Genomic DNA, 57,671 nt, shown 5'->3' on the forward strand with positions numbered 1-57,671 from the left:
TAGGCTGGGTGTGTAAGTGCAGCGATGCATTGAGCTAACCAGTACTAATGATCCGTGAGGCTTAACCTTACAACACCAAAGGTGTTTTAGAGTAGACGAAAGATTTTCAGCGAAGTTCCGAGATTGGTTTCAATGGCCTGTGAGGCGGTTGAAATGAAACAGAATTTGCCTGGCGGCCATAGCGCGGTGGTCCCACCTGATCCCATGCCGAACTCAGAAGTGAAACGCCGTAGCGCCGATGGTAGTGTGGGGTCTCCCCATGCGAGAGTAGGACACTGCCAGGCATCAAATTAGTGTGCTGATATGGCTCAGTTGGTAGAGCGCACCCTTGGTAAGGGTGAGGTCCCCAGTTCGACTCTGGGTATCAGCACCACTTTATTTAAAGTGGGTTTAGAAGTTCGGCAAAAAGAATTAAAAGAATTTGCTTGGCGGCAATAGCGCGGTGGTCCCACCTGACCCCATGCCGAACTCAGAAGTGAAACGCCGTAGCGCCGATGGTAGTGTGGGGTCTCCCCATGCGAGAGTAGGACACTGCCAGGCATCAAATTAGTGTGCTGATATGGCTCAGTTGGTAGAGCGCACCCTTGGTAAGGGTGAGGTCCCCAGTTCGACTCTGGGTATCAGCACCACTTTATTTAAAGTGGGTTTAGAAGTTCGGCAAAAAGAATTAAAAGAATTTGCTTGGCGGCAATAGCGCGGTGGTCCCACCTGACCCCATGCCGAACTCAGAAGTGAAACGCCGTAGCGCCGATGGTAGTGTGGGGTCTCCCCATGCGAGAGTAGGACACTGCCAAGCATCAATTAAAGTAAAAAGCCCTGCGTGAAAACGTAGGGCTTTTTGCTTTTTATCTGCCCAAAAGTACGATCTTTCCCCAATCCCGCCGCTATGAAACATTTTCACCTTTCCGTTGAACGCTCGACATTAGGTCAAAAAAACGCTATCTTCGGGCATCTAGAAGTCTAAACGTTTAAATGGATGTGTGGGGATTAAGCAATGCCGATTCGTGTTCCTGATGAGTTACCTGCAGTAAGTTTCTTGCGCAATGAGAATGTCTTTGTGATGACATCCTCGCGGGCAAAAACACAGGAAATCAGGCCACTGAAAGTGCTGATCCTTAACCTGATGCCAAAGAAGATCGAAACGGAAAACCAGTTTTTACGCCTGCTTTCCAACTCTTCGCTGCAAATCGACATCCAGTTGCTGCGCATCGACAGCCGTGAGTCAAAGAACACGCCGGCGGAGCATCTGAACAACTTCTACTGTGATTTTGAAGACATTCAGAATGAGAACTTTGATGGCCTGATTGTGACTGGTGCCCCGCTCGGGTTGGTTGATTTCTGCGACGTAGCCTACTGGCCGCAGATTGAACGGGTGATCGACTGGGCCAAGAACCACGTCACCTCCACGCTGTTTGTCTGTTGGGCGGTACAGGCCGCATTGAACATTTTGTACGGTATCCCGAAGATGACGCGCGAAGTGAAACTCTCCGGCGTTTACCAGCACCAAACGTTGCAACAGCATGCGTTACTGACCCGCGGCTTTGATGAGACTTTCCTGGCGCCCCATTCGCGCTATGCGGATTTCCCCACCGAGATCATCCGCCAGTACACGGATCTGGATATCCTGGCGGAGTCGGAGCAAACCGGGGCTTATTTATTCGCCAGCAAGGATAAACGGCTGGCGTTCGTGACTGGGCACCCAGAGTATGATGCGCTGACGCTCGCCGGTGAGTACTGTCGCGATAACGAAGCAGGTCTCAACCCGGTAGTGCCGCTAAATTACTTCCCCGACGATAACCCCGAACTCACTCCTAAAGCCTCCTGGCGCAGCCATGGTCACCTGTTGTTCGCCAATTGGCTCAACTACTACGTTTACCAGATCACACCGTATGACCTGCGTCATATGAACCCGACCCTGGAATAACGGCTTTTGCTTTGATCGGCGGCTGAATCGAGGCCGCCGACTACACCTTTCCCCAATCTGCTCCCCTTATTTGCCTGTCTGTTTTAATAAAACTCATTGTCTAACAATCACTTAATCTAATTTTTTACAGGTAATGGAACCGGTTTCCTCACCTGTAAATATTGTTATTGTAATTAACTAGTTGATAACAAAAGGTTAATTAAATATTTAACAATAAAATGGAAATCGTTTTTGATTTTTATTTTTAGTTGAGTATTCTTAGATCCAGTGAGATGAGATCTGACCAGTTAAGGATCATTTTATACGCCCTGATCCACACTGATTTCTGATGAAGATGTGCCGGCCTGGCTTGCAACGGCGGTACGCAATGATGGGAAGGAGCAAGACAATGACACAACAGATAGTAGGCACGGAGTTAACGTTTACGCAGGGTTTCACCGCTGCTGAGCGACAAGTGTTGACGGACGACGCGGTCGAATTCCTGGCGGAACTGGTGAGTAAATTTACTCCACAGCGCAATAAGCTTTTGGCTGCGCGCGCCTGCTGGCAGCAGAAGATCGATCAAGGCGATCTCCCGGATTTTATTTCGGAAACTGATTCCATTCGTAATGGCGAGTGGACAATCCGTGGCATACCTGAGGATCTGCGCGACCGTCGAGTCGAGATCACCGGTCCGGTTGAACGCAAGATGGTGATCAATGCCCTGAATGCCAATGTGAAGGTATTTATGGCGGACTTCGAAGACTCGCTGGCGCCGAGCTGGGACAAAGTGATCGATGGCCAAATCAACCTGCATGATGCGGTGAATGGGACCATCTCCTACACCAATGAAGCCGGCAAGATTTATCAACTGAAGCCGAACCCGGCGGTATTGATTGCACGTGTACGCGGCCTGCATTTGCCGGAGAAACACGTGCAGTGGCAGGGGGAAGCCATCCCAGGCGGCCTGTTTGATTTCGTGCTCTATTTCTTCCACAACTACCGCCAGTTGCTGGCCAAAGGCAGCGGCCCTTATTTCTACCTGCCAAAAACCCAGTCCTGGCAGGAAGCGGCCTGGTGGAGTGAGGTCTTCAGTTTTGCCGAGGATCGTTTCTCCCTGCCGCGTGGCACCATCAAAGCCACGGTGTTGATCGAAACGCTGCCGGCGGTGTTCCAGATGGACGAAATCCTCTACCACCTGCGCGATCATATTGTCGGGTTGAATTGCGGCCGTTGGGATTACATCTTCAGCTACATCAAAACGCTGAAAAACCATGCCGATCGGGTGTTGCCGGATCGTCAGTCGGTCACCATGGAGAAGTCATTCCTCAGTGCCTATTCCCGGTTGTTGATCAAGACCTGCCACAAACGCGGTGCTTTCGCCATGGGCGGCATGGCGGCGTTTATCCCGAGCAAAGATGCTGAGAAAAACGCCTGGGTGCTGAACAAGGTGCGGGCGGATAAAGAGCTGGAGGCCAATAACGGCCATGACGGCACCTGGGTAGCGCATCCGGGGCTGGCAGATACCGTCATGGAAGTCTTCAGCAGAGTGCTCGGTGAACGCCGTAATCAGTTGGAAGTCCTGCGTGAAAATGATGCGCCGATCAGCGCCGCGCAGTTGCTGGAACCTTGTGATGGCGAACGGACCGAAGCCGGCATGCGCGCCAATATCCGCGTGGCGGTGCAATACATTGAAGCCTGGATCTCCGGCAATGGCTGCGTGCCCATTTACGGCCTGATGGAAGATGCGGCGACGGCGGAAATCTCCCGTACCTCAATCTGGCAATGGATCCACCACGAGAAGAGCCTGAGCGATGGCCAGTTGGTCACCAAGGCGCTGTTCCGCCAGATGCTGAAAGAAGAGATGTTGGTGGTACGTGAAGAATTGGGTGAGGCGCGTTTTAACGCCGGCCGTTTCGAAGAAGCTGCACGCCTGATGGAGCGCATCACGACACAAGACGAATTAATCGATTTTCTGACTTTACCCGGCTACGAGCTCCTGGCCTGAATCCGTTCCTGACCATTAACCCTACATTATTGAAAAGGATAAAAATTATGTCTACCTCTCGTGCTCAACAGATTCAACAACTGGAACAGGAATGGAAATCGGCTCGCTGGGAAGGCATCACCCGCCCATACAGCGCTGAAGATGTGATTAATCTGCGCGGCTCGGTGAACCCGGCCTGCACGCTGGCGCAGAACGGTGCCGCCAAGCTGTGGGAGTTGCTGCACGGTAAATCACGCAAAGGTTATGTCAACAGCCTGGGGGCGCTGACCGGCGGTCAGGCGTTGCAGCAGGCCAAGGCCGGCATTGAGGCGATTTACCTGTCTGGCTGGCAGGTTGCTGCGGATGCCAACACCGCGTCAGCCATGTACCCGGACCAATCGCTGTACCCGGTGGATTCGGTACCGGCAGTGGTTAAACGTATCAACAATACTTTCCGCCGCGCTGACCAAATCCAATGGGCCAACAAAATTGAACCGGGCAGCAAGGGCTACACCGATTACTTCCTGCCGATCGTGGCCGATGCCGAAGCTGGCTTTGGCGGCGTGCTGAACGCTTTTGAACTGATGAAGGCGATGATTGAAGCCGGTGCTGCCGGGGTGCATTTCGAAGACCAACTGGCGGCGGTGAAAAAGTGCGGTCATATGGGCGGCAAAGTGCTGGTGCCAACCCAGGAAGCGATTCAGAAGCTGGTTGCCGCGCGTCTGGCTGCTGACGTGCTCGGTGTTCCCACCTTGGTCATTGCGCGTACCGATGCCGATGCCGCCGATTTGCTGACTTCAGACTGCGATCCTTACGACAGCGAGTTTGTTTCCGGCGAGCGTACTGCAGAAGGTTTCTTCCGCACCCATGCCGGTATCGAGCAAGCGATCAGTCGTGGCCTGGCGTATTGCCCGTACGCCGACCTGGTGTGGTGCGAAACGTCCACTCCGGATCTGCAGGCTGCCAAGCGTTTCGCCGACGCCATTCATGCCAAATTCCCGGGCAAACTGCTGGCATACAACTGTTCACCGTCGTTCAACTGGAAAAAGAACCTGGACGATCAGACGATTGCCCGCTTCCAGGAAGAACTGTCGGCGATGGGCTACAAATACCAGTTCATCACGCTGGCGGGCATCCACAGCATGTGGTTCAACATGTTCGACCTGGCGCACGCTTATGCGCAGGGCGAAGGTATGAAGCACTACGTCGAGAAAGTGCAGAAACCGGAATTCGACGCGGTTTCGCGCGGTTACACCTTCGCTTCGCACCAACAGGAAGTGGGGACCGGCTATTTCGACAAGGTCACTACCATCATTCAGGGCGGCGCCTCTTCGGTAACGGCGCTGACCGGTTCGACGGAAGAACAGCAGTTCTGAGGCGGCAACGCTGAAAAAGTCTACCCAAGGGCCTGCTAATGCAGGCTCTCAGACTGCTGACAAAGTCGCTTGTTATTAACATCAGGATCTGAGCACTACTAAAAACAAAGGATTAGATCTTCTGCGTTGCCCCAAACATCCGAAAATCCCATTTTTCGAGTGTTTGTCATCAAACTAGGGGCCTGCTAATGCAGGCTCTGTTTTCTGGCGGGAGGTAAGGATGGCGGCGAAACTGGAGTTGTTGATCGCACAGACGATACTGCAGGGCTTTGATGCGCAATACGGCCGCTTCCTGGAAGTGACCGCCGGTGCTCAGCAGCGTTTTGAGCGAGCGGACTGGCCGGCGGTACAACAGGCGATGAAAAAGCGTATTCACCTGTATGACCATCACGTCGGCCTGGTGGTGGAGCAACTGAAGTGCATCACCGGGCAAAAGTACTTTGATGCGGATTTCCCCAGCCGGGTGAAGGCGGTGTATACCGACCTGTTGCCGGAATACCCTCGCTTTGAGATCGCCGAAAGCTTCTTTAATTCGGTTTACTGCCGGTTGTTCAAACACCGCGATCTGACGCCGGAAAAGCTGTTCGTTTTCAGCTCTCAGCCTGAAGGCCGCTTTCGCGATATTCCGCGTCCTCTGTCGCGTAATTTCATCGCTAACGGTGATGTGTCGGCGATGCTGTACAACCTGCTGACGGATTTACCCCTGCGGCTGCCTTGGGAAAACCTGCCGCGCGATATTCATTACATCACTCTGGCGTTGCAACAGAGTTTTAGCGCGCAACAGTTGGCGGGGGCGACGTTCCAGATCGCCAATGAGCTGTTTTACCGCAACAAGGCCGCCTGGCTGGTGGGTAAGCTGCGGGTGGCGGATACGGTCTATCCTTTCCTGCTGCCGATCCATCACAGTGATTCCGGTGCCTTGTTTATCGATACCTGCCTGACCAGCAAGGCCGAGGCCAGTATCGTATTCGGTTTCGCGCGTTCTTACTTTATGGTGTATGCGCCGCTACCGGCAGCGCTGGTCGAGTGGCTGCGCGAGATCCTGCCGGGCAAAACCACCGCCGAGCTGTATATGGCGATTGGTTGCCAGAAGCATGGAAAAACGGAATGTTACCGTGAATACCTGACGTTTATGGCCGGTTCGCAGGAGCAATTTATCATCGCGCCGGGGGTTAAAGGCATGGTGATGCTGGTGTTTACTCTGCCGTCGTTCGATCGGGTGTTCAAGGTAATCAAGGATGAGTTCGCACCGCAAAAAGAGGTGACGCAGGCACAGGTGATGGCCTGCTACCAACTGGTGAAAGAGCACGACCGCGTGGGGCGCATGGCGGATACCCAGGAGTACGAAAATTTTGTCGTCGACAAGGCGCGCCTGAGTCCGGAGCTTCTGGCCGAATTGCAGCGCGAAGTGCCGGACAAGTTGGAAGATCTGGGCGATCGCATCGTGATCAAACATCTGTATATGGAACGGCGCATGACGCCGCTGAATCTGTATCTGGAACAGGCCAATGAGCAGCAGATGCGCGACGCGATAGAAGAGTACGGCAATGCGATCAAACAGCTGGCCGCCGCCAATATCTTCCCCGGCGATATGCTGTTCAAGAACTTCGGCGTGACCCGACACGGGCGGGTGGTGTTTTACGATTACGACGAAATTTGCTACATGACCGAGGTGAATTTCCGCGACATTCCGCCGCCGCGCTATCCGGAAGATGAATTGGCCAGCGAGCCGTGGTACAGCGTGTCGGCAAATGACGTATTTCCGGAGGAGTTCAGGCATTTCCTGTGTGGCGATCGTCGCATCCGACAGGTGTTTGAAGAGCTGCACAGCGACTTGTTCGAGGCCGATTACTGGCGCGGGCTGCAGCGGCGCATCCGCGATGGGCATGTGGAAGATGTCTTCGCTTACCGCAAAAAACGGCGTTTCAGCCAGCGCAGTGGGCTGGAGCTGCCAGCGACTTCGGCGGCAACCTAAGGGCGCGGCTGTTCATCGGCCGCGCCCAATCGTATTAGGCTTTTGCACCCGCAACGGCAGTGCGCGCCAGTTCTGTGATACGCGCGTAGTCGCCGCTTTCCAGCGCATCCGCCGGCACCAGCCAGGAGCCGCCGATGCACAGCACGCTTTTCAGCGCCAGATAGTCACGATAGTTGTTCGGTGAAATACCGCCGGTTGGACAGAAACGTACCTGTGGGAACGGGCCGCCGATCGCCTGCAGAGCCTTCACGCCACCGTTGGCTTCCGCCGGGAAGAATTTAAACTCACGCAACCCATGGTCCATGCCCAACATCAGTTCAGACACGGTGCTGATACCCGGAATTAATGGGATCGAACCGGCAGTGGCCGCTTTCAGCAGATCGGCGGTCAGGCCCGGGCTGATGGCGAATTGAGCGCCGGCATCGGTCACTTCCTGCAGTTGCTGCGGATTGATAACGGTACCGGCACCGATGATGGCATCCGGAACTTCTTTGGCAATGGCGCGGATCGCATCCATCGCGCAGGCGGTACGCAGCGTCACTTCCAATACCCGGACGCCGCCGGCCACCAGGGCTTTCGCCAGGGGGACTGCGTGTTCCAACTTGTTGATGACGATCACCGGGACTACCGGGCCGGCCATCAGGATCTGCTCTGCGCTTGTCTTCCAATTGTTCATTAACGGTTCTCTCCAGTTATGGCCGCCGCCGCCAGGCTGCACGGCCATGCTATCGGTTAAAATTTAATGCAGCAGGCGCCCTGTTCGGCACCGGAAAGTTGGCTGCGCAACGCGCCGAACAGTTCACGGCCGCAGCCGATATGTTCTGCACTCAGATCTGGCTGATAAGGCGCTCGTTGGGCCAGAATGTCGGCATCGACCAACAAGGCCAATTCGCCGGTGCGGCCGTTCACACGGATCACATCACCGTCTTGTACCTTGGCCAGCATACCGCCGGTATAAGCTTCCGGGGTCACGTGGATGGCGGACGGTACCTTGCCGGAAGCGCCTGACAAACGGCCATCGGTGACCAACGCGACTTTAAATCCGCGGTCCATCAAAACACCCAACGGCGGCATCAGTTTGTGCAGCTCGGGCATGCCGTTGGCCTGCGGCCCCTGGAAACGCACCACCACTACGCAGTCGCGATCCAGCTTACCGGCTTCAAACGCCGGCACGATGTCATGCTGGCTTTCAAATATCACCGCCGGTGCTTCGATAATCTGATTATCTGCCGGTACCGCCGAGGTTTTCATTACCGCCCGGCCAAGGTTGCCCGCCAATACCTTGGTGCCGCCGTGATGTTCGAAAGGCTCGGCGATGCTGGCGATCACTTTGGGATCCAGCGAGCTTTCCGTTCCCTCGCGCCAGGCCAGTTGGCCGTTATCCAGCCATGGCTCCTGGGTGTAGCGCGTCAGGCCAAAACCGGCCACGGTGTGCACGTCTTCGTGCAGCAGGCCGTGTTTTAGCAGCTCACGTACCACCAGAGCGACGCCGCCCGATGCCTGGAACTGATTGATGTCTGCCGGGCCGTTCGGATAGATGCGGCACAGTAGCGGCACGGCGTCCGACAACTCGGAGAAGTCATCCCAGTTGATGATAATGCCGGCGGCGCGTGCCATCGCGACCATATGCATGGTCAGATTAGTGGAGCCGCCGGTGGCCAGCAGCGCAACAATGCCGTTCACCACCACTTTTTCATCCACCAGTTTGCCTATCGGCAGATAGTTGCCGGCGGTTTCGGTCAGGCGAGTGACCTGGCGCGCGGCAGCGTCGGTCAACGCATCGCGCAGCGGAGTGTCCGGGTGGACGAAGGAGGCGCCCGGCAGGTGCAGGCCCATCACTTCCATCACCATCTGGTTAGTGTTGGCGGTGCCGTAAAAAGTGCAGGTACCGATGCCGTGATACGAGGCGGCTTCGGCTTCCAGCAGCGCCAGGCGGTCGGCCTTGCCTTCGGCGTACAGTTGGCGTACGCGCACTTTCTCTTTGTTCGGCAAGCCGCTGCTCATTGGGCCGGCAGGCACAAACAACGATGGCAAATGGCCAAAGGACAGGGCGGACATCACCAGGCCCGGCACGATTTTGTCGCAGATGCCGAGAAACAGCGCACCGTCGAACATATTGTGTGACAGGCCAATGGCTGAGGACATGGCAATCACGTCGCGGCTCATCAACGACAGCTCCATGCCATCCTGCCCTTGGGTCACGCCGTCGCACATCGCCGGTACCCCCCCTGCCACCTGACCGACAGCGCCCACCGCGTGCAGCGCCTGTTTCAGCCGTTGCGGGTAGTTTTCGTAGGGCTGGTGGGCGGACAGCATGTCGTTATAGGCGGTAATGATGGCGATATCGCTGCGCACCATGTTTTTCAATGCGGCTTTGTCATCCGGCTGGCAGGCGGCAAAGCCGTGCGCCAGGTTGCCGCAGGCCAATTGTGCGCGGTGTACGGTTTGTGAACGAGCCGTTTCAATACGTGCCAGATAGGCCGCGCGGCTCTGTTTGGAACGGTCGATAATGCGTTGCGTGACACGGGATAGGGTGGGATTAATCATACCTTCCTCACATGGCTATTGTTATAGACGCCGCCTGTGGCGGTGCCCCCGGAGGTAGATTGCAGCCCTGATGTGCAAAGGCCGGGGGCGGAGTTATGTCGTTATTGTTTTTAGAACAGGGTGAAAGCGATCATGCCGATGATGCCGCCCACGCAGCCAAGGAGGGTTTCCATCACCGTCCAGGTTTTTAGCGTTTGCAGTTCATTGGCACCGGTAAATTTGCCGAACAGCCAGAAACCGGCGTCGTTGACGTGGCTGAGTACGATCGAACCGCCGGCAATGCAGATAGCCAGCGCGGCCAGTTGTCCGCCGCCGAGACCCAGTTGGCTGGTTACCGGCAGCACCAGGCCGACGGTGGTCAGACAGGCAACGGTGGCGGATCCCTGGATCACACGCACCATGGCCGACAGCGCAAAGGCGGCTACGGCGATCGGCAGGCCGGTGCCAATCATGGCGTCCCCCAGTGCCGGGCCTACGCCGGAATCCACCAGGATCTGTTTGAATACGCCACCGGCGCCGGTCATCAGCAGGATGATCCCGGCAGGCTGCACCGCTGCCGAGCAGATGGCCAGCGTTTGCTCGTTGGTCATGCCGCGTGGTTTCGCCAGGCCGTAAATCACGATCAGGCAGGCGATCAAAATGGCGGTGAACGGGTGGCCGATAAACTCCAGCCACTGCTGCAGCTGCGAACCCGGGGTGACCAGGCGTGCACCAATGGTTTTCATGCCAACCAGCACCAGCGGGCAGAGTACCAGTGCCAGGCTAAAGCCAAATGACGGCAGGTTGCCCTTGTTGAGCGTCGGTTCGCTTTCATCCGCCGGCATGGGCCAGTTAACGAAGCGGCTGATAAAGCTGCCGTACAATGGGCCGGCAATCAGCATGCCGAGAATGGCGGCGACCAGGCCGATGGCGATCATCCAGCCGAAGTCGGCCTTCATTTGCGCGGCCAGCAGCATCGGCACCGGTCCCGGCAACAGGAACGACGCGGCGGCGGCGACCCCGGCGAACAGTGGGATGGCCAGCTTGACGATATTGCCGTCAGTGCGGCGTGCTACGGCGAACACGATGCCTATCAGCAGGACTACCGCCACGTCAAAGAACAGCGGCAGGGCGCAGATCAACCCGGCGATGCCGAGAGCATAATGGGCCTTGCTTTGGCCGAAACGTTTCAGCAAATGTGCCGCAATTTGATCGAGTGCACCGACCTCATGCAGTATCTTGCCGAACATGGCGCCCAGCGCCACTACGATAGCCAAAAAGCCCAGCGTATCGCCCATGCCTTTCTGCATGGTATCGGCGATGCGGTCCAGCGGCATGCCGGAGAAAATCCCGGCAGCGATAGACACCAGCATTAACGCGACGAAGGCGTGCATGCGCGCCTTCATCACCAAAAACAGCAATAATAGAACCGAACCGACTGCGGTACCGACCAGCGTTACAGTATTCACGCGCACACGTCCTGTGGCAGGAAACTCTGAATGTGTCGTACGGTATCGGCGATCACATTTTCCAGTGGCTGATTGATGTCGACGGACATGACGTCGCTTTCATCCGCCCCCGGCTGCTCCAGCGCCGCGAACTGCGTCACCAACATTTGCGGTTTGAAGAAGTGGCCGTTACGCGCGGCCAGGCGGGCTTCAATGACCGGGAAGTCGCCGTGCAGATAGATGAACGACAGGTTGCCGTTACCGGCGCGCAGACGATCGCGGTAGTGCTTTTTCAGCGCCGAACAGACGATGACCGAGACATTATTGGTGCGCTGCATGGCAAAAGCGGCGTCGTTGAGTGCGGCCAGCCACGGGGCGCGATCGTCATCATTCAGCGGTTCGCCGGCGGCCATTTTCAGGATATTGCTGCGAGGATGCAGAAAATCACCGTCGAGGAATCCGGCAGACAGTTGGCGGGCCGCTGCGGCGGCCACGGCGGACTTGCCGCTGCCGGAAACGCCCATAATGACGTAAATACGGTTTTGATTATTGGTCATGGCATAGCTCCAAAACGACGAGTGGCGTTACCCTGCACAGGTTGTTACCGGTAACATGTTATCGGTAACATTGTCGAAGGAAGTTTCGCCGGTTGCAATCGGCTTCCCTTAGCAAAGTTATTATTTGTGATCGACTTCAACTATTTCAGGCTGAACCCGGGCACCAACCTTGTGGGGGTTGGACAGGGGGCATGCGCCACGGTGGGGCCATCGGCATAGAGAAAGGCTTGCGCAACTCATGTTTGCGCAAGCCTGGGGGATTTTTATGATGCTGGCTTTGGTCTTGTGAGACGCTTGGTCAGTATCGGCGTTTATTTGCTGCCTTGCTTTTCTGCTAATAAACGGTCGATTTCCAACTTGGCTTCATGGAATTGCTTTTGATATTCCGGGCTGGCCTGCAAGCGGGCGAAGGCTCCGGCGGCCAGGAAGCGACCGGCGTTAACATCGCTTTCCCAATGTACGCCGCAAATGAGACGGCTGCGGCCAAACTCATAGCCTTTTTTCATTAGTGGGGTCGCCAGTTGCGGCTCCATTGCGGTTAACGTCATTGCCCACATCATCCCGGTGACCGCGTGGCCGGAGGGATAAGAACCACCATCGTTACTCAACGCATTATGCTCTTTGGGCGTGCAGCTATCGATACGCAATGCCGAATAAGGGCGAATGCGGCTAAAGGCTTTCTTGGTATCGTTGGAGGCATAACCCGCATCGGTAAAGACACGGCTGAGTAGCAGGTGCAAATGAGGCGTATTTTTGCGTGAAACGGTGATGCCCAGCGCCGGTGAGAATGCGCTACCAATATGGTTGAAGGAGAGTTTGGCATCTTCGATCGCCAACTTGCCACGCGGTGTATCACGCAGTTTTCGCAATTCATGGAACGTCTCGATATCGCTTTGTGCGGCAGCGGAATGCTCTTTTGGCGGCGGCGGCAGGATTTTTGCGCCATCAGGGTAATCTGCCGGCGTCAGATAACCATTGATCCAACCTTTGATATAAGGGGAAAAACCCACATTCGGGTAACCGATATCGCTATAATCGGTGCGCCAGGTTTCTGCAGGATCGTTATTGGGTGCAGTATCATCGTTGGCCTGGGCGGTGGATAAAAATGCCGTAGATCCCAAGAGTAATATCAGCGCGGCAAGGTGCTTTGAGCTGAGTGTATTTTTATTTTTCCCTATTTTCATTATGTTTCCCTCGTGGTTATATTATTTTTTTACAAGCCATTCAATCTAAATCAGTACGGTTAATTAACGACGAACAACCCTAAGAAATACAGAATATTCAATATAATTCCGCATATTATGGTGGCAACTACCGGTGCGGCAATTTTCAATATAGGGCGACCCAGCGCTTCGTTAAGGAAGTAAAGTGCGGCGGTGATGCTGAATCCGGTATAACCCGCCATCTTGATGGAGGCAAAAATAGCGCCGATCAACAAGGCGAATTCCATCAACATGTTCATGGCATTGCGGATGCTGTCGGAGGCATTACGGACCGAGGGATAATGGCTTAGCCAGCGGCCGATAGTCCGCAACAGCAGCACTTCCAGGGTGATGGTCAATGCGCCGAAAATGGCGGCTAACCAAGGCGAGGGTGCCAGATAGCCCACGGTAAAGACGAAGGTAAAGCCGGCGACGGCGTACACGCCAGTGGCCAGTGCGGTGGTGGCGATGAGCGGAATAAAGCCTAACCCGCGCATAAATTCAGCCAGCGCGGCCTGATTCACCAATGCGGCAGACTCCTCCGGTGATACGCCGGGTGCCCAGGCTTTCGCCAAGGTGTAGATCGAAACTTCAGACCCCCCAAACAATTTTAGACTGGCAACGGTCGAGATCAGCGCGCCGGTAATGGCGAGCAGCGGCAGGTTCTTGATAATACGTGAGGTTCTTTCCTCGAAAACAGAGGTGCCATGGTTTTCTTCATGATGCTTGCGCTGTGAGATATCACGAAATATCGCAATCCCCAGCAACATCACCATCCCGACGAAAATCTCAATGGATTCCGGGAAAAGCGAAGGATAAAAACGCACGACAATCACGCGAGACATCAATACGACGACTGCGGCCAACAGGCTATGGCGCCAACCGAACTGATAGAAAATGGCCACCAGCGGGAACAGGGCAAAAGCCGAAATGACCGGGCTGGAAAGCTCGCCCAACGAACCGAGAATATCGACCGGAAGAGCGGTCAACAGGGTGTTGATCGGCACCAGACTGGTTAAGACCAACACGCCCCAGGCCATTCCCAAAGCGAAAGCCAGATAACTGTTAAAGGCCAGGACGCCGATGATATCGGTGGGTAAAAACAGCAGCCAACTGTTCAACAGACCGGTGGATAGGGTAAAGGAGATCCCGACGGAGGCCACGAAGCCGATGCTCAGGCCAAATGCAATGCTCCCGGCTTCGCGGCGATTCATATTCCCTTCCACCAATTGCGGCAGAATCGGACGAATACCGTCGTGGAATACGGCCACGGAGCGATGAGAAAGCAGTGAGGTCATGCCCGTAAGCAAGGCGACGATAATAATATGAAAATATTGCTCCATGGAGGCCCCCTTTAATTCAAATGACCAATGAGGATCGGGATGGCATGTTCAACATGTTCCACCGAAAGGCCAAAGGCCACTTTCCCTTCATTAATCCAATTGACGATTTGTTGTTCTTTCGCTTGTATTCCCGGCTTGGCAATGGTGCAGCAGCGGTTGTAGCCGATAATCGCGATGGCAATGGATAACGCGGCGCCGGCACCGGTATTACAGGCTCCGATAAAATAATCCAGCTCGCCATTTTTGACTTTACTTGCCGCCTCCATATCATTTTGGATAAAACATTCGAATTTACCGGGTGCGGCAGATTCAATAGCCTGTTTGATTTGCTCGCGTTGTAAACCTGCAATACCGATCTTTTTCATTATTAAAATCCCCCGAAAAAAGTGTTTGGATTGTCGCGCAGCATATGGTCAACCTCATGCTGAGGTATCCCTGCCTGCAATAACATAGGAACGAAAATATCAATGAGATAACTAAATCCTAACCCGCCATTCGCCGCCAGGTGGGAGCGTCGGGTGATATCCATGGAAAGCATGACCTGGCCCAATAACCCCCGTTGCGAAAGTGCCAGTAAGGTCGCGACACGTTTTTCATCCGGGTAGTAATCATTTTTTCCGATAGTATCGAATTGAATAAAAGCCCCGCTATCCGTAATACGCAGCAAGGTGTCCCACTGATCGCGCAAATCACAATGGCCAATAACGATGCGTTCCGCGGCGACACCGTGGCGCATTAATAGCTGCAGTTGTTCCAGGCCCATGGTGCTGAAACTGGTATGGGTGGAAATAGGTTTGCCGGTCGCCAGATGCGCCAATGCAGCGGCGTGGAATACCTTTTCTTCCGTAGGCGTAATAGTGCCTTCGCTGCTGCCAATCTCGGCAATAACGCTTGCGCGAAGCGCAGTGCCGTCAATGCCTTGCTCTATTTCGTCGATCATTTCTTGTGCCAGTTGCTGCACGCTGCGCTGCGCGACATGTGGCGGATAAAAATCCTGCTGGTAATAGCCCGTCGACGCCAGGATGTTAATGCCGGTTTCTTGCATCAAATCCAGCATAAATTGCGGATTGCGCCCCATATAGCGGTTTGTGACCTCAACCAGGTTCAATACGCCTTTATTGACCAACGCTTTCATTTCATCGACCAGCAGCGCGTAACAATCCAGTCGGCAATCCATGTTGTGTTTGAATGGCGACAGATCGATATGCAGATGTTCGTGCGCGTAGGTATAACCACGACGGTTAAATTGCGACGCAGGATTCATGGTTGCCCCTTATTGAGTTGTGAAAGGAAGGAATGGCCACTTTGCGGTGCCGGGGCACCGAAGGCGTCACAGACGGTGGCCCCGACGTCGGCCAGCGTTGAACGTTCGCCCAGGTACACCCCCTGAACGCCTGAGCGCCAGAACAGCAACGGCACTTTTTCTCGCGTATGACGCGCGTGGCCAATAGTCGGGTCATTGCCGTGGTCGGCCATGACCAGCAGGGCGTCATCGTGGCCGAGTAACGTCAGTAATTGGGCAAGATAGGTATCGATGAGCTGTAATCGTTCGGCATAGCGATCGCTGTCTTCGGCGTGGCCGGCGAGATCGGTTTCCTGAATATTGGTACAGATAAATGCCGGTCCTGGCCGTTGGGCCTCACGCAGCGTCAATTGCAGGATTTCTGTCGAATCGGCAATGCCCTGATAATTGATGCCATCAGGATTAATGACGATATCTGCGACTTTGCCAATCAATACCGTGGGCACGCCCACCTGATGCAAGCTGGCAGCGACTTGCTGGCTTTGATCAACGCCGTAACCGAGATGTACAACGGTAAAACCATGCTGATAAACCCCTGACTTGGGTGCATTTATCCCAACATACGTCTTTGCACTGGTCTGGGCTGCGTTGTGCAAGGCGTCATTACTGCCAATGTTGCCGCCAAAGACAATAACGCGGCCAACTTGCACCTGACTGCGCACGATGTCGCCGATGGCGCGAACGGTGGCGAAATCAATGGCATCCAAATTGGCGGTCACGTTGTAAACCTGGCCGGGATCGGTTTCGAGATTATCGCCGATGGCCACCGAGTCATTCACCCGCAGATAGCACAATCCCTCCTGCACCTCGACAGGTTCAACCCGGAATCCTGCATTATCGAGCGCCTGGGCGACCTGATCCCTGACCTGGGAAAAGGGCATCAGCAAGGGGGCGTTGGGCCGGGTGCCCATGATTTCCTGATGCCCCATAAAGGAGTCGGCACCCTGATGCTGCAAATTTGCACTGCCGTAGTTTGCTGCCGGATTAGGGTGCATGACATTGTCCGGCTGAAATCCCAATGCATTGATCAGCCCCAATTTCTCTAACGTTGGCAGCCGCAACAGGCGGTATTTTTTTAAGATGTGGCCACAGGTATTAGCCCCTGCATCGAGCGGCCGTTGGTGAACGACATCGTCCATGGCGCCAATGCCAAAACCATCTAAAACAATCACTACAAACTTATTCACCGGGCACCTCCAGAGTGGCTAAGCTTATTGCCTTGGCTGTCGAATACCCCGGCAAGCTGCGGGGTGCCCTGCGAAATACCGCACACCATGGCGACATCGCTGCGGGTAACAAAGATTTGTGTGCGAAAACACATGACGACTGCACTGCCAATAGGGAATTCGCCGCGCAACCCCAGGTAATAATCGATGCTGTGGTCCTCTGGCGGTATCACCTCGGTTTGGTGCACCTGGCCGTTTGGCGTGAATACCAGCGCGTACTGCACGTGGCTGCGGCGATAGTGTCCACCGCCGTAACAAAAACTGAGTTGCTGATAATGATGGGAAATTTCAGTGATATAGAGCATCGCCAGGCGTTCCGGCTCCGTGCCAAAGACGTTAGCCGGGAAGGTCCCGGTAAACGCGTGTCCCGGTTCGATGTGGGTAACGCCAAGCTGCGCGAGCATCGCCAGTGAAGAGCAACTGTTGGCGGAGGGCGCATTGATCTGCTGTATTTGGAAACCGGCCTGACGCAGGCGGGTCACCGCTTCAATCAGGGTGGCAAAATTGGCGGTCGTCTGGGGGATATCGCCGGCTTTATGACTGAGCAAACAGGGGAAGTGGGTAACGCCGGCCACCTGCACATGTTCCAGTTGCGCTATCTGCCTGGCTGCGGCCACTACCTCATCAAGGGGGAAACCGCCTTCTTGCCCTGGGTAGAGGAGATCCCCCTGATGATAGACTTTAAGCAGCAAAGGTTGCGTAATACCCAGTTTTTTCGCCTGCTCAGCGATGGAGCGCGCTTTTTCCACAGAAAATACGGTAAGCACTTCTGGCTGTTGAGCCAGAATGGCAGCGATTTCCCCCTCGGGGATCTGAACCAGGTGCCCGGCGTGGCAGAGGGGAACTCCGTGTTGAATTAACTGCTGCGCCTCTTTGAAGTCGACGGCGGCGGCTCCCGGAAAACCCTGATCGATAATGCGCTGACATAGCCACGGGTTACGCCCGAATTGTTTACTCATGACGTAAGGCGTCAGGTGATTTTGCTGTGCGGCTTGCAGTATGCACCGGGCATTTTCCTCAACGGTATCGACATCGATCACATAACTGTCCGGACGAAGGATACGTTGTTGCCAAAGTGAGACGGCCGCGCTGATCAACGCAGGATTTTGCCGTTGTAACGCAGTAATAAACATTGTTTCCTTTACTCCTGGTTTGTCTTCCTTGCGGCAAATATTCATTTAATTGAATATTTAAGATAAATTATTCGTGGCAGTTATGCTTTGCTCAGACTGTACCAATTGGCCAACAGATAGCCTTCTTCATCAGGGTGAAGTTTGACGGTAAAATTCTTCATCAGGGCATTATTAAGCTCACGCACTTCTTCCAATTTCCCGGCTTCCGCGATTTCCGCCAATATCTCGTCATCTAACGGTGAAACAGGCTGTTGCTGGCGGCAACGCATCAGTGCGTTAGCCATGTGCGCTATGGCCAACCAGCCTTGTTCCGCGGGTAAAGGGCGTTGGCAATGCTGTTGCAGTTGTTCGGTCACCGCCAGCATTCCCTGATAAATATCTTCATCAATCACTTTGGCTTGCCGCAGTGTGTCCAGACCCTGGTTTATCATGTTATATCCTCATTTTTTTGAATATATGAGCGAGAGGGTATGTGAGCCTATGACGGACGACAACGGAGAAGTGATTATTACTTGAACAAGATCACAAATATAGCGAGGCGCCGCTTGCGACGCCAGGGGGATCCACGCTCGTTTACTTATCATAAGGCGTGTCGTATCCGCCAAAATCATAAACATATTGCAGGATAGCCGTTTTGTTTTCATCGGCGTGATTTTCATGATTGACCAACAGGGCGACGACGCCTTCCGCTCCGCGTAAATGCGCGCCTGCCAGCAAACCCGATAGGCTAATGGCGACCTCATCGGGGCGGTCACCCGGAGGCGCTAATCGTGGCTGGCATTTGCTCCAGCGCAGAGTCTTTCCCAGATAATCACTGAGGGTTTTTCCGTGGCCAGACAACTGTAAAACAATATTTTGGTATTTATTGTCGAAATGGTCACGGGCAATAAACTCCTGTTTGTCTGGGTTGATGACATCGTCAAAAGAGTTAATGTCATGCTTGCCGGTAAATGTTCCTCGCCAAGTATTGACGTCGGTGATGTGGATTTTGCCTTCAGGGAGTACCATGATTTTATCGCGTACGCCATTGGACCAATTACTGACATCTACGTCTGAATAATACATGGGCAAGTTTTCTTTATCATAATGATGATAATAACCGAGATCCCAAAGATCATGTTCACTGAATTGATAACCGACAAAACCCAAGTAATTCATCACGGCGTATTGCATTTTGCGGAACATTTCGGGGTCGCTAGATCCGCGGGTATAGTATTTATCAATTCCCAGCTTGATGAAATAGCCCTTTATTGATGTGGTACTGAGCAAGGGAACCCCATCTTTGTCGCGAATGACGCGCCCAGGATATTCAACCTGTTGATAACTTACCGCTTTATCATCCTCATAATGTGCATCGTAATAGTTGGCTTCCAGCGGATCGATAGAGCATTCAAAAGTTCTTATTGCGGTAAGGAAATCCGTGTAGTCACCGTGATTATATTTATTCTCGCGTTTCATTTTATTCATTCCTTCTCTATATGCCTAAAATCGTGGATATAATGTCTGGAACTAAAAATACGCCGTTATTTTATACCTATTGATGGGCATTAATATGGACGAGAGGGTTTTATTGGCAGGAGGCTGTAAATGAATATTGGCATTAATTATATACAAATATAAATTAATAAAACGGTTCCTCCTTGCCTGATACGACATTTTGCTGATGCTGCAGCAGGTGTTTTTTGTCAACCTGACGTGCCACAAGGCTTTGAATCAGGGTATCGTCGCTGCGGACCAGCAACACGGCTTCGGAAGCCTGAATATAGTAGGGGTGGCCTTGCAAGGGGATAGCAACCAGGGTATTGCTGGTAAAGTTTTGCACCACATTCCAGATGGCTGCATCGATATTGCCTTTTTCTATTTGATTTAAGCAGTCGTGATAAGGCGTATCGACATATTGCATCTCTTGCCCACCAAAGTAGAGCTCGGACAATTGGCGCTGATCGGGCGATCGCGAGTCCAGGCCCACGCGGCGGATGCTATTTTCTTCGCCCCGGCGGTAAACCATCTGATGGCCGGAAACATAAGATCCCGCGCCTAACTCCAGAGCAATACGGGCTTTCCCGGCCTGCAAGACTTGCCTGGCGGCCAAATGGGAGACTACGGCCATATCGTATATGCCATCCAGAAGACATTCGATACGTACGCTGGCTCCGCGCATATGCGCGTAGTAAAGCGGGATTTGCCCAAACTGTATTTTCAGGCCACTGGCCAAACCTTCATAAAGTTTGGTGTAGGGGAGTGGCATGGCGCAGACCATATTGCCAATATCGGCTTGCGCCAACAGCGCCTGATAATTTAACTGGTTTAACTGCGTCCCGTTGCGGCCACGCCGTTCCAACTGGATACAACCGCTGTTTTCCAATGATTTGAGGGCGTTTTGGACAATGCCGACCGAGAGACCAAAACTTTCAGAGAGTTCGTCGATAGTGCGTAACCGGTTCATCGGCTTCTCATCCAGCAAATATCTGGCAAGCTGGATAATCGCAATACCTTCTTTCTTAATGAATTTGTCTCTCATTGGCGGCTCATTGGGGCGATGGAACCTATAATATTCGATTATTTGAAGGTTTAATGCAACGGCGTTGCTCAGTTTTAACGTACGCCGCCGTATTCCAGGCTGATCTCTTTCGCCGCGTGGATCACCAAGGCGCCCAGCTCAATCACGCGGTTGTCGGTAATGCGTGACACCGGCCCGGAAATCGAGATAGCGGCGAAGGCTTCGCGGTGCTCGTCGAAAATGCAGGCCGCCACGCAGCGCAGGCCGAGTGCATGCTCTTCATCGTCAAAGGAAAAGCCCTGCTTGCGGATCTGCGCCAGCCCTTCCTTCAGGTTGTGCGGCGTCAGCGTATGTGGCGTATAGGTTTGCATGCCCTTTTTATGCAGCAATTTGGTTACCTGATCGTCCGGCAAGGTGGAAAGAAAGGCTTTCCCGGCACCGGAGGCGTGCATCGGCAGTTTGCCGCCAATGGGCGCCGACATGCGCATCAGCGCAGTGCATTGCACCTGATCGATAATAATCGCCTGGTACTCGCTGGTATCCAGCACTGCCAGGTTAACCGTTTCGCCGGATTCTTCCATCAAACGACGCAGCGTGGGGTGCACCATCGCCAGCAGGTTACGGCTTTGCAGGAAGCTGCTGCCCACCACAAAGGCGTGTGAGCCGATGGTCCACAGGCCCAGATCGCCGACCTGACGCACGAACCCTTGCTGTTGCATGGTCGAAAGCAGACGGTGAGTGGTGGAGTTCGGTAGCCCGGCCTGTTGGGCCAGGTCGGTCAGCGCCACATTGCCCTGAGCTTCGGCAATATATTCCAATAATTTCAGGCCACGGGTCAGCGACTGCACCTGGCCGGTCGCCGCACTGGCGCTCGGGGAGGCAGCGCGGGGCTTCTTGCCGCGTTTGGCGGGAACGGGGGTGACCATGATTCACATTCCTTTTTCCGTATGATGGAATTCATTTTCGTTTTTTACGCATGAATTGCAAGCCGTCAATCAGCTCATCGGATGTGTTGCCGGGTAACCTGAAAAACTCTCAATTACCGCTCGCCCCTTTGGCGGCACAACCTGTGCTAGGATGACTCGTTGGTTTTTGCAGCAATTGAGCGATGGGCTGGATCGGTAATTGAAGGGGCTACAGTGACAAATCGAGTAGAACAACTGCGCCGGCAGTTAGCGCAGCGAATTTTAGTGTTGGACGGCGGCATGGGCACCATGATCCAGAGCTACCGTCTGGAAGAGAGCGACTTTCGTGGTGAGCGTTTTGCCGACTGGCAAAGCGATCTGAAAGGCAATAACGACCTGCTGGTGCTGACCAAGCCCGAGGTCATTACCGCCATTCACTACGGCTATCTGGAAGCGGGAGCCGACATTCTCGAAACCAATACCTTCAACTCCACCTCCATCGCTATGGCCGACTACCATATGGAGTCGCTGTCCGCCGAGATTAACTATCAGGCCGCCTGTCTGGCACGTGCCTGCGCCGACGAATGGACCGCGCGCACCCCAGATCAGCCGCGTTACGTGGCCGGGGTACTGGGGCCGACCAACCGCACCGCTTCTATCTCGCCGAACGTCAACGATCCGGCGTTCCGCAACGTTTCTTTCGACGAGTTGGTGGAAGCCTACCGCGAATCGACGCGTGCGCTGGTGGAAGGCGGTGTCGATCTGATCATGATCGAAACCATCTTCGATACCCTGAATGCCAAGGCCGCCGCCTTTGCGGTGGAAACCGAATTCGAAGCCTTGGGCGTTGCGCTGCCGATCATGATTTCCGGCACCATCACCGATGCCTCGGGCCGTACCCTGTCCGGCCAGACCACGGAAGCCTTCTATAACTCGATGCGCCATGTCCAGCCGCTGAGTTTTGGCCTGAACTGCGCATTGGGGCCGGACGAACTGCGCCAATACGTTGCCGAACTGTCGCGCATATCGGAAAGCTACGTCACTGCGCACCCCAACGCCGGTTTGCCCAATGCGTTTGGTGAATATGACCTGGACGCGCAAGAGATGGCGAAACAGGTCGGCGAGTGGGCGCATGCCGGCTTCCTGAATATTATCGGCGGCTGCTGCGGCACCACGCCGGAGCACATCGCCGCCATGGTCAAGGCCGTGGCGGGTGTCCCGCCGCGCCAACTGCCGGAGATCCCGGTCGCTTGCCGTCTGGCGGGTCTTGAGCCGCTGAACATCGATGCCAAAACCTTGTTCGTCAACGTGGGTGAGCGTACCAACGTCACCGGCTCTGCTCGCTTTAAACGGCTGATCAAAGAAGAGAAATACAGCGAAGCGCTGGCCGTGGCTCGTCAACAGGTGGAAAGCGGCGCACAGATTATCGACATCAACATGGATGAAGGGATGCTCGACGCCGAAGCGGCGATGGTGCGTTTCCTCAACCTGATTGCCGGTGAGCCGGATATCGCCCGCGTGCCGATCATGATCGACTCCTCCAAATGGTCGGTGATCGAAAAAGGCCTGAAGTGCATACAGGGCAAAGGCATCGTTAACTCCATCTCGATGAAAGAGGGCGAAGAGGCCTTTATTCATCACGCCAAACTGGTGCGTCGTTATGGCGCCGCGGTGGTGGTGATGGCGTTCGACGAAGTGGGCCAGGCCGATACGCGCGAGCGCAAATTCGAGATTTGCCGCCGCGCCTATAAAATTCTGACCGAGCGCGTCGGCTTCCCACCAGAAGACATCATTTTCGACCCGAACATTTTTGCCGTCGCTACCGGTATCGAAGAGCATAACAACTATGCTGTCGACTTTATCGAAGCCTGCGCCGACATCAAAACCCACCTGCCGCACGCGATGATTTCCGGCGGCGTGTCCAACGTGTCGTTTTCATTCCGTGGCAACGATCCGGTGCGTGAGGCGATCCACGCGGTGTTCCTGTATCACGCGATCCGCAACGGCATGGACATGGGGATCGTCAACGCCGGGCAACTGGCGATCTACGATGATCTGACGGCCGAACTGCGCGACGCGGTGGAAGACGTGATCCTCAACCGCCGCGACGACGGTACCGAGCGGTTACTGGAACTGGCGGAAAAATACCGTGGCAGCAAAGACAACGAAGTGGCGGTGCAGCAGGCGGAGTGGCGCGGCTGGCCGGTCGAAAAGCGGTTGGAATACTCGTTGGTAAAAGGCATTACCGAGTTTATCGAGCTGGATACCGAAGAGGCCCGGCAAAGGGCGGATCGTCCGATCGAAGTGATCGAAGGGCCATTGATGGCGGGCATGAACGTGGTCGGCGATTTGTTCGGCGAAGGCAAAATGTTCCTGCCGCAGGTGGTGAAATCCGCCCGCGTGATGAAACAGGCGGTGGCCTATCTGGAGCCGTACATTGAGGCCAGCAAGCAAAAAGGCTCTACGGCGGGCAAAATCCTGCTGGCGACGGTGAAGGGCGACGTGCACGACATCGGCAAGAATATCGTCGGCGTGGTGCTGCAGTGCAACAACTACGAAATTGTCGATTTGGGCGTGATGGTGCCGACGGAGAAAATCCTGAAAACCGCACGCGAGCAGAACGTGGATATTATCGGTTTGTCCGGGCTGATCACTCCGTCGCTGGACGAGATGGTCAACGTGGCGAAAGAGATGGAGCGTCAGGGCTTTACCCTGCCGTTGCTGATCGGCGGCGCTACCACCTCCAAAGCCCATACCGCGGTGAAGATTGAGCAGAATTACAGTGGCTCAACCACTTACGTACAAAATGCCTCGCGCACCGTGGGCGTGGTATCGGCCTTGCTTTCCGACACCCAACGCGACGACTTTGTGGCGCGTACCCGCAAAGAATATGAAACCGTGCGTATCCAGCACGCGCGTAAAAAACCGCGTACCCCGCCGGTTGATCTGCAAAAGGCGCGTGCGAACGCCATGACGCTGGACTGGGAAAATTACCAGCCGCCGGTGCCGAAGCAGCTGGGCGTTTACCCGGTTGAAGCCGGCATAGAGACGCTGCGCCATTATATTGACTGGACGCCGTTCTTCATGACCTGGTCGCTGGCAGGCAAATACCCGCGCATTCTGGAAGATGAAGTGGTGGGTGAAGAGGCCAAGCGGCTGTTCGCCGACGCCAACCAGATGCTGGATATGCTGGCCGCCAACGGCAGTCTCAACCCGCGCGGCGTTTACGGCCTGTTCCCGGCCAACCGCGTCGGTGACGACGTTGAAGTGTATCGCGACGAAAACCGCGATGAGGTGCTGGTGGTCAGCCGCCACCTGCGCCAGCAGACCGAAAAAACCGATTTCCCGAACTACTGTCTGGCCGACTTTGTTGCGCCGAAAAGCAGCGGCAAGGCCGACTATTTCGGCGCCTTCGCGGTGACCGGCGGGCTGGAAGAGGATGAACTGGCGGCGGCCTATGACGCGCAGCACGATGATTACAATAAAATCATGGTGAAAGCGTTGTCCGACCGTTTGGCGGAGGCTTTCGCCGAGTATCTGCATGAGCAGGTGCGCAAGTTGCACTGGGGCTTTGCCACTGACGAGAACCTGAGCAACGAAGAGCTGATCCGCGAAAATTACCAGGGCATTCGTCCGGCACCGGGTTATCCGGCCTGTCCGGAACACACCGAGAAAGCGGAGATCTGGCGATTGCTGGACGTTAACCGCCATACCGGCATGGTGTTGACCGAGTCCTTCGCCATGTGGCCTGGGGCGGCGGTGTCCGGCTGGTACTTCAGCCATCCGCAGAGCAAATACTTCGCGGTGGCGCAGATCCAGCGCGATCAGGTGGAAGACTATGCGGCGCGCAAAGGCATGAGCGTCAGCGAGGTTGAACGCTGGTTAGCACCTAACCTCGGTTACGACGCCGACTGATCCTCTCCTTGATGGGCGCAGCAATGCGCCCATGTCATTACAGCGCTTCGACGTCAATGTGCAACGCATCATAACGCCAATATTCCAGGTCACAATCAATCACCCGATCGTGCTGATCGCGGTTAACCCGGGTAATAAACAGCGCCGGGCTGCCGTAGGTCACCTTCAGCATGGCGGCCGCTTCTTGCGACAGCAGGGTTGGCAGCATCTCGAAACGTACCCGCCCGTAGCGAATGCCGTAGCGTTCGGCGTACAACCCGGTCAGCGACTGGGTTAAATCCTCCTCCAGAATGCCGGCAAAGTAGGCCGGGTTGAGGTAGTGCTCGCAATACAGCACCGCGCGGCCATCGATGTAGCGCAACCGACGAATGCGATAGACCTCGGTACCGGGCGCCAAGGCCAGCTTTTGGCTCAGGTCGTCGCGCAGCGGCACGGTAGCGCTGTCGATCACCTCGGTATGGGCATCACGCCCTTGCTGTTGCGCCATGGCGTGGAAGTGGCTGCGTTGCAGCGGGTTGTAGATCAGCCGGGGCGGCGAGATAAACCAACCGCGCCTGACCTGACGATAAATCACGCCCTGGGTCTCCAACTGGCCGAGCGCTTCCTGCAGCGTAATGCGGGTCGTGGAAAACTGTTCGCTCAGAGCGCGTTCGGAAGGCAGCTTGCCGCCGAGGTTGAATTCGCCGCTGGCTATCCGGGCGTTCAACGTCTGGCAGATAATCGCCACGGTTGTCGGTACTTCACTCATGCTACAAATGCCCCATTTCAGTGCGCTTTACCCGTCGTCTTTCAAGCTACAGCGTTGTTACCTGCACTCGCTCACCCCAGTTACTTAACTTTAGTAAGCGCCTGGGGATGAGCGAGCTGGGCGCCTAGCTGCAACTTGAAATTCATAGGGTATGGCCCCGCTAAAGGTAGATCAACGGAGGACTGACGGACACGCCAAATGCGATAAAACCGCTGCTTTTTTAGACTGACATATAATTATCACATTCGTCCGTTAGATTGGCTTGGTTCTTGCTGGACTAGTCCAGTCACTTCCACACTACCACCCGGAGCATCAGTTATGAAACCTTTGTGCGCCTCTGTGTTAACCAGCGTCATGGTCCTGACCAGTCAAATGAGCTGGGCTGCCGATTCCGATCTGGCGGCGCTGGAACAGGCTGCCAGGAAAGAAGGGGAAGTTAACAGCGTCGGCATGCCGGACAGCTGGGCCAACTGGAAAGATACCTGGCAGGATCTGCTGAGCAAGTATGGGCTCAAGCATGCCGATACCGACATGAGTTCGGCACAGGAAATCGCCAAGTTCGATGCGGAAAAGAGCAATGCCACGGCGGATATTGGTGATGTGGGAGCGGCATTCGGCCCGATTGCGGTACAAAAAGGAGTGACCCAGCCGTATAAGCCTTCCACCTGGGAGCAGGTGCCTGACTGGGCTAAAGACAAGGACGGCCACTGGGCGCTGGCCTATACCGGCACCATTGCCTTCATTATCAATAAAAAACAGGTGAAAGAGATCCCGCACAGCTGGGCGGATCTGTTGAAGGGCACTTACCAGGTGACCATTGGTGACGTTGGCACCGCTTCGCAGGCGGCCAGCGGCGTGCTGGCGGCAACCTATGCGATGGGCGGCAATGAAAAGAACCTGAAACCGGGTCTGGAGTTCTTCGGCAAGCTGGCCAAGGCCGGGCGTTTGAGCCTGAGCAACCCGGTGATCGCTTCGCTGGAGAAAGGCGAAGTGCAGGTTGGCGTAGTGTGGGACTTTAACGGGCTTAACTACCGTGACCAGATCGACAAAACCCGTTTTGAAGTGCTGATCCCGTCCGACGGCTCCATCACCTCCGGCTACACCACCATTATCAACAAATACGCCAAACACCCGAACGCTGCCAAGCTGGCACGCGAATACATCTTCTCCGATGCCGGTCAGATCAATCTGGCACGGGGCTATGCCCGTCCTATCCGTGCGGAGCATCTGACGCTGCCGGACGACGTCAAAGCCAAACTGCTGCCGACGGAACAGTATAAAAATGCCCACCCAATCGCCGATCCGGCGGCCTGGGAGCAGAGTGCCAAAACGCTGCCGCGTCAGTGGCAGGAGAACGTCATTATGTTTATGCAGCAGTGAGTTAAGCCATTATGAAAACCATCCTCGTGCTGCTGGACGGGCTGAACTATCAGGTGGCGCATGACGCCATGGGCTATCTGCAGGCCGAATGTGCGGCAGGACGCGGACGGTTGTATCTGTTGGAGAGCGAGTTACCCTCGCTCTCCCGGCCGCTGTACGAATGCATCCTTACCGGTGTGCCGCCGGTGGAGAGCGGCGTGGTGCATAACCAGGTGTCACGCCTTTCGCATCAGCAAAGCGTGTTTCACTATGCGCGCGCCGCGGGCCTGACTACCGCTGCGGCGGCCTATCATTGGTTCAGTGAGCTGTACAACCGTACCCCGTTCGACGCCGCGCGCGATCGTCATACCGACGATGCCGAGCTGCCGATCCAGCACGGCCATTTTTATTACGACGATCGCTACCCGGATTCCCACCTGTTTGACGATGCGGAAAGTTTGCGCCGCCGTCATCAACCCGATTTCTTGCTGATCCATCCGATGAACATTGACGACGCCGGGCACCGTTTTGGGTTGTCCTCACCGCAGTACCGCAATGCAGCGCGCCATGTCGACGGCGTGTTGTCGCGCTATTTGGCCGACTGGTTGAACGCCGGTTATCAGGTGATGGTCACCGCCGATCACGGCATGAATGACGATCGCAGCCACGGCGGCGTGTTGCCGGAAGAGCGGCAGGTGCCGCTGTTTGTCTTCGGCGACGCATTCAGCCAGAACGACGCCAACCCGCAGCAAACCGACCTGTGCGGTACTCTGTGCGAAGTGTTGCAGGTACCGCACGACAAGCCGCGCTGCCGTGCGTTGTTGGCATAAGGGTGAGTATGAAAGCCAAGTGGATTGCCGCGCTGTGCCTGCTGCCGTTCATCCTGCTGTTCGGTGCGTTTCAAATTGCGCCGCTGGTGTGGATTGCCGTCAGCAGTTTTTTCAGCCAGACCGGCGGCTGGGGGCTGGGCAACTATGTTGATGTGCTGACCTCGCCGTTCTATTTGCAGGCGTTTCAGTTCTCGCTGGAGATCTCTCTCTGGTCGAGCGTTTACGGGCTGTTGATTGCATTAGTTGGCAGTTACTCACTGCGCCAACTGGGCCAGACGCGGTTCCATGATTTTGTGATGTCGTTTACCAACATGACCAGTAACTTCGCCGGGGTGCCGTTGGCATTTGCCTTCGTCATCCTGCTGGGGCTGAACGGTTGCCTGACGTTGCTGCTGCGCAAATATGGCCTGATGGAGAGTTTTAATCTTTACTCCAAAACCGGGCTGATCGTGCTTTACACCTACTTCCAGATCCCGCTGGGCGTATTGTTGCTTTACCCGGCGTTTGACGCATTGCGCGAAGACTGGCGCGAATCGGCATCGCTGCTCGGCGCCAGTCCTTGGCGCTATTGGCGGCATATCGGCTTGCCGGTATTGGCACCGGCGCTGATGGGGACCTTTGTCATCCTGCTGGCCAATGCATTGGGGGCTTATGCCACGGTGTATGCGTTGACCACCGGCAATTTCAACGTGATCCCGATCCGTATATCGGCATTGGTGGCGGGGGATATTTCTCTCGATCCTAACCTGGCCAGCGCGCTGGCGATGCTGCTGGTGGCGATGATGGCGTTTATTACCCTGATCCATCAATGGCTGTTGCGCAGGAGCTACCTCAATGCGCGCTCATAATTTAGCGGAGGGCGGTCATGTCGCGTTTTGAAACCGGCTATCACCGTGTGGTGAGCGGCCTGTTGTTGCTGATCCTGCTGTTGCCGCTGGCGGCGACGCTGATTTATGCGCTGGCCACCCAATGGGGGGCGACTATCCTGCCGGACGGTTTTACCCTGAAATGGTTGGTGGCGTTATGGTGCGATCCCCGTTTCCTGCTGGCGCTGTGGCATTCGTTGTTGATCTGCTTTGGCACCCTGGTGCTGGCGGTGGTGGTGATTTTGCCGATGATGTTTGTGATTGCTTACTATTTCCCCAAGCTGGACGCGGTGATGAACGTGCTGATCCTGTTGCCGTTTGCCGTGCCGCCGGTGGTGTCGGCGGTCGGACTGATGCAACTGTTCGCCGCCGATCCGCTGCCGCTGTTGGGGACGCCGTGGATCCTGATCGGCTGTTATTTTTCCATTGCGCTGCCGTTTATTTACCGTGCCATCAGCAACAACATGCAGGCGATCAATCTGCGCGACCTGATGGATGCCGCGCATCTGTTGGGCGCCAGCACCTGGCAGGCGGCGCTGTTGGTGGTGCTGCCGAATTTGCGCAAGGGCGGGATGATTGCGGTGCTGCTTTCGTTCTCTTTCCTGATTGGCGAATTCGTCTTCGCCAACCTGCTGGTGGGCAGCCAGTATGAAACGCTGCAGGTTTACCTCTATAACATGCGCAACGGCAGCGGCCATTTCACCAGCGCGCTGGTCATTTCTTATTTCGCCGTGGTGCTGATTGTCACCTGGTTGGCGAATTTGCTGAATAAAAATAAGGGCTAACCGCATGGCTTATCTCAATGTCACCCGCCTCAATAAACATTATGGCCAGACCCAGGTGTTTCAGGATATCGACTTCACCGCCGAGGAAGGCGAGTTTGTTACGCTGCTCGGGCCAAGCGGCTGCGGTAAATCCACGCTGCTGCGCTGTCTGGCGGGGCTGACCCCGGTCGACAGCGGGCAGATCCTGCTGCAGGGGCAGGATCTGGTGCCGGTCTCCCCGCAAAAACGCGGTATCGGCATGGTGTTCCAGAGCTATGCGTTATTCCCGAACATGACCGTCGAAGGCAACGTCGCGTTCGGTCTGAAAATGCAAAAGTTGGCCGCCGGCCAGATCCAGCAGCGAGTACAAGAGGTGCTGGCGTTGGTGGAACTGACCGAACTGGCGAAGCGTTATCCGCATCAACTGTCCGGCGGCCAGTGTCAACGGGTCGCGCTGGCGCGGTCGTTGGTGACCCGACCGCGCCTGCTGTTGCTTGATGAACCCCTCTCGGCACTGGACGCGCGTATCCGCAAGCATCTGCGTGAACAGATCCGCCGGATCCAGCGCGAGCTGAACCTGACGGCCATCTTCGTCACCCATGATCAGGAAGAGGCGCTGACGCTGTCGGATCGCATCGTGTTGATGAATAAAGGGCAAATTGTGCAAAGCGGCGATGCGGAAACTCTCTACACCCAGCCGGCCGACGTCTTCGCCGCCGGATTTATCGGTAACTACAACCTGCTGAGCGCGGAACAGGCGACGGCTTTGACCGGCAGCCCTTACCACGGTAAGGTAGCTGTTCGGCCGGAGTCCATCACTCTGGTGCCTGCCGGGCAGGGGATCGCCGCGGTGATCCTCAACCACAGCCTGTTGGGCAACGTGGTGCGCTATCGGGTGAAGACCCGCGGCGTGGAGCTGCTGGTCGACGTGCTCAACCGTTCGGTCGACGATTTGCGGCCCGACGGCAGTGAAATTGGACTACACTTAGAAATTGTTACATTACGGGAAGTTGCATGACATCGCTGCGGCATTCAATGATAACTCCAGGGTAATTCCTGCCGTTGCGTTAACCCTCCAATAAGCGGTCTGCAGCCTGTTGCCGCTGTCCTGCCTTTATGCACGCCTGGCAGGCAGGATAGCCTGCTATACCCGTCGCCTTTCAAGCTGCAGGTGTGTTGGCAGCGCGGTCTCACCTCAGTCACTTACTTGAGTAAGCTCCTGGGGATCCACCCGCTTGCCGCCGTCCTGCAACTCGAAATTCATAGGGTATGGATTTGATTTTTCCTGCTGGCGTGAATGGAGCGTATTTTCCGTGTTGACCCTTCTTCACCTGCTTTCAGCCGTCGCGCTGTTGGTGTGGGGCACCCACATCGTGCGCACCGGAATTATGCGGGTCTACGGCGCTAATTTGCGCCGGGTATTGAGCGACAGCGTGGAGAAAAAACCGCTGGCGTTCGTCTCCGGTATCGGCGTAACCGCGCTGGTGCAAAGCAGCAATGCCACGGCACTGCTGGTCACTTCTTTCGTCGCGCAAGGGCTGGTGGGGCTGACGCCCGCACTGGTGATCATGCTCGGCGCCGATGTGGGTACCGCGCTGATGGCGCGGATACTGACCTTTGATCTCTCCTGGCTGTCACCGCTGCTGATCCTGGTCGGCGTGTTCTTGTTTCTCAGCCGCAAGCAAACCCGCGTGGGGCAAATGGGGCGGGTGTGCATCGGCCTTGGGCTGATCGTGCTGGCGCTGGAACTGATCGTGGCTGCCGCTACGCCAATCACCCAGGCGGCGGGCGTCAAGGTGCTGTTCTCGTCACTGACCGGCGATGTGATGCTCGATGCCCTGACCGGCGCGCTGTTCGCCATTGTCAGTTATTCCAGCCTGGCGGCGGTGTTGCTGACCGCCACCCTGACCGCCTCCGGGGTGATCTCGTTGAAGGTGGCGCTGTGCCTGGTGATTGGTGCCAATCTCGGCAGCGGCTTGCTGGCGGTAATCAACACCAGCGGCCAGAATGCCGCCGGCCGTCGGGTGGCGCTCGGCAGCCTGTTGTTCAAGCTGATCGGTTGTGTGCTGGTGCTGCCGTTTGTCTCTTACCTGGCCGACGTGATGGCCCGATTGCCCGGTGAAAACGAAGAGCTGGTGATTTACTTCCACGTATTTTACAACCTGATCCGTTGCCTGGTGTTGATCCCGTTGGCCGGGCCGATGGCGCGCCTGTGCGAAACGCTGATTGCCGACGTGGCGGCCGACGATCCCCGATTGCGGCCGCGACACCTTGATGCCAGTGCGCTGGATACCCCGACGCTGGCGTTGGCCAATGCGGCCCGTGAAACCCTGCGCATGGGCGACGTGGTGGAACACATGATGGTTCTGCAACGCGAAGTGCTGCACGGCAAACAAGGGCAGGATAAAGAGGTACGTCGGCTGGATGATGACGTCGACGTGCTGTATACCGCCATCAAGCTGTATCTGGCGCAGATCCAGAAAGAAGATCTGGGCGAGGAAGATTCTCGCCGCTGGGCGGAAATCATCGAGATGGCGCTGAACCTGGAACAGGCGGGAGACATTATCGAGCGGATGGCCGGCGACGTGGGATCGAAATCGCACGCCGCGCGACGGGCATTCTCAACCGAGGGGCTGGCAGAGCTGGATGCGCTGCATGAGCGGCTGATCGGCAATCTGCGTTTGGGGCTGTCGGTGTTCCTGTCCGGCGACCTTACCAGTGCCAAGCGACTGCGGCGCTCCAAGCATCGGTTCCGCATTCTTGACCGCCGTTACGCCCATGCGCACGTTGATCGCTTGCATCAGCAGAACGTGCAAAGCATTGAAACCAGTTCGCTGCATCTGGGGCTGTTGGGGGATATGAAACGCCTGAACTCACTGTTCTGTGCGGTGGCGTACAACGTGCTGGATCAGGATGAAAAGGATGATGAGCGTGAGTGGGAGGATACGCCCAGCACGCTGTAAAAAAATGTCCCGACTGCCAACAGCATTGCCTAGGCAAGAGTCTCCCTCTCCTGGGGGAGAGGGCCGGGGTGAGGGGCTTTCGTTTCGGTATGCTTCCTCTCACCCTAACCCTCTCCCAAGGGAGAGGGGACCATTTACTGCTAATTATTTACCCGAGAAAACACCTGCCTTGGCATCGGCGGCCTGGTTATTGATATAACCGCCGACCGGTGTCTCCAGGTTTACCACGCTTTTGCCGGCAATCCCCAGCAGTGCGCCGACCGAGGCCGCCGCGTCGAGGTGACCGCCGCCCTGATAGCGATTGCCCGCCACGTCCTGCTGTTCCAGTTTACCGTTACCCAGCGTCACTTCGCCTTGCTGGCTGCGGATCTCGCCACCGGTCAGACGGGTGGTGCCCTGTACGTTGAGCGCCACGTCGTTTTTCCCGTTAATGGCGGACTGCACGCCAACCGCATCGTTATTGACCACGTCGGCGTTGACCTTGAACTGGCCTTGCAACCCGGCGGGACCGGTCAGGCTCTCTTTGGATTTATTGCCAAGGAAGCGAGCGCCGCGATCCCATAACGGGGCCTTCTCTTTTTCGCCGACCTGCGTTTCCGGCAGGGTAACCTTGCCGTCGGCCTTGCTGAAGCTGACCGCACCGGTGGTGTCCTGCTGCGGATCGAGGCGACGAGCTACGCTGTTGTACTTGTCGGTGGTGGCGTCAGCGACCTTGTTGATACCGCCCTCCAGTTTCTCCTTCACCTTACCGGCGTAGTGTGGCGTACCCACTTTCGACAGCTTGGACGTGATGCTGCTGGCCGGATCGTTGGTGTGGCTCAGACCGACATCCACATTGACCTTCACGCTGCTTTCGCTGTCCTTGCGGCTCTCGACGCGCAGATCGCCGCCGATGTTGCCTTGCACGCTGTCGGCATCGATCCGGGCACCGGCCAGTTGGGTGTCTTTACCACTGTTGAGCGTGACTTCCCCGGCGCTAATCAGGCTGTTGCCCTGGGTGGTTTTTTGCAGGTTATCGACGCCGACTTTCACCCCGGCACCCAGGGTATGGGTATCACTGCCGCTGGTGGTATCCACCTTGCCGTTGGCGTCCTTATTGAAGGATTGGCCGCCTTTGGCGTTAGCCTTCAGCCCCAGGTTCCAGTTGTTTTTCTGCTCCCGGTTTTGCACCGACTCCAGCACCACGCCGCCGTGCTCGGCGTTCAGACCAACGCTGCTGCCTTTGACCTCGGTGCCCTGCAGATGCACGGCCCGATCGTCGTGACCTTTGGCGGTAATGGTCACTGCGCCGCCGCTGGTGATTTTGCCACCTTGCTGGGTCGTCGAGGACTCATCTACCTTGGCAAGGTCAAACGTGCCGCCGAGGGAAAGGCCGCCCGCGCTCTTTTTGTCGCTATCGGTGCTGTTGCCACCGATATCGATATTGCCGGAAAGCGTATCGTCCTTACGGGTCTGCTGCGATTGAGCTGCCTGGAGCGCGACCTTGTCTCCCGCTTTCAGCGAAACGTCGCCTTGGCTGGTAACATTGCTGCCCTGCAGCGTCAGCCCACGACCGGCATCCAGTTCTACGCCCTGTTTGCCGCCGATGTGGCTGACTTGCGCGCTGCTGCCGTCACTCTTCCCATTGCTGTAACCGCCGCCCAGCCCAAGGCCGACGCTTTTGGTCTCCGGAGTGGTACCGCCTTTGGCTGAGACTTTGACGTTGAAACCATTATGGCTTTCATGGCTGGTATCGGTGGCCTGTTCGAAACGGATGTTGCCGTCTTCCGCCTTTACCTTAGCCTTGCCGTCGCCGGCATCCAACGAGGTGCCCTGATACACGGCGTCTTGCTTGACCTTGATGTCGATGCCGTTGGCAGCGGTGATGCTACCGGTAACCGCCTGGCTACCGGAGCTTTCACTGTGTTTATTGCCGCCTTCACCTTTGGCATCGACGGTCAGATCGCTGCCGGTGGTGGTATAAACGCGCACGCTGGCGCCGCCGCGAGTTTCGCTGCTGCTTTCCTGCCGGCTGTTTTTCGCCGCTTCACTGTGATGGCTATCGGCTGTCAGCGCTACGCTGCCTTGAGTCGCCTGATACTGTGTTCCGGTATCCTGCAATTTTCCGCTGGCTTTTACGTCGATGGATCCGGCGGTAATCTTGCTGACCACGGCTTGCGAGCTGCTGCTGTTCTTTTCGCTGCTGCCGCCATTGGCGCCAATATCCAGCCCGATATTCGGTGCGCCGATAGCGCCGATCTCGTTAATCACGCCGTTGGCGTCGAGCTTGGCGACTTTGCCTACCGCACGTTCTACCGGGCGGGTGACAGCGCTGTAATCGACGTTGGCACCGATGTTTACGCCGACGTCGGTTTTAGTGGTGTGGCTGCTTTCGCTGTCGACGGCGGCCAGATGATTAACACTGTTGGCATTCTCCTGATATTTGCCGCCGACCTGGTGTTGTGCACCTTGCTGGGTCAGTTTGTTTTTGGCGTTAATCGTCAGATTGCCCGCGATATCACTGCCCGACGTCACCGCCTGGCTGCTTTCCGCGTGCGTTTTGCCGTGCTCGTAACCCCCTTCGATGCCGGAACCGGCTTTATCGATGCCGCCGGTGTAGTAGAACCCGCCGCCGACTTTGGTTTGTTCGGTATCGCGGGTGGTTTTGTTGTCGGCGGCCAGGAAGGAGACGTTATCGCCGCTGACGCTGGCGTCCCCCTGAGTGGTTATCAGTTTAGAACCGGTGAAGGTTACGTCTTTGTCCGCTTTCAACGCTACGCTGCCGCCACTTAACGTTGACGACTGCTGTTCGCTGCGGGTGGTTTTCTCGCTGTCGCTAGTGTGCTCGATGCGTACACCGGCGCGGTATTGCTTATCACCTTTCTCGTTGGCATAGCCGTTGATGGCGAGTGCGGTTTTCTGTTCATCAATGCGTTGCTGCTGCTCCCCGGCGCTGACATTGATATTGCCACCGGCATTGACCTCCAGTTTACCGGTGCTGGTCACCAGGCTGCCCACCACGTCGGTATCCTGTTTGCTGACCAACTGCAGGTTGGTATCGGAAACCAGTTCGCTGGCGGTGGATTGTTGATGGCTGTTATTGGATTTTTGCGAACTGCTGGTGATGTTGAAGGCCGTGCCGGTACGGGCATCAATCTTGTCAACCGTGGTGCTGAGGGCATTATCGATGCGCAGGCCGCCGGCGGTGGCCTCGACAAAACCGCCTTGCTTGCCCCTTGCCTTACTGCCGGTAATGGTGACGCCCTGCTGACCGTTAAGTCGCAGAGTGCTGTCGGCCGTCAGTTCGGAGGCGTTACTGACTTCACGGAGGTTGCTGTTGTCCTGGTTATTGCCGCCGCCGATGCCGCCCCAGGAGGTTTTATTGTCGCGAACGGTTTTCGCATTGGCGGTCTTTTGCACATCGATGTTGATGCTATCGTTGGCGTTGACCGTCAGGTTGTTACCCGCATGGGCTTTGGCCCCTTGAGTCAGCAATTTGTTGCCGGCTGTCAGGGTCAGATCGCCACCGGCGCGCAAGTCGCTGGCCTTCAGGGTCTCAGTTTCGTTGCTGTTGCTCCAACGGCCGGTACGCAGGCTGGAAGTATGGTTACGCTGATACCCGCGCTCGCTGGTTTTATCCCGTTCGACCAGCCCGCTGAGCTGCACATCGCGTTTGGCCTCGATGTTTAGCGCATCGCCCGCCGTCACACTGGCGCCCAGCAACCTCACATCCTGCCCGGTGGCGGTCAAGGTGGCATTTTTGCTGGCGTGGACACTGCTGCCGACCTGCTGATGTTGTTCATTCTCACGGGTCACATCATACTGCCAGGATAACCGCCACTGTTCGTTGGTGTGGCCCTGAGTCTGCTTCAGTTGCTGGCCGTCGAGCGTCAGACTGGCACCTTGCAGTGTGATTTCGTCGCCGCGAACGTCGGTGGCGGTCAGGTGGTTACTGTTATCGGCCACCAGGCTGATATTTTTGCCCTTGAGTTCGGTGCGCGCCAGCTTCTGGCCGGTGCTGCGGTCATTGATGTAGGTACCTCCGAACCAATTCCGGTAATTTTCACCGCTGTTGCGGTTGCTGCTGTTTTCATTGACCCGGCTTTCGGCGCGAATGTCGTAAGCTTTCACCCGGATCTGATCGTCGCCCTGCAGTTTGCCCGCCAACTTCACGCCGCTGCCTGCCGCAGTATTGATGATATTGATACGTCCCGCCTGCATGCTGCCGAGATAGTAGCTGTCCAGTGCGCCCAACGGTTGCTCGCTGCTGAGCACCTGCGCATCGCGTGAGACGCGGTTATTACCGCTGATGGCATTGATATCCGAGCGCATTTTGCCGCTTTTTTTGTCGTAGGCCGGCGTGACGATCACCTCGCCGCGGCTGTCGATTCGCGGTGCGATCAAATCCAGCACACCGCCGACATTCAGCTTGCCATCAAGGCTCAGGGCGTTGCGATTGCCCAGCGTGCTGTAGCCCTGCAGCATGCCGTTTTCCACCAGGGGGTTACCCACCACCAGCGACGAGCGGCTGGTATTGATAAAACCGCAGCCACTGCAACTGATGCCGTTCGGGTTAGCCAGCACGTAGTCGGCCGCCATGCCGAAGATTTCTTGCTGTCCGTGCAACAGCGACGGGTTACGGCTGATCACTTCATTGAGGATCACGCTGGCCGCCTGACTGTTCAGGTTCGGGTTGGCGCCCAGTTGGCCGGCCAACTGAGACAGTCCTGCATCGAGCGAGTTATTCAGTACCGCGCCGGGTTGGTTGACGTTGAAATCCTGATACTGGTTATGTGACAGCCCGTGATCATTAGGCGTCACGATATTCACCACCTGTGCGCCGTTACCGGCGGTTGAAACGCCAGGTCCGTTAGCGCCGTTGGCCGCGACGATCTCACCGGCGTAAGCGCTGCCGAGCGAGGCGAGAATGATCGCCAGTGAAGCGGCCAGCTTCCCCGCGCCTGAAAGCCTGAAGTTATTATTTTTCATCCATGTATCTCCATATATCGCTGTGGTAGTGCAAAAAAACGCTAGCTAAAAGGTGTACGAAAAGCGCGCCAGTACCTGGATCGGATCGTCGGGCATCGAGTGACTGGACAGTAGCCAACCGCGACTGGCTTCGACGTCGAGCGTGGCCCGCTGATAGCGCAGGGTGGCACCGGCGCTTAACCCCGCGCTGCTTTGCCAGCCGGAAGGTCGGTTGTCGCGTGGCAGCACCCGGCCGACATCGCCGCCAATGCGCGGGGTGAGGATGCTTTGACCCAGGGAGAAACTGCGGGACAGGGTATTTTGCAGATACCAGCCGTTATCACCCGACAGCGTGCTGCGGCTGAAACCACGGATCGCGCTGCGGTCGGTCAAGCTGAGCCATTCCACGCCAGGCAAGCGATCGCGGCTGTATTGCCCATACAGCAGGTTGCTCAATTGGTAACTGGAACCGGCAAGTCGGAAGCGTTGGTTGAGGTTGGCGAACACTTTCCCCTTGGTGAATTGGGCATCGGGGAGACCGGCGCCAGCGTGACGGTCGGCGCCAAACCACGGCAGTCCCTGTTCCACGCTGAGGTTGGCGCTGATCAGGCCGGTAGGCAGGATCTGCAGGTGGTTCACGCCCAATTCGAACAGGCTGAGCGTTGGGCTGCCAAGGCCAATACGTATCGTATCGAAATAGTTGGTGATGCGTTTATGGGTCAGCTGGCCACTCAGGGCGTTGATCTGGTCGCGATCGCGATAAAATACATAGTCGCCGCGCAGACCGTACTGTTGGGTCTGACCGTGCAGTTTATAGCGGTTGAACACCAACTGCTGGTGGTTCAGGTATTGCGAGTAGCTGGCAAAGCCGCTGAAGGTCAAAGCGCCGTAGGGCAGGGAATAGAGCAGGGTATAGGCGCGATTATAGCGCTGCGCCGGGTTGTCCAGCGAGCCGGCAACGTTGAGGCTGGCGAAGTCTGACAGGCCGAAAGGGCTGTCCAGCGTTGCCGTGCTGCGCGCCAGCCATTGACCGGTATTTTTCTGACCGTAATTATCCAAAGTGGCGGACAGCAACCAGGGTTTAGTATGTTGATTATGCAGCCGAATAATGGAACCGCCAGTTTGGCTGCCTGGCAATATATCCAATCGGGTTTTATTCGATTGCAAACGATTGGCCTGATCTAACCCCTGATCGAGTTGGGTTAATTTCAACGGCTGACCTTCCAAGCCGGGGAATAATAATTGGCGATTAACCCAGCGATCGCCCCCCTCTATTTTTTCGATAAACCCTTCGGTGACCCGCAGACCTAATTCCCCTTTGGCATTGGGGCGAATAAATTGCACGCGGGCGGTGATATAACCTTTATCCAGGTATAGCCGGGTCAATTCACGCGTCAGGCGGTTGATGTCATTGCTGCTGATACAGCGTTCCGGCAGGGCACTCAGCGTCGCCAACTCTTTCGCTGATAACAGAGTGATGCCTTGCAGGTACACGCCGTCGATCGGCAGGCATTGGGCAGAACGTGGCAGCGCCGGCGCAGCGGGTTCCGGCTCAGCAAGCAGTTGCTGTTGCTTAAGCTGTTGGTAGCGGCGTTGTTCTATTTGTTGATTCACTTCACGCGTGCCGTCTTGCAGGGCACGACGCGATTCGCTCATCGGCGAGAAATGGCCCATTTCCGGCAGGGTGGCGGCAGGGAGCGCGGTGCTGAACAGCAGCGCCAGGGCGGCGGTTTTTCTAATCATCGTAATCCATTATGAGAAGCCGCTGGAGCGGCCTGCTCAATCCATGAGGTCAATAAACGGACGGCCAATGGCCGGCCCGAAAGCGCGAGCGACAATCACATTGCGGGGTTCTTATTCGCCTGTGACAAATAAGACGGTGGGTTTTTATTTTTATAAAAAATAATTAGGCTGCTTGTTTATATTTTTAATTATTACCCATCAATTACTCATAATGAGGTAATTAAAAAAGTAAATTAATTGTCTTTTCCCGTTTGTATCATTACAGACGGTTATCGGCAGCGTTAAGAAGAATCTGAATTTTTATTTTGTTCGGGGATAATAGAGGATGGGGGTAATTGTGACAATCCGACCAGTGGGAAATACGAAATTTCGCAGAAGGGGTGGGGGGCGCAAATGGCTGCGCCCCGACGTGAGATTATTTTTTATTGATCGGCCGACCGGACCAGTAGCCTGCCAGCAGGGAACCGGACAGGTTATGCCACACCGAGAACAGGGCGCCCGGCAACGCGGCCAGCGGTGAGAAGTAGATTTTCCCCAGCGTCGCCGCCAACCCCGAGTTCTGCATGCCGACTTCAATCGCCAGCGTGCGACAGGTAGATTCGTCGAAGCCGAACAGCTTGCCACCCCAGTAACCGCTCAACAATCCGATGCCGTTATGCAGGATCACCGCAATGATCACCACCAGCCCGACCGAGGCGATGTGGCTCTGGCTGCCTGCGACCACCGCACTGATGATCGCCAGAATACAGATCATCGACAATGCCGGCAGGATCGGTTCAATACGTTTGACGGTTTTGGTCAAGGTGTGGTGGACGATCAAACCCAGTCCAATCGGGATCACCACGATCTGCAGAATGCTCAGCAACATCCCCATGACATCGACGCTGATCTCGGTATCGACATACAAGCGGGTCAGTAGCGGCGTAGCGAATACGCCCACCAGCGTGGACACCGCCGAGATGGTCACCGACAGAGCCACATCCCCTTTGGCAAGATAAATCATGACGTTGGAGGCGGTGCCGCTGGCGACGCTGCCGACCAGTACCATGCCGGCGGAAAGATCCGGCGGCATATGGAACAGCATGGCCAGGAGCCAGGCCGCCAGCGGCATGATCAGGTAATGCAAAAAGATCCCCGCCGCGACCGGGCCGGGACGGGAAAGTACGCGTTTGAAGTCATCAAGCCGCAGCGTGACGCCCATGGCGAACATGATCAACATCAGCAGCGGGCTGACGTAGGGGCCGATACCGCTAAACGTGGTGGGAGTGCTGTAGGCGGCGACGGCGAGCAGCACCGCCCACAGGGGGAATAATCGGGTAAATTTCGCGAGCATGAGTGAGGTTTTCCTTAGCCAAATAAGAACGATGGGGTGGCGTTGTGTTTTTTGCGGGCTCAGCGGACTGAACCCCTACGGTTATGGACTGCTTTTTTAGAGGTAGAGGCGCAGCATGCTGCGCCTGCAAAGGATGATAGTAGCTTATTCGAACAGGTTGTGGTGCAGGGTGCGAACCACTTGCTCGGCGTCGTCGCCCGGTACCAGGAAGCACAGGTTGTAGCTGCTGGCGCCGTAACAGATCATGCGGATATTGAACGGGTCGAGCACGCCGAATACCTCTTTACCCACGCCGCAGGCCTGAGAAAGCTTGTTGCCGATCAACGCCACCAGCGCCAGATTTTCTTCCACTTCGACCCGGCACAGTGACGACAGTTCGGTCAGCAACGAGGTGGTCAGCAGACTGCCGCCGGTAGAGGTTGAGCCCGTGGTGTCCATGGTCAGCGCGACGCTCACCTCAGAAGTGGTGATCAGGTCCACCGAGATATTGTGGCGTGCCAAAATACTGAACACTTCGGCCAGGAAACCGCGTGCGTGCAGCATATTGAGGCTGTGCAGCGTCAGCAGGGTTTGCTTGCGGCGCAGCGCCAGCGCACGGAATAGCGGTGGATTCTCGGTGGTGTTGCACACCAGGGTTCCGCCGGCCGAGGGGTCTTTGCTTGAGCCGACAAACACCGGAATATCGCTGCGAACGGCCGGCAAAAGGGTGGCCGGGTGCAGCACTTTCGCGCCGAAGGTGGCCATTTCCGCCGCTTCTTCAAAGGCGATTTTATCGATGCGTTTTGCCGCCGGAACCACGCGTGGGTCGGTGGTGTAGATGCCCGGCACGTCGGTCCAGATATCGACCCGGCTGACGCTCAACGCTTCGCCCAACAGTGCGGCGGTGTAATCGCTGCCGCCGCGGCCCAGCGTGGTGGTACGGCCTTTCGGCTCGCTGCCGATAAAGCCCTGAGTGACCACCAGGGCTTCCTGCAGGCGTGGTTTGAGCAGTGACTGGGCCAGTTGGTTCAGCGCTGCGCTGTCTGGCGTTGCGCGACCAAAATGATCGTCGGTGTGCATGACTTTGCGTACGTCAAACCATTCCGCCTGCACTTGACGACCGCGCAGGATCTCAACGAACAGCAGGGTAGACATCAGTTCGCCGTGGCTGACCAGTTCGTCGGTCAGCGCCGTCGAGGTGGCCAACGCCGCCGCTTCGGACAACATGGCGATGTTTTCCAGCATGCGGTCGATTTCGTCGCGAACCACTGCCGGATTATCGAGGCGATCGAGAATGGCATATTGGATACGACGGATTTCATCGAGCTGATAGTGACGCTTGTCGGCATCGCTGCCTTCGGCCAGAGCCACCAGCAGGTTGGTGACGCCCGCAGAAGCGGACAATACCACCAGACGTACGTTCGGATTGGAGAGAACGACGTCGGCGCTGCGGTTCATTGCTTCATAGTCGGCAACGCTGGTGCCGCCGAATTTGGCGACAACGGTGGCATTCTGGGGTGCTGCTTGGTTCATGTAAAAACCTCGTGTCAGGGTGGCTCTATTCATAGAGCGCTTTTTTTCATAGCCTTGGCACAAGGGAGGAGCGATAAACGGGGGCAGGCGTAGAGATAAAGCTACGATACACCCAGAAGCGCCCCACCTTGCTGATTGCCCTGCGGACAATCTCTGGTGACAACCCAGGGGATTCAGCCCCTGTAGTCGATACGATGAATGCCGCGCATCACCTTACCTCGGCGTCGCTCCCCCTCAAGCGTCGTCATTGGAAAACGGCTCCTCTGACACTCTACCTGGGCGACGCGCCTCTTCTGGCTTGCACACCGGGTGCGCAAGTAGGTTGTTAGGAATAGCCGGTTATCGCGCTGCTGTCAACGTCCGGAAGTTGAGGGATTTTCATCTTGTACCAGCGCAATCAGCGTACAGGGCATGGTAGGGACGAAACCGGTGCCGATCGGCTGCAGTTTGCCGTCTTCGCGCTGGCTGAAAAGCGGAATAATCCCCTGATTCTTCTCAATATATTCCAACCAGCCAAAGTTCTCGTTCAGCTTGGTGGCCTTGATGGTGGCGCCATGGGCGATCAGGCTGCTCAATCGACCATAGGTGGCCTCCTGATTGAACAGGATCTCATGCCGGCGAAAACGTGAACTTTCCGCACTGTTGCCACGGCCTTTCAGCGGCGCGCCGGAACGGATAGCGAACACCTGTCCTTCGCCAAAAATATGGCCGAAGTGATAAACCGCCAACGCATTCTGATGGCGGTTGGGGGAGAGCGCCAGCACCTGTGCGGTGTCGCTGAGATCGAGATAGTTTTCGGCATGTTCAGAGTAAGCATGGCCATAATAGGCGGGAATGCCGTCCATACGTGCCTGGCGGTAATATTCCCAACTGCTGTCGGTGACGAGCACCGGGATATTCAATTTCATCAACGCCTGCGCCAACATGCGCGCTACGCTGTTGGCACCGACAATCAGCACCCCCCGCGGTTTTTGCTGCTGTACTCGCAGCCAACGCGCCATCATGCCGCTGGTCAGGCTTTGCAGCACCACGGTGCCGATGATCACGGCGAACACCACGGTCACCAGCCGATCGGCACCCGGGTAGCCGCTGCGTTGCAACGTCAGGGCAAACAGCGAACTGACCGCCGCGGCGACGATGCCGCGCGGGGCGATCCAGCATAACAGCAGGCGATCGCGCCAGTGCAGGGTGGAGCGCCAGGTTGATACCGCAATGCACAACGGGCGGGCGATAAATTGCACCACCAGCAACAGGCCCAATAGCGGCCAACCCATGTTCCACAGGGCCTGAACATCAAGCCGCGCCGCCAAAATGATAAACAGCGCAGAAATCAGGATCGCCGACAGCTCTTCTTTAAATGCCAGAATGTCGCTGGTATCCACATCGCGCATATTGGCCAACCAGATCCCCATCACGGTCACGGTTAGCAGGCCGGACTCGTCGGCAATAGCGTTGGACACGCCAAAGGCAGTGAGCATAATCGCCAGCACCGCCAGGTTTTGCAGGTAGCGCGGCAGCCAGACGCGGCGCAGCGCCAGACCCAGCAAATAGCCGAACAGCGCGCCGGTCACCAGACCGACGACGGCGGTAATGCCCAGCGTCCAGAACAGGTGGGTGTAAGACTCCGAATGCTGTTTCAGAACGATAAATTCGAACACCAGCAGGGTGAAAATGGCACCGACCGGATCGATGACGATGCCTTCCCAGCGCAACACCTGGTTGATGTTGGCGTTGGGCCGCACCACGCGCATCAGCGGGGCGATCACCGTCGGGCCGGTGACCACCGTGACCGCGCCGATCAGCGCCGCCAGCTCAGGGGGAAAGTCCAGCAGCCACCAGCAGGCCACGCCGATCACCAGGAAGGTTATCAGCATGCCAATGGTCACCAGGTTGCGCACCACGCCGCCGAGGCCACGTATTTCCTCAACCCGCAGCGTCAGTGCACCTTCAAACAGAATAATGGCGACCGACAGCGACACCAGCGGGAATAGCAGATCGCCAAACAGCGCATCCGGCTGAACCCAATGCACCACCGGCCCCAGCACGATGCCAAACACCAGCAACGGCAGAATGGCCGGCAGGCGCAACACCCAGGCGAGCCACTGCGCCAGCAGTGAACTCAATCCAATAACCACCAACATCAATGGGGCAGATAATTCCATAGTCATGTCCTTCGTCGTTCACACCGCAACCCTGTGGGTCGCGCATCCTTAGCCTAATTACGTCATTGACGTGGTGATAACCTGACACAGTTTAGTGACAGTTAAGTAACCCTGATAACAGGCTGTTATCCAAAAGTATAGGGGAAGCGCTGAAACGATGCGGCGGTGTTTGACAGTTAACGCCTATCGCAAGAAAAGAGATCATAATCACAGTCGAACAGGCTACAATCGGACAACCACGTCACATTTATTCTCAAGCCTAAGAGTGTTGCTATGAAAAATATCAATCCTAGTCAAACCGCTGCTTGGCAAGCCCTGCAGCAACATTTTGAACAGATGAAAGACGTACAGATCAGCGATCTGTTTGCTCAGGACAAAGAGCGTTTCTCCAGGTTTTCCGCTACCTTCAACGACCAGATGCTGGTGGACTACTCTAAAAACCGCATTACTGCGGAAACCCTGGAGAAGTTGCAGGCCCTGGCCAAAGAGACCGATCTGCAAAGCGCGATCAAATCCATGTTTGCCGGCGAGAAAATTAACCGTACCGAAGACCGTGCGGTGCTGCACGTTGCCCTGCGTAACCGCAGCAACAGCCCAATCATCGTGGATGGCAAAGATGTGATGCCGGAAGTGAATGCGGTGCTGGCCAAAATGAAGCAGTTCTGCGATCGCGTGATTGGCGGCGACTGGAAAGGTTACACCGGCAAAGCGATTACTGACGTGGTGAACATCGGTATCGGCGGTTCGGATCTCGGCCCTTATATGGCCACCGAGGCGCTGCGCCCGTACAAAAATCACCTGAATATGCACTTCGTCTCCAACGTCGACGGCACCCATATCGCCGAAACGCTCAAACCGCTGAACCCGGAAACCACCCTGTTCCTGGTGGCCTCCAAAACCTTCACCACCCAGGAAACCATGACCAACGCCCATAGCGCGCGCGACTGGTTCCTGAGCACCGCCGGTGACCAAAAACACGTGGCGAAACACTTCGCGGCGCTGTCCACCAACGGCAAGGCGGTAGGCGAGTTCGGTATCGACACGGACAACATGTTCGAGTTCTGGGACTGGGTTGGCGGTCGTTATTCCCTGTGGTCGGCGATTGGCCTGTCGATCGCTCTGTCGCTGGGTTACGAGCACTTCGAACAACTGCTCAGCGGTGCGCATGCGATGGATAAACACTTCGCACAAACGCCGGCGGACAAAAACCTGCCGGTGCTGCTGGCGCTGATCGGTATCTGGTACAACAACTTCTTCGGCGCAGAAACCGAAGCTATCCTGCCGTACGACCAGTACATGCACCGCTTTGCCGCCTATTTCCAGCAGGGCAACATGGAGTCCAACGGTAAATATGTCGATCGCAACGGCAATCCGGTGGATTACCAGACCGGCCCAATCATCTGGGGCGAGCCGGGCACCAACGGGCAGCACGCGTTTTACCAACTGATCCACCAGGGGACCAAACTGGTGCCTTGCGATTTTATCGCGCCGGCCATCAGCCATAATCCCCTGAGCGACCACCATGCCAAGCTGCTGTCGAACTTCTTCGCGCAGACCGAGGCATTGGCGTTTGGTAAATCTCTGGAGGTGGTAGAACAAGAGTTCGCCGCCCAGGGTAAAACGCCGGAAGAGGTCAAGCACGTGGCACCGTTCAAGGTGTTTGAAGGCAACCGCCCAACCAACTCTATCTTGCTGCGTGAGATTACGCCGTTCAGCCTGGGCAGCCTGATCGCCCTGTATGAACACAAAATCTTCACCCAGGGCGCAATCCTTAATATCTTCACCTTCGACCAGTGGGGCGTGGAGCTGGGCAAACAACTTGCTAACCGCATCCTGCCGGAACTGGCGGGTGACGAAGCGGTCAGCAGCCATGACAGCTCAACCAATGCGTTGATCAACCGCTTCAAAGAATGGCGTTAATGGCAGCCTGAATGGAGGCCAATAAAAAACCCGCCGCGGCGGGTTTTTTTACGTCTGAAAGATTACAGATTGATAGGCACTTCGAAACTGATGCCTGCGCCCACGTCATCGGCAGTGCTGGCGTTGTTATCGGTGTACCAGAGGCTGGTATCAAACTTGACCTGAGAGTCGAAGCTGTAACCCCAACCCAACTGAATGCCTTTCAGCGTGTCGGATTTCGGGAACGCCTGGTTGATCGACTGGCTGTTCGGGTTCACTTTGGCGTACACCAGACGGGTGCTCCAGCGTTGGCCATCGTCCAGCACCATTTCTACACGGCCGGACAGCATTTGGCCGTCGCCGCCCATGGCGTGGCCCAGAGGGTAGCCTTGCTGATAGTAGCCGCCCTTGTAGGTGTAGTGGGTGTAAACATAGCCTTTGCGGTTCATATCGGCGCGGGTATCAGCCCCTTCGATAGACCAGTTGATGGTGGTCGGGCCCCATTCAGGGTGGCCTTCCAGACCCAACAGGTAGGTGTTTTGCGATGGCAGGAAACCGGCCTCATCTTCACCGACCAACTGGCCGTACAGGCTGACAGGCAGGCCAATCAATGGCTGCATTTTCAGCTTGAAGTCGAAACCGGCGAGCTGGTTGCCCGGATCGTTGCCCTGTCCAGAGTCATCGTTGTCCTTGCCGGTAAAAGCGTCCCAGAAGGAGCTAAAGGATTGAGGTCGACCGCTGCCGCCCCACTCCATGATGCGCGAGGCACCCAGTTCAAGGAAGTTGGTCGGCATCATGGTCAGACGGCCACCAATCAACTTGGTATCAGGTACAGAAGAATATTGCGACAGCTGACCCGCTGTCAGCTGGTACTGCCAGCGGCCAATCCACGACAGCCAAGGGGTTTCGAACGGCGATTGGTCGGCGCGCTGCAACATAAAACCGGCGACCGGGCGTGCGGCGTCGGAACGAATCAGGCTGCCGTCGTAGCCAGGACCCCACCACTGGGAAACTTCACCAAAGGACAACCATTGGTTCCAGATTTTTACTGCACCATAGGAGCCGTTCAGGTTGAATTTGGAACCGTCGCTGACGCGTTGATCACCTTCGACAGAGCCCTGAACGCGGACGTCCCAGAATTCGCCGTTGGCACCGGCGCCGATGGTCAGGCTTTGGTCAGCATATTGGTTCTGGCCGAAGCCCTGTGGCGTGCCGGGTTTATCGGTGGCGGCGTAGCCGCTGACGCGGATATTGGCTTTCAACTCACCGACGCGGCGTTGTACGCGGTCGATGACGTTTTTTTCGGTATTGGTTACCGGCTTGGCCTGTGAGATAACTGAACTGATTTCTTCCTGACTCAGTGGCCAGGTGGACAGGCTAACGTTGATTACACCGCGATCGGACAGCCAGGCGAGATCATTACGCAGGTCATTATCAGGGGTTACCAATCCGCTGGCATGGCCGCTTAATGCACAGGTAAACAGGCCTGCGGCGACCAATCCGTTAAGTTTAGCGCGCATAAATATTCCCTTGTTAATTCGAGTTGTTTGTTTTATGTAAAGATCTATGACCCATCATAGTTGACATTTCAATTTGCTACAAATATATAAATGAGAAACATCCTAGTGTAACTTATTGAATTAAAGTGGCTTTACTGTGTCGCTTCGCAAGGGAACATTTTTAAGATAATGCCTATGCCAGGATGCGCGGATAATTTCAGTGGTTTTTTATGGGGAATAATTATGGCAAAAACCTCCCGCTCCGTGATGGTGGCCAAAGGGCTGCAACGTGTGCTGAACGTGGGTTTGTTACTGTTGGCGGCGATCCTGATCGTCTTTTTAGTGAAAGAAACTATTCATTTGGCGAAAGTGCTGTTTGTAAACAACGAGGAGTCGACGTCCTATCTGCTGATTGAGGGGATTGTGATTTACTTCCTCTACTTTGAGTTTATTGCCTTGATTGTGAAGTACTTTGAGTCGGGTTATCACTTCCCGCTGCGTTACTTTATTTATATCGGCATCACCGCAATTATCCGTTTGATCATTGTGGATCATGAAAACCCCATTGATACGCTAATTTATTCCGCCGCGATATTGTTACTGGTGGTGACGCTCTACCTGGCCAATACCGACCGCTTAAAACGCGAATAGATATCCTTCATGCTAGAAAAATGGCGGCCCGATAGGGCCGCCGAAGACACAGGTATTGATCGGAAATAACTGAAGTACATCAAGCGCAGTAGGGCCCCACCCTTGAGTGAAGCCGGAGAAAATCTAACCTTTCACCCCACCGGCCGTCAGGCCTCCCACCAGCCAGCGCTGCGCCAGCAGGAAAACGGCGGTAATCGGGATTGCCGACAGCACTGCCGCCGCGGCAAAATCGCCCCACAAATAGTTTTGCGGATTCAGATATTGCTGCATGCCTACCGCCAGCGTGTAGCTGTTGACGTCACGCAGCAGCAGTGAGGCCACCGGCACCTCGGTAATCGCAGCGATAAACGACAGAATAAACACCACCGCCAGAATCGGTACTGACAGCGGTAACAGCACCAGACGGAAGGCCTGCCAAGGGCTGGCGCCATCCAGGGCCGCGGCTTCCTCCAGCGAGTTATCGATGGTTTCGAAATAGCCTTTGATGGTCCAGACGTGCAGCGCGATCCCGCCCATGTAAGCGAAGATCACCCCGCCGTGGGTGTTCAGGCCGATAAACGGAATGTATTGGCCCAGACGATCGAACAGGGCATACAACGCCACCAGCGACAGCACCGCCGGGAACATCTGGAAAATCAGCATGCTTTTCAGCAACGTGCTCTTGCCGCGAAAACGCATGCGGGCAAAGGCGTAAGCGCAGGTGGTGGACAGCGTGACGATGCCGATGGCGGTGATCACCGCGATCTTGATCGAGTTCCACAACCACAGCAGCACCGGGAACGGCGGCGGGGTGACGCTGCCATCGGCGTGGGTCACGCTCATGCCTAGCGCCAACCGCCAGTGATCCCATGAAATCTGTTCCGGTATCAGGCTGCCGGTGGCGAAGTTGCCGGAGCGCAGCGAGATGGTCACCACCATCAGCAGCGGGAACATGATCAGGGCGATAAAGCACAGCATCAGAGTATGGGTCATCCACAGGCGCAGGCGCTGGGATTTAGGTTGGACCATGGCCATTATTTTTCTCCCTAGTCGAAGTTCATCTTGCTGGCTTTCAGATTCAGGATCGCCAGGGCGCCCACCAGCAGGAAGATCAGCGTGGCAATGGCGGCCGCCAGCCCGAAGTCCTGTCCGCCGCCGCCTTCGAAAGCGATGCGGTAGGTGTAGCTGACCAGCAGGTCGGTATAACCGGCCGGCGTGGTGGTGCCAATCATGTCCGGCCCGCCGTTGGTCAACAGTTGAATCAAGACAAAGTTGTTAAAGTTGAAGGCGAAGCTGGCGATCATCAGCGGCGTCAGCGGCTTGATCAGCAGCGGCAAAGTGATGCGGAAAAAGTTCTGCATCGGGGTGGCGCCGTCCATCGCCGAAGCCTCGTACAAATCGTCGGGTATCGCCTTCAACAGCCCCATGCACAGGATCATCATGTAGGGATAACCCAGCCAGGTGTTGACGATCAAAATCATGCTTTTGGCGGTGATAGGGTCGCTGAACCAGGCCGGTTTAATGCCGAACAGATGGCTGAGCATCATGTTGATTTCACCGAAGCTTTGGTTGAACAACCCTTTGAAAATCAGTATCGAAATAAACGACGGCACCGCGTAGGGCAGGATCAGCATCACGCGATAGACCGCTTTGCCTTTCAGCGCTTCCCACTGCACCACGCAGGCCAGCACCATGCCGACGGCCACGGTGAGGATCACGGTCATGACCGAGAACACGATGGTCCAGATAAAGATCGACACGAACGGTTTCTTGATGCCTTCGTCCTGCAGAACGCGCAGGAAGTTTTTCCAGCCGATGGTGACGGTATAGCCCGGGCTGAGGGTCTCTTTGGCCCAGTTGCCCTCGGCATTTACCGCCTGATAGAAACCAATCTCCGGGTTCGGCCGGTATTGAATATGCGTTTGTTGGTCGGTCAGCGTATTGCTGTCTTTATCCAGCGCGTAAAGCGGGGTGGTGCCGGAGAACTGGCGCAGGGAACTCATGCGCAACTCGCCGCCATCCGGCAATTGTGCCACCAATTGGCTCAGTGCCTGGCGGTTTTGCGTGATCACGCGCAACGTGGCGCGTTCGCCTGCCGGTGCTGCGCTTTCCTCCGTCAGTTTCAGCGTTTGCGGCGCACTGGCGTCAAAACTGAACGGCTCTGAAATCAGCTGTTGGCCACTGTCGGGGTGGGTTAGCTGCAGACGCCAGCGTTGATTTTCCGCCGGATAGAGCCCGAAGGTGAAGGTTTTTCCTGTCTGGAACTGGCGCTGCATCAACACCGACTGGGCGCGCTCAAAGGTGAGCTGGTTGGTGCTGCTGTAGTTGGTAAAGGCGATGGCGATAGTGCAAATCAGCGGAAACAGGACAAACAGCCCCATGCCGGCGATGCCCGGGTAGACGTAGCGCCAGGCGTAAGCACGGCGGTTGGCGAAGACGTACAGCCCGGCGCTGACCAATATTAGCGTCAGAATGGCGAACAGGTATTCACCCTGTGCATACATCAACACAATCAGATAGCAGGTAACCAGGCTGAACAGGCCGATGACCAGCCATTTCAGTGTGTCACTCTGCCACCACTTCGACTTTTTGCGCGCAGGGGACCCGGCGTGAGCTAATTGCATAGGGCGTTCCTTTCTGTGAAGCCACAGCGGGGGGCTGATCCGCACCCCGCACAACATTGTGTGTTACTTGGTGATTCGGGTCTGAACATCGTCCAGCGCGGCTTTCACCGTCTGGCGACCGCTGACGGCATTGATTACCGCACTGCGTTCGGCGTACCAGAAGGCGCTCATCTGCGGGATGTTAGGCATGATTTCGCCGTTCTGTGAGTTTTCCATGGTGGCGGCGATTTTCGGATCCTTCGCCAGTTGCTCCTGGTAGGACTTCAGGGCTACCGCGCCCAGCGGTTTGTCCTTGTTGACGTCCGCCAGACCTTCGTTGGTCAGCAGGTAGTTTTCCAGGAATTCGGTCGCCAACTCTTTGTTCGGGCTGGCGGCGTTGATCCCGGCGGTCAGTACGCCAACGAAAGGTTTGGACGGCTTGCCTTTAAAGGTGGGCAGCAGGGTCACGCCGTAGTTGATTTTGCTTTGCTCGATGTTCGACCAGGCCCACGGACCATTGATGGTCATGGCGGTTTGGCCCTTATTGAAGGCGGCTTCGGCAATGGAATAATCGGTATCGGCGTTGATGTGCTTGTTTTTCACCAGATCGACGATGAACTGCAGACCGGCCTGCGAACCGGTATTGGCGACGCCAACATCTTTGATATTGTATTTGCCGTTCTCATACTTGAAGGCATAACCGCCGTCGGCGGCGATAATCGGCCAGGTGAAGTAGGGTTCTTGCAGGTTCCACATGATGGCGCTTTTGCCTTTGGCGCGCAGCTCTTTGTCCAGCGCCGGGATCTCTTCCCAGGTTTTTGGCGCCTGCTTGATCAGGTCTTTGTTGTAAATCAGCGACAGCGCTTCCACCGCGATCGGGTAGCCGATCAGCTTGCCGTCGTAGCGCACCGCATCCCAGGTGAACGGGAACAGTTTGTCCTGGAAGGCTTTGGAAGGATGGATCTCGGCCAGCAGGCCGGACTGCGCGTAGCCGCCAAAGCGGTCATGGGCCCAGAAGATGATGTCCGGGCCGTCGCCGGTGGCGGCAACCTGCGGGTATTTCTCTTCCAGCTTGTCCGGATGCTCGATGGTGACTTTGATGCCGGTGTCTTTCTCAAACTTTTTGCCGACTTCGGCCAGGCCGTTATAGCCTTTATCGCCGTTGATCCAGATAACCAGTTTCCCTTCCTCGATCTTGGCGAAGGCGGAAGAGGAAAGCACCAAAGTGGTCAGAGCCGAAAGCACCAGTGTGCGGGCGGTGGTAAAGCTGCGAGTCATAATCCAATCCTTCTTTTTTATGGGCACGTAAATCAAGGAGAGAGGTTTCGCGGTAATAGTGGGTCACAAAGCGACACATTCTCATCCTCCCCCCCTCTACGCCCCACGCCTGCGTAGTGTGATCCAGTTAACATTGCTCCCTATTCTGTGGTGTCAGACACAAAATAGGGGGACGATTTTTGCCAGGCAGATCACAGATTTGTCTTAAGCGTGGAACTTCTCGTCGTAGCGGTCGTTCTCTCATCCTCCCATCTCCTCCCCCATGAAAAATCCTGTTACGGATGATTACCCTTTGTGGGGTTTACCGCACTATCGGCCACATTGATTTTATCGCCACGTGCAGCAGGGAACCGGATTTATGTCGCCAATGCCTACCGTCACTCAGCCAACCCTGTACCGGATCCATCCGGTCAGTTTCCGAGATGGAAACGGGGACGGCGTGGGCGATGCTCACGGCATGATTGCGGCGTTGCCCTATCTGAACCAACTGTCGATCGACGGTCTGGTCCTGCCGCAGGCCTTGACGGCGCAAGAGGGGGCGGCGGTCGCCGCTCAGGGTCTGGCGCTGTGGTATTGCGATGGGCTCCACCACATTCGTCGCGCCGCTGCGTCGCGACAGTATCTTCGTAGCCCCCTGGCGCTGGAAGTGGTGCCCTTCAGCGTAGAGAAACTGGTTGAGGTGTTGCATGCCCGCCGCGCCACGCTGGCGGACAGCCTGTGGAGCACCGGTGATGCCGACCAGCCGCGGGTTGTTAGCCACTGGGGGCAGGGCAATTTGCGTTCGGCGGATGCTTTTTTGACGCTGCTGGCGATGCTGCCCGCGCCTATCTGCCTGTATCAGGGCGAAGAACTGGGTTTGCCGCACGCCGCCGGTCTGCAGGATCCGCTGGGTGCGCAAACGCCGATGCCCTGGCATGAAGCGCCGGAGCAGGTGACCGCCGGTGAGATCCACTGGTATCAGCAGGTAGCCATCGAACATCGCGCGCTGGCCATCAGCCGCCAACAGCATGACAACCAATCCACTTTGCGTTACTGCCAGTCTCTGCTGGCGCTGCGTCGGTTGCCGGTCATCCAACTCGGCGAACTGAGCGTGGTCAGCCAGCGTAATGGCGTGGTTCGCTTACTTATTACCCATCAGGATCAATGCCTTGAAGCGCTGATTAACCTGCAGCCTTATACTCAGGCCGCCGCGCCGTCTGAGGCGACCTTGCCACTGGCATGGCAGCACGGTGCACAGCAAGAGGGTCATCAATGGGTTTTGGCGGGTTTTGCGTCCGCCATTTTTACACGAAATGTTAACTGCGAAAGCAGGGGAGTAACGCATGGCTAGCGTCACATTGCGCAGCGTTTATAAGGCCTTCGGCGAGGCTGTGATTTCCAAAGACGTCAATCTGACGATAGATGACGGTGAGTTTGTGGTGTTTGTCGGGCCATCGGGCTGCGGCAAATCGACGTTGCTGCGCATGATCGCCGGGCTGGAGGACATCACCTCCGGCGACCTGATGATCGGCGACAAACGCATGAATGAGGTGCCGCCGTCCGAGCGCGGTATCGGCATGGTGTTCCAGTCCTATGCACTGTACCCGCACCTGTCTGTGGCCGACAACATGTCGTTCGGCCTGAAGCTGGCGGGTGCCAAAAAAGCGGAAATCAATCAGCGGGTGAATCAGGTATCGGAAGTGCTGCAGTTGGCTCACCTGCTCGACCGACGGCCTAAAGCGCTGTCTGGCGGGCAGCGTCAGCGGGTGGCGATCGGCCGTACGCTGGTGGCGGAACCGGACGTGTTCCTGCTCGACGAGCCGCTGTCCAACCTCGACGCCGCGCTGCGGGTACAGATGCGCATTGAGATCTCGCGTCTGCACAAGCGTCTGCAGCGCACCATGATTTACGTGACTCACGATCAGGTAGAAGCGATGACGCTGGCCGACAAGATCGTGGTATTGGACGCCGGGCGTGTCGCCCAGGTCGGCAAGCCGCTGGAGTTGTATCACTATCCGGCCAACCGCTTTGTCGCCGGCTTTATCGGCTCGCCGAAAATGAATTTCCTGCCGGTCAAAGTGACCGCCGCAGAACCGCACCAGGTCCAGGTCGAACTGCCTAACCGCCAGTGGGTGTGGTTGCCGGTGGAAGGCACCGACGTTCAGCCCGGAACCAACATGTCTCTGGGCATTCGCCCAGAGCATCTGCTGCCCAGTGATGCCTCTGAAGTACAGCTTACGGGTGACGTACAGGTGGTGGAGCAGCTCGGCAACGAGACGCAAATCCACATCCAAATCCCGGCAATTCGTCAAAACCTGGTTTACCGCCAGAACGACGTGGTGCTGGTAGAAGAAGGTGCAACATTCGCCATAGGCTTGCCGCCTCACCGTTGCCATCTGTTCCGTGAGGACGGTACGGCATGTAAACGGCTGCACCAGGAGCCGGGCGTTTAAAGCATCACAGTCTGTATAACAGGAGAATAATGATGACTACTCTGCGCAAACTTCCTCTGGCACTGGCAATCGCCGCTGGTGTGCTTACCACTCAGGCGATGGCCGTCGATTTTAAAGGCTACGCCCGTTCCGGCATCGGCTGGACCGGCAGTGGCGGCGAACAACAGTGTTTCCAGGCCACTGGCGCCGGCAGTAAGTACCGTCTCGGCAACGAATGCGAGACCTACGCCGAGCTGAAGCTGGGTCAGGAAGTGTGGAAAGAAGGTGATAAAAGCTTCTACTTCGATACCAACCTGGCCTACTCCGTGTCACAACGTTCCGACTGGGAAGACGTGACGCCAGGCTTCCGTGAAGTGAATGTGCAGGGTAAAAACCTGATCGAATGGTTACCGGGTGCCAATATGTGGGCCGGTAAGCGTTTCTATCAGCGTCATGATGTTCACATGATCGACTTCTACTACTGGGATATCTCCGGCCCGGGCGCCGGTCTGGAAAATATCGATCTGGGCTTCGGTAAGCTGTCTGCCGCCGTGACCCGCAACTCCGAATCCGGCGGCTCTTACGGTTATCTGGATAACGAGTGGGATCAACGTCCAACCGTCAACGACACCTTCGACGTGCGTTTGGCCGGCCTGGAGCTGAACCCGGGTGGCACCCTGGAGCTGGGCGTGGACTACGGTCGCGCTAATACCCAGGATGGCTACAGCCTGGCCGACGGTGCCAGCAAAGACGGCTGGATGTTCACGGCGGAACACACTCAAAGCATCCTGACCGGCTACAACAAGTTTGTGCTGCAGTACGCCACCGATTCGATGACCTCGCAGAACAACGGCCGCAACCAGGGCTCGACCATCGACAACAACGGCAAGATGATCCGCGTGCTGGATCACGGTGCCATCGACTTTAACGATAAATGGGCGCTGATGTACGTCGGCATGTTCCAGGACGTCGATCGTGACAACAATAACGGCTCCACCTGGTACACCGTGGGCGTGCGCCCAATGTACAAATGGACGCCAATCATGAGCACCCTGCTGGAAGCCGGCTACGACAACGTGAAATCCCAACGCACCGGCGATCGCAACGGCCAGTACAAACTCACCCTGGCGCAACAGTGGCAGGCGGGCAACAGCATCTGGTCACGCCCGGCGATCCGCGTATTTGCAACCTACGCCAAGTGGGATGAGAAATGGGGTTACGCTACCGACAGTGATACCGGTTATAACGCAGGCACTGCGTATAACGATACCAGCGTGCACACCTTCAGCCGCGGCAATGACGATGAAGTCACCTTCGGCGCCCAGATGGAAATCTGGTGGTAATGAGATAACGGGGAGGGCCAGGTGCTCTCCCCAGCCTGTATTCGCCGACGCCGTCTCTCTTGCCTGAGCCACGTCGGATATCATGGGGTATAACAATGAAAAAGAATCTGCTGTCACTCTGCTTGTCACTGGCCCTTACCCTTGGCGCACCGCTGGTGGCCAATGCCGATACGCCGGCCAATGTTTCCATCGCTCCGGCCATTAGCGCCGCCACGCTGCAAAGCCTGCCGTGGCAACCGCTGATGCCGCCGGTCAGCCAGGACATCAAACTGGACAACGTCAGCCCGCAAATCAATCAGGGCGACATTCAGGGCGCTATCGCCGCTTATACGCTGCCGGCCGATCGCGGCTCGCTGGAAGTCACGCTGAGCAGCATCAGCAAGAACAACTCACTCTTCGCGCCGAGCGTACTGGTGCTGGATGAGCACCTGCGCCCTGCGGCCTATTACCCGAGCAGCTACTTCCCGTATCAGCCACCGGGTGCGATGTCATCCGATCGGCTGGAGGGCACGCTGAAACTGACCCCGGCGCTGGGTCAGAAACAAATTTATCTGCTGGTGTACACCACCCGTCAGGATCTGGCGAAAACCACCCAGTTGACCAACCCGGCCAAGGCGTATGCGCAGGGAGTGGGGAATGCGGTGCCGGATATTCCGGATCCGATCGCCAAACATAGCGCCAGCGGCACCATCAAACTGAAGGTCACGGCAGAACAGGGCAGCGGCAATATCATGATCGGCATGCTGCAACCGGCGCCGGCGGCGACGCCAGTGGTCGTGGGTTCAACGGCTGCCGTGGCGGCAGCACCGGCTCCAGCGCCGAGCAAACCGGCGGAACCGATGTTGAATGACACCGAAGCTTACTTTAACCATGGCATCAAACAGGCGGTGAAGGCGGGCGATATCGATAAAGCGCTGAAACTGATGAATGAGGCTGAAAAACTGGGTTCCACCACAGCACGTGAAACCTTTATTGGTAGCGTGAAAGGCAAGGGGTAGTACCCGACGCTGTCGATGCTGGCTCGATGATTGGTGCGCCCCGGCGCACCTTTTTTCATCCGCGGGCCAGGGTGGCGCCGATCAACGCCAGCAGGCGGGCGTTATCCACCTGCTGCATCACTCGCAACGGCTTGCCTTCAGGCTCCGGCATGCCCACCGTCAGGCGCAGGCCGCCCGGACGCCAGCGACGGGAACTGCCGCGCGTCATGGCACCCTCCAGCGCAACATCCACATAATATTCCTCTGTCGTCACCAACTGCGGTTCAAGCAGCCAGGCAATCACCAGCGCATCATGGATCCAGCAACCCGGCAGATGGCGGGTATGGCGCGAATAGTCGATCCAGGGTTGGGTAGTGCTCCGCAGGTAACGGCACAGCGGCGTGTCCGGCCGGGTCATCTGCGCCAGACTCTCCTGGGTCAGCATGGTTTGCGTGGTGACATCCAGCGGGGCGAGCGTGATATTGGCACCGCTGGTCAAAACTTG

42 protein-coding genes, 2 tRNA genes, 3 rRNA genes and 1 riboswitch (1 of these 48 running past the window's edge) are annotated in these 57,671 nt (G+C 56.3%); of the genes, 22 read left to right on the top strand and 25 right to left on the bottom strand.

Going from position 1 to position 57,671, the window contains the following annotated elements:
• The first annotated feature begins 168 nt into the window (after positions 1-168).
• The 9 genes from rrf (ACGS9J_RS07380) to aceK all read left to right on the top strand — a co-directional run bounded on the left by rrf (ACGS9J_RS07380) (position 169) and on the right by aceK (position 7,241).
• A 5S ribosomal RNA gene (gene rrf / locus ACGS9J_RS07380) occupies positions 169-284 on the top strand.
• 13 nt (positions 285-297) lie between these two features.
• Positions 298-373: transfer RNA gene (locus ACGS9J_RS07385), tRNA-Thr, on the top strand.
• A gap of 51 nt (positions 374-424) precedes the next feature.
• A 5S ribosomal RNA gene (gene rrf / locus ACGS9J_RS07390) occupies positions 425-540 on the top strand.
• A gap of 13 nt (positions 541-553) precedes the next feature.
• A tRNA-Thr gene (locus ACGS9J_RS07395) sits at positions 554-629 on the top strand.
• 51 nt (positions 630-680) lie between these two features.
• Positions 681-796: ribosomal RNA gene (gene rrf, locus ACGS9J_RS07400) — 5S ribosomal RNA — on the top strand.
• Between the two features lie 198 nt (positions 797-994).
• Complete coding sequence (gene metA, locus ACGS9J_RS07405; RefSeq protein WP_442230318.1) at positions 995-1,924, top strand: homoserine O-succinyltransferase MetA; 930 nt, start codon at positions 995-997, stop codon at positions 1,922-1,924.
• 388 nt (positions 1,925-2,312) lie between these two features.
• Positions 2,313-3,911 (top strand): malate synthase A, encoded by a 1,599-nt coding sequence (aceB, locus tag ACGS9J_RS07410; protein WP_442230319.1) that lies wholly within the window; start codon positions 2,313-2,315, stop codon positions 3,909-3,911.
• Between the two features lie 47 nt (positions 3,912-3,958).
• A complete protein-coding gene (gene aceA, locus ACGS9J_RS07415; RefSeq protein WP_442230320.1) occupies positions 3,959-5,266 on the top strand; it encodes an isocitrate lyase in 1,308 nt (435 codons plus the stop codon).
• 220 nt (positions 5,267-5,486) lie between these two features.
• Positions 5,487-7,241, top strand: coding sequence for a bifunctional isocitrate dehydrogenase kinase/phosphatase (gene aceK, locus ACGS9J_RS07420; protein WP_442230321.1), 1,755 nt, complete (start codon positions 5,487-5,489; stop codon positions 7,239-7,241).
• Positions 7,242-7,275: 34 nt separating this feature from the next.
• On the opposite strand, the gene ACGS9J_RS07425 is transcribed toward aceK, so the two are convergent.
• From ACGS9J_RS07425 to iclR, 14 genes are all read right to left on the bottom strand, one after another.
• Entirely contained in the window at positions 7,276-7,917 is a 642-nt protein-coding gene (locus tag ACGS9J_RS07425; protein ID WP_442230322.1) for a bifunctional 4-hydroxy-2-oxoglutarate aldolase/2-dehydro-3-deoxy-phosphogluconate aldolase, read from the bottom strand.
• A gap of 56 nt (positions 7,918-7,973) precedes the next feature.
• Positions 7,974-9,788: a phosphogluconate dehydratase gene (edd, locus tag ACGS9J_RS07430; RefSeq protein WP_442230323.1), complete on the bottom strand. Its 1,815-nt coding sequence runs from the start codon at positions 9,786-9,788 to the stop codon at positions 7,974-7,976.
• A gap of 110 nt (positions 9,789-9,898) precedes the next feature.
• The gene (gntU, locus tag ACGS9J_RS07435; RefSeq protein WP_442230324.1) at positions 9,899-11,236 is read right to left on the bottom strand and encodes a gluconate transporter; all 1,338 of its coding nucleotides are present in this window, start codon (positions 11,234-11,236) and stop codon (positions 9,899-9,901) included.
• The gene (gene gntK / locus ACGS9J_RS07440) at positions 11,233-11,772 is read right to left on the bottom strand and encodes a gluconokinase (protein ID WP_442230325.1); all 540 of its coding nucleotides are present in this window, start codon (positions 11,770-11,772) and stop codon (positions 11,233-11,235) included. The genes gntU and gntK overlap by 4 nt, the downstream gene beginning before the upstream one ends.
• A gap of 311 nt (positions 11,773-12,083) precedes the next feature.
• On the bottom strand, positions 12,084-12,956 hold the full coding sequence (locus ACGS9J_RS07445; RefSeq protein ID WP_442230326.1) for an acid phosphatase: 873 nt from the start codon (positions 12,954-12,956) through the stop codon (positions 12,084-12,086).
• A gap of 59 nt (positions 12,957-13,015) precedes the next feature.
• The gene (locus ACGS9J_RS07450) at positions 13,016-14,317 is read right to left on the bottom strand and encodes a YhfT family protein (RefSeq protein ID WP_442230327.1); all 1,302 of its coding nucleotides are present in this window, start codon (positions 14,315-14,317) and stop codon (positions 13,016-13,018) included.
• Positions 14,318-14,328: 11 nt separating this feature from the next.
• The gene (locus tag ACGS9J_RS07455; protein ID WP_442230328.1) at positions 14,329-14,682 is read right to left on the bottom strand and encodes a DUF2620 domain-containing protein; all 354 of its coding nucleotides are present in this window, start codon (positions 14,680-14,682) and stop codon (positions 14,329-14,331) included.
• A 2-nt stretch (positions 14,683-14,684) separates the two neighbouring features.
• Positions 14,685-15,581 (bottom strand): phosphotriesterase-related protein, encoded by an 897-nt coding sequence (locus ACGS9J_RS07460; RefSeq protein WP_442230329.1) that lies wholly within the window; start codon positions 15,579-15,581, stop codon positions 14,685-14,687.
• Positions 15,578-16,807 carry a phosphopentomutase gene (locus tag ACGS9J_RS07465; RefSeq protein ID WP_442230330.1) on the bottom strand — a complete coding sequence of 410 codons (1,230 nt, stop codon included), beginning with the start codon at positions 16,805-16,807 and terminating at the stop codon, positions 15,578-15,580. Before ACGS9J_RS07465 ends, ACGS9J_RS07460 begins: the two co-directional genes overlap by 4 nt.
• Complete coding sequence (locus ACGS9J_RS07470) at positions 16,804-17,979, bottom strand: YhfX family PLP-dependent enzyme (RefSeq protein WP_442230331.1); 1,176 nt, start codon at positions 17,977-17,979, stop codon at positions 16,804-16,806. The genes ACGS9J_RS07465 and ACGS9J_RS07470 overlap by 4 nt, the downstream gene beginning before the upstream one ends.
• An 80-nt stretch (positions 17,980-18,059) precedes the next feature.
• On the bottom strand, positions 18,060-18,410 hold the full coding sequence (locus tag ACGS9J_RS07475; protein ID WP_442230332.1) for a hypothetical protein: 351 nt from the start codon (positions 18,408-18,410) through the stop codon (positions 18,060-18,062).
• 142 nt (positions 18,411-18,552) lie between these two features.
• The gene (locus tag ACGS9J_RS07480; protein WP_442230333.1) at positions 18,553-19,437 is read right to left on the bottom strand and encodes a hypothetical protein; all 885 of its coding nucleotides are present in this window, start codon (positions 19,435-19,437) and stop codon (positions 18,553-18,555) included.
• Positions 19,438-19,600: 163 nt separating this feature from the next.
• On the bottom strand, positions 19,601-20,500 hold the full coding sequence (gene yhfZ / locus ACGS9J_RS07485; protein WP_442230334.1) for a GntR family transcriptional regulator YhfZ: 900 nt from the start codon (positions 20,498-20,500) through the stop codon (positions 19,601-19,603).
• Positions 20,501-20,574: 74 nt separating this feature from the next.
• Positions 20,575-21,405 carry a glyoxylate bypass operon transcriptional repressor IclR gene (gene iclR / locus ACGS9J_RS07490; RefSeq protein WP_442230335.1) on the bottom strand — a complete coding sequence of 277 codons (831 nt, stop codon included), beginning with the start codon at positions 21,403-21,405 and terminating at the stop codon, positions 20,575-20,577.
• 198 nt (positions 21,406-21,603) lie between these two features.
• On the opposite strand from iclR, the gene metH reads away from it, so the two are divergent.
• Complete coding sequence (metH, locus tag ACGS9J_RS07495) at positions 21,604-25,299, top strand: methionine synthase (protein ID WP_442230618.1); 3,696 nt, start codon at positions 21,604-21,606, stop codon at positions 25,297-25,299.
• A gap of 37 nt (positions 25,300-25,336) precedes the next feature.
• Here metH and ACGS9J_RS07500 read toward each other — a convergent pair whose 3' ends face one another.
• Complete coding sequence (locus ACGS9J_RS07500) at positions 25,337-26,047, bottom strand: UTRA domain-containing protein (RefSeq protein ID WP_442230336.1); 711 nt, start codon at positions 26,045-26,047, stop codon at positions 25,337-25,339.
• Positions 26,048-26,365: 318 nt separating this feature from the next.
• On the opposite strand from ACGS9J_RS07500, the gene ACGS9J_RS07505 reads away from it, so the two are divergent.
• The 6 genes from ACGS9J_RS07505 (at position 26,366) to ACGS9J_RS07530 (ending at position 32,829) form a co-directional block, all read left to right on the top strand.
• Positions 26,366-27,427, top strand: a complete 1,062-nt coding sequence (locus tag ACGS9J_RS07505; RefSeq protein ID WP_442230337.1) for an ABC transporter substrate-binding protein — start codon at positions 26,366-26,368, stop codon at positions 27,425-27,427.
• Between the two features lie 11 nt (positions 27,428-27,438).
• Positions 27,439-28,236: an alkaline phosphatase family protein gene (locus ACGS9J_RS07510; RefSeq protein ID WP_442230338.1), complete on the top strand. Its 798-nt coding sequence runs from the start codon at positions 27,439-27,441 to the stop codon at positions 28,234-28,236.
• A gap of 8 nt (positions 28,237-28,244) precedes the next feature.
• The gene (locus ACGS9J_RS07515; protein ID WP_442230339.1) at positions 28,245-29,084 is read left to right on the top strand and encodes an ABC transporter permease; all 840 of its coding nucleotides are present in this window, start codon (positions 28,245-28,247) and stop codon (positions 29,082-29,084) included.
• A gap of 17 nt (positions 29,085-29,101) precedes the next feature.
• Positions 29,102-29,887 (top strand): ABC transporter permease, encoded by a 786-nt coding sequence (locus ACGS9J_RS07520; protein ID WP_442230340.1) that lies wholly within the window; start codon positions 29,102-29,104, stop codon positions 29,885-29,887.
• A gap of 4 nt (positions 29,888-29,891) precedes the next feature.
• A complete protein-coding gene (locus tag ACGS9J_RS07525; RefSeq protein WP_442230341.1) occupies positions 29,892-30,884 on the top strand; it encodes an ABC transporter ATP-binding protein in 993 nt (330 codons plus the stop codon).
• 295 nt (positions 30,885-31,179) lie between these two features.
• Positions 31,180-32,829 (top strand): Na/Pi cotransporter family protein, encoded by a 1,650-nt coding sequence (locus tag ACGS9J_RS07530; RefSeq protein WP_442230342.1) that lies wholly within the window; start codon positions 31,180-31,182, stop codon positions 32,827-32,829.
• Between the two features lie 144 nt (positions 32,830-32,973).
• On the opposite strand, the gene ACGS9J_RS07535 is transcribed toward ACGS9J_RS07530, so the two are convergent.
• From ACGS9J_RS07535 to ACGS9J_RS07555, 5 genes are all read right to left on the bottom strand, one after another.
• Positions 32,974-37,797 carry a hemagglutinin repeat-containing protein gene (locus ACGS9J_RS07535; protein ID WP_442230343.1) on the bottom strand — a complete coding sequence of 1,608 codons (4,824 nt, stop codon included), beginning with the start codon at positions 37,795-37,797 and terminating at the stop codon, positions 32,974-32,976.
• Positions 37,798-37,842: 45 nt separating this feature from the next.
• Positions 37,843-39,519, bottom strand: coding sequence for a ShlB/FhaC/HecB family hemolysin secretion/activation protein (locus ACGS9J_RS07540; protein WP_442230344.1), 1,677 nt, complete (start codon positions 39,517-39,519; stop codon positions 37,843-37,845).
• Positions 39,520-39,934: 415 nt separating this feature from the next.
• Positions 39,935-40,852 carry a ketopantoate/pantoate/pantothenate transporter PanS gene (gene panS / locus ACGS9J_RS07545; RefSeq protein ID WP_442230345.1) on the bottom strand — a complete coding sequence of 306 codons (918 nt, stop codon included), beginning with the start codon at positions 40,850-40,852 and terminating at the stop codon, positions 39,935-39,937.
• A 144-nt stretch (positions 40,853-40,996) separates the two neighbouring features.
• Positions 40,997-42,364, bottom strand: coding sequence for a lysine-sensitive aspartokinase 3 (gene lysC, locus ACGS9J_RS07550; RefSeq protein WP_442230346.1), 1,368 nt, complete (start codon positions 42,362-42,364; stop codon positions 40,997-40,999).
• Between the two features lie 108 nt (positions 42,365-42,472).
• Positions 42,473-42,665, bottom strand: a riboswitch (Lysine riboswitch).
• A gap of 52 nt (positions 42,666-42,717) precedes the next feature.
• The gene (locus ACGS9J_RS07555) at positions 42,718-44,526 is read right to left on the bottom strand and encodes a cation:proton antiporter (protein WP_442230347.1); all 1,809 of its coding nucleotides are present in this window, start codon (positions 44,524-44,526) and stop codon (positions 42,718-42,720) included.
• Positions 44,527-44,799: 273 nt separating this feature from the next.
• On the opposite strand from ACGS9J_RS07555, the gene pgi reads away from it, so the two are divergent.
• On the top strand, positions 44,800-46,446 hold the full coding sequence (pgi, locus tag ACGS9J_RS07560; RefSeq protein ID WP_442230348.1) for a glucose-6-phosphate isomerase: 1,647 nt from the start codon (positions 44,800-44,802) through the stop codon (positions 46,444-46,446).
• A gap of 62 nt (positions 46,447-46,508) precedes the next feature.
• Here pgi and ACGS9J_RS07565 read toward each other — a convergent pair whose 3' ends face one another.
• On the bottom strand, positions 46,509-47,945 hold the full coding sequence (locus ACGS9J_RS07565) for a capsule assembly Wzi family protein (protein WP_442230349.1): 1,437 nt from the start codon (positions 47,943-47,945) through the stop codon (positions 46,509-46,511).
• Positions 47,946-48,167: 222 nt separating this feature from the next.
• Here ACGS9J_RS07565 and psiE point away from each other — a divergent pair, with 222 nt between their 5' ends.
• Positions 48,168-48,575, top strand: coding sequence for a phosphate-starvation-inducible protein PsiE (gene psiE, locus ACGS9J_RS07570; RefSeq protein WP_020837183.1), 408 nt, complete (start codon positions 48,168-48,170; stop codon positions 48,573-48,575).
• Between the two features lie 123 nt (positions 48,576-48,698).
• Here psiE and malG read toward each other — a convergent pair whose 3' ends face one another.
• The 3 genes from malG to malE form a co-directional block, all read right to left on the bottom strand.
• Positions 48,699-49,589: a maltose ABC transporter permease MalG gene (gene malG / locus ACGS9J_RS07575; RefSeq protein WP_004948829.1), complete on the bottom strand. Its 891-nt coding sequence runs from the start codon at positions 49,587-49,589 to the stop codon at positions 48,699-48,701.
• Between the two features lie 11 nt (positions 49,590-49,600).
• Positions 49,601-51,178 (bottom strand): maltose ABC transporter permease MalF, encoded by a 1,578-nt coding sequence (malF, locus tag ACGS9J_RS07580; RefSeq protein WP_442230350.1) that lies wholly within the window; start codon positions 51,176-51,178, stop codon positions 49,601-49,603.
• A 63-nt stretch (positions 51,179-51,241) separates the two neighbouring features.
• A complete protein-coding gene (gene malE / locus ACGS9J_RS07585; RefSeq protein WP_012147166.1) occupies positions 51,242-52,435 on the bottom strand; it encodes a maltose/maltodextrin ABC transporter substrate-binding protein MalE in 1,194 nt (397 codons plus the stop codon).
• Positions 52,436-52,793: 358 nt separating this feature from the next.
• Here malE and ACGS9J_RS07590 point away from each other — a divergent pair, with 358 nt between their 5' ends.
• From ACGS9J_RS07590 to malM, 4 genes are all read left to right on the top strand, one after another.
• A complete protein-coding gene (locus tag ACGS9J_RS07590; protein ID WP_442230351.1) occupies positions 52,794-53,765 on the top strand; it encodes an alpha-amylase family glycosyl hydrolase in 972 nt (323 codons plus the stop codon).
• Complete coding sequence (gene malK / locus ACGS9J_RS07595; RefSeq protein ID WP_442230352.1) at positions 53,758-54,867, top strand: maltose/maltodextrin ABC transporter ATP-binding protein MalK; 1,110 nt, start codon at positions 53,758-53,760, stop codon at positions 54,865-54,867. The genes ACGS9J_RS07590 and malK overlap by 8 nt, the downstream gene beginning before the upstream one ends.
• A 29-nt stretch (positions 54,868-54,896) precedes the next feature.
• Positions 54,897-56,189: a maltoporin gene (locus ACGS9J_RS07600; RefSeq protein WP_442230353.1), complete on the top strand. Its 1,293-nt coding sequence runs from the start codon at positions 54,897-54,899 to the stop codon at positions 56,187-56,189.
• Between the two features lie 95 nt (positions 56,190-56,284).
• Positions 56,285-57,187 carry a maltose operon protein MalM gene (gene malM, locus ACGS9J_RS07605; protein ID WP_442230354.1) on the top strand — a complete coding sequence of 301 codons (903 nt, stop codon included), beginning with the start codon at positions 56,285-56,287 and terminating at the stop codon, positions 57,185-57,187.
• A gap of 55 nt (positions 57,188-57,242) precedes the next feature.
• On the opposite strand, the gene ACGS9J_RS07610 is transcribed toward malM, so the two are convergent.
• A protein-coding gene (locus tag ACGS9J_RS07610; RefSeq protein ID WP_442230355.1) for a nucleoside hydrolase crosses the window boundary here: on the bottom strand, positions 57,243-57,671 show its final stretch. Its footprint extends 555 nt past the window's final position; the window shows 429 of its 984 coding nt (coding positions 556-984); the start codon falls outside the window, past its right edge; its stop codon occupies positions 57,243-57,245.

This window comes from Serratia quinivorans, assembly GCF_052113645.1.
Classification (GTDB): domain Bacteria; phylum Pseudomonadota; class Gammaproteobacteria; order Enterobacterales; family Enterobacteriaceae; genus Serratia; species Serratia quinivorans_B.

What these genes read in the sequence shown, in the direction of transcription:
- malM (WP_442230354.1), top strand. Translation starts at nt 56,285, where the DNA reads ATGAAAAAGAATCTGCTGTCACTCTGCTTGTCACTGGCCCTTACCCTT.
- edd (WP_442230323.1), bottom strand. Translation starts at nt 9,788, where the DNA reads ATGATTAATCCCACCCTATCCCGTGTCACGCAACGCATTATCGACCGT.
- ACGS9J_RS07590 (WP_442230351.1), top strand. Translation starts at nt 52,794, where the DNA reads ATGTCGCCAATGCCTACCGTCACTCAGCCAACCCTGTACCGGATCCAT.
- pgi (WP_442230348.1), top strand. Translation starts at nt 44,800, where the DNA reads ATGAAAAATATCAATCCTAGTCAAACCGCTGCTTGGCAAGCCCTGCAG.
- gntK (WP_442230325.1), bottom strand. Translation starts at nt 11,772, where the DNA reads ATGACCAATAATCAAAACCGTATTTACGTCATTATGGGCGTTTCCGGC.
- ACGS9J_RS07450 (WP_442230327.1), bottom strand. Translation starts at nt 14,317, where the DNA reads ATGGAGCAATATTTTCATATTATTATCGTCGCCTTGCTTACGGGCATG.
- ACGS9J_RS07455 (WP_442230328.1), bottom strand. Translation starts at nt 14,682, where the DNA reads ATGAAAAAGATCGGTATTGCAGGTTTACAACGCGAGCAAATCAAACAG.
- aceB (WP_442230319.1), top strand. Translation starts at nt 2,313, where the DNA reads ATGACACAACAGATAGTAGGCACGGAGTTAACGTTTACGCAGGGTTTC.
- ACGS9J_RS07470 (WP_442230331.1), bottom strand. Translation starts at nt 17,979, where the DNA reads ATGTTTATTACTGCGTTACAACGGCAAAATCCTGCGTTGATCAGCGCG.
- panS (WP_442230345.1), bottom strand. Translation starts at nt 40,852, where the DNA reads ATGCTCGCGAAATTTACCCGATTATTCCCCCTGTGGGCGGTGCTGCTC.
- ACGS9J_RS07535 (WP_442230343.1), bottom strand. Translation starts at nt 37,797, where the DNA reads ATGAAAAATAATAACTTCAGGCTTTCAGGCGCGGGGAAGCTGGCCGCT.
- ACGS9J_RS07520 (WP_442230340.1), top strand. Translation starts at nt 29,102, where the DNA reads ATGTCGCGTTTTGAAACCGGCTATCACCGTGTGGTGAGCGGCCTGTTG.
- ACGS9J_RS07555 (WP_442230347.1), bottom strand. Translation starts at nt 44,526, where the DNA reads ATGGAATTATCTGCCCCATTGATGTTGGTGGTTATTGGATTGAGTTCA.
- ACGS9J_RS07565 (WP_442230349.1), bottom strand. Translation starts at nt 47,945, where the DNA reads ATGCGCGCTAAACTTAACGGATTGGTCGCCGCAGGCCTGTTTACCTGT.
- malK (WP_442230352.1), top strand. Translation starts at nt 53,758, where the DNA reads ATGGCTAGCGTCACATTGCGCAGCGTTTATAAGGCCTTCGGCGAGGCT.
- malG (WP_004948829.1), bottom strand. Translation starts at nt 49,589, where the DNA reads ATGGCCATGGTCCAACCTAAATCCCAGCGCCTGCGCCTGTGGATGACC.
- aceA (WP_442230320.1), top strand. Translation starts at nt 3,959, where the DNA reads ATGTCTACCTCTCGTGCTCAACAGATTCAACAACTGGAACAGGAATGG.
- malF (WP_442230350.1), bottom strand. Translation starts at nt 51,178, where the DNA reads ATGCAATTAGCTCACGCCGGGTCCCCTGCGCGCAAAAAGTCGAAGTGG.
- ACGS9J_RS07445 (WP_442230326.1), bottom strand. Translation starts at nt 12,956, where the DNA reads ATGAAAATAGGGAAAAATAAAAATACACTCAGCTCAAAGCACCTTGCC.
- psiE (WP_020837183.1), top strand. Translation starts at nt 48,168, where the DNA reads ATGGCAAAAACCTCCCGCTCCGTGATGGTGGCCAAAGGGCTGCAACGT.
- ACGS9J_RS07525 (WP_442230341.1), top strand. Translation starts at nt 29,892, where the DNA reads ATGGCTTATCTCAATGTCACCCGCCTCAATAAACATTATGGCCAGACC.
- ACGS9J_RS07540 (WP_442230344.1), bottom strand. Translation starts at nt 39,519, where the DNA reads ATGATTAGAAAAACCGCCGCCCTGGCGCTGCTGTTCAGCACCGCGCTC.
- ACGS9J_RS07505 (WP_442230337.1), top strand. Translation starts at nt 26,366, where the DNA reads ATGAAACCTTTGTGCGCCTCTGTGTTAACCAGCGTCATGGTCCTGACC.
- ACGS9J_RS07515 (WP_442230339.1), top strand. Translation starts at nt 28,245, where the DNA reads ATGAAAGCCAAGTGGATTGCCGCGCTGTGCCTGCTGCCGTTCATCCTG.
- metA (WP_442230318.1), top strand. Translation starts at nt 995, where the DNA reads ATGCCGATTCGTGTTCCTGATGAGTTACCTGCAGTAAGTTTCTTGCGC.
- malE (WP_012147166.1), bottom strand. Translation starts at nt 52,435, where the DNA reads ATGACTCGCAGCTTTACCACCGCCCGCACACTGGTGCTTTCGGCTCTG.
- lysC (WP_442230346.1), bottom strand. Translation starts at nt 42,364, where the DNA reads ATGAACCAAGCAGCACCCCAGAATGCCACCGTTGTCGCCAAATTCGGC.
- ACGS9J_RS07475 (WP_442230332.1), bottom strand. Translation starts at nt 18,410, where the DNA reads ATGATAAACCAGGGTCTGGACACACTGCGGCAAGCCAAAGTGATTGAT.
- ACGS9J_RS07510 (WP_442230338.1), top strand. Translation starts at nt 27,439, where the DNA reads ATGAAAACCATCCTCGTGCTGCTGGACGGGCTGAACTATCAGGTGGCG.
- ACGS9J_RS07460 (WP_442230329.1), bottom strand. Translation starts at nt 15,581, where the DNA reads ATGAATCCTGCGTCGCAATTTAACCGTCGTGGTTATACCTACGCGCAC.
- aceK (WP_442230321.1), top strand. Translation starts at nt 5,487, where the DNA reads ATGGCGGCGAAACTGGAGTTGTTGATCGCACAGACGATACTGCAGGGC.
- ACGS9J_RS07500 (WP_442230336.1), bottom strand. Translation starts at nt 26,047, where the DNA reads ATGAGTGAAGTACCGACAACCGTGGCGATTATCTGCCAGACGTTGAAC.
- ACGS9J_RS07480 (WP_442230333.1), bottom strand. Translation starts at nt 19,437, where the DNA reads ATGAAACGCGAGAATAAATATAATCACGGTGACTACACGGATTTCCTT.
- ACGS9J_RS07425 (WP_442230322.1), bottom strand. Translation starts at nt 7,917, where the DNA reads ATGAACAATTGGAAGACAAGCGCAGAGCAGATCCTGATGGCCGGCCCG.
- iclR (WP_442230335.1), bottom strand. Translation starts at nt 21,405, where the DNA reads ATGGTCACCCCCGTTCCCGCCAAACGCGGCAAGAAGCCCCGCGCTGCC.
- ACGS9J_RS07600 (WP_442230353.1), top strand. Translation starts at nt 54,897, where the DNA reads ATGATGACTACTCTGCGCAAACTTCCTCTGGCACTGGCAATCGCCGCT.
- yhfZ (WP_442230334.1), bottom strand. Translation starts at nt 20,500, where the DNA reads ATGAGAGACAAATTCATTAAGAAAGAAGGTATTGCGATTATCCAGCTT.